The sequence below is a fragment of the Hyphobacterium sp. genome, from assembly GCF_043584775.1.
Taxonomy (GTDB): domain Bacteria; phylum Pseudomonadota; class Alphaproteobacteria; order Caulobacterales; family Maricaulaceae; genus Hyphobacterium.
In genome coordinates this window covers 2780428-2836724 of record NZ_CP121327.1, presented here as the reverse complement: position 1 = coordinate 2836724, position 56297 = coordinate 2780428, and the positions used below count along the sequence as shown (strand labels likewise).

Below are 56297 nucleotides of genomic sequence, written 5' to 3'. Positions count from 1 at the left end.
TCGGCCGGGACGTCGATCAGATTGCCAGAGACCTCGTTGAAATTGCTATTGGTCTCGTGCGGGATGAAAAGCGCGAAGGGGTCCGCGCGCGGGCCCACAAAGCGGCCGAAGACCGTGTCCTGAAGGCATTGGTCGGTGCGACAGCGAGCGACGCCACGAAAGACAGCTTCCGCAAGAAACTGCGCGATGGCGAGCTGGACGACAAGGAAATCGAGATTGATCTCGCTGACAATACGTCGCCTTTTCAGCAACTGGATATTCCGGGAATGCCCGGCGGAGCAGGCGTTCTCAATCTCTCCGACATGTTCGGAAAGGGCATGGGCGGAAAGACCAGGAAAATCCGCACCACGGTCAAGGCGGCTTACGAGCCCTTGATCGCAGAAGAAGCCGACAAGCTGATCGACGAAAGCGCAATTGCCACCGAGGCCATCCGGCTGGTCGAAAATGATGGCATCGTCTTTCTAGACGAGGTCGACAAGATCACGGCGCGTTCCGATGCCCGCGGTGCGGATGTCAGCCGCGAAGGCGTGCAACGCGACCTGTTGCCCCTGATCGAGGGGACAACGGTGACCACCAAGCATGGGCCGGTAAAGACGGACCACATCCTGTTTATCGCATCCGGTGCCTTCCACGTCGCCAAGCCGTCCGACATGCTCCCGGAATTGCAGGGCCGGTTGCCTATCCGGGTGGAGCTCCGCGCTCTGACCAAGGACGATTTCAAGCGCATCCTGACCGAACCGGAAGCCAGCCTGATCAAGCAGTATACGGCGTTGATGGGAACCGAAGGCGTCACGCTCGATTTCACGGAAGAGGCGATCGATGAAATTGCGGGGCTCGCGGCGTCCGTCAATGAAAGCGTTGAAAATATCGGTGCAAGACGGCTTCAGACCGTGATGGAAAAACTGGTGGAAGAAATTTCCTTTACAGCCTCCGACCGCACGGGCGAAACCATCGAAATTGATCGCGAATTTGTCCGCAAAACCGTTGGCGAACTCGCAGCGGACACGGATCTGTCGAAATTCATCCTCTAGCCTGTTCGGATCATCACGTAAAATGCCCCTTCACCGCCATGCCGGCGATGCGCACTGGCATACCCGGAGACCAGGTGACGTAGTTCCGGCTCGGCCAGCCATTCCGGAAAACGGCGGCGGATAACGCCCGGCGCTTCCTCACCCGGCTCACGATTACGGGCCCCGGCCTTTCCCTTTCCGGTGATCACCAGAACAGCACGAAATCCGCGAGATCGCGCCGCATGCAAAAAGTGACCGAGAGACGTGCGGGCCGCGGTCTGCGTCATGCCGTGAAGATCAATCCGGGCATCAATTTCAACCCGGCCACGCCGAAGCCTTCTCTCTGCCGACCGGTCGGCTGGCGGCGGCTTTGCGACGGGAATGACCGGTTTCGGCTTTGTTGCCGGGCGGGTTTGACCAAGGCCGGTTGTTGCTGAAGGTTTTGGTGACGCGCTCAGCTCCGCTTCCATCTCATCGCGGGAAACGTGCAAGGGCGTCACGCTTCTGGTCACCTTCCGCCAGATCTGGCGCTCTTCCGGTTTCAAGCTCCGGCTTGTCATGCCGGCTGAAGCAGGGATTCAGCAACCGCATGGGGCAAGAGCACGATCCATTCGGACTGGGACCGCGTCGAACCCGCCCGCCGTTCGGCCTCCTCACCCCAGCCATAGAAGAAGTCTCCGCGCATCGGGCCGCGTATTGCCCCACCTGTATCCTGCGTCACCATGAGTCCTTGCCAGCCTGGCGCATCAGGCAAATCAGCACTCAGAACCACCGGCACGCCATAGGGCAGAAAGGTCGGATCAACGGCAATCGAGGCCATGGGCGTCAGCGGCAATCCCGCAGCGCCGCGGGGTCCGAGTCCGGGATCGGGCAGGCTTTCCAGACCAAAAAAAACGTAGCGGGGATTCACAGCAAAGAGCTCCGCAGTGGCATCCGGACCATTTTCATTCAACCAGCGCTCAATGCCGGCTTTCGAAGCCTGATGAAGTTCCAGCTCGCCACGCGCCACCAATTCCCGTCCGATTGACGCATAAGGCAAGCCGTTATGCGCGGCAAAGGCCGCGCGAAGGATTTCTCCATCCGGAAAGACCAGCCGTCCGGACCCTTGTATCTGCAGGAAGAAGACATCGATTGGCCGGCCCCAGGCCAAAGGCTCACCCGCGTCTTCAATCTCGATGGCATCGCGGGTCCGATACGGCACAAAACGGTTTCCCTCGACGCGGCCCATCACTCTTTGACCGGCCAGCTCATCGGAAAACGCACCCAGATCTGCTGAAAGAAGATCATCGGGCCGCGCTCGAACCGGCTGGGTAAACACGCCCTGCCGTGTGCGGCGCACCTCGACCTCGGGTTCATAATAGCCGGTCAGAAGGCCGGATTCGGCTTCGGTCGAGGAAATGCGCACCGGTACAAAGTGGGTTTCGAAATAGGCGCGAGGGTCATTGGCGTCGCGCTCACGGCAAACGCTCTGCCAATCCCCCACTCGCCCACCGATTTGAGCGCGCGGGGACATGGGTGTGTCTGCTGGCAAGCGGGCGTTTGAATCACAGGAGCGAATAAAAGCCGAATAGGCGGGCGAAAGATCCAGCGTCGGCCAGGACGCAATGTCAGACCAGTCCAGCCGTTGAAACTGCAGGCTGGACTCTATGACAGGGTCCGGCGGCGAATCCGGAATAGAATCGGGTTCGACACCGTCTTGAGGCGTGCACGACAATAGAATTAGCGAGAGCGCGAGGGTGCTAAGCGGTCTTGACGCCCGCCAGCTTCCAGTTCGGGTCACGGCTGTCAGCATCCTTTTCAAAGGTCCAGATCTCCTCAACCGTATTTAATCGTGTCAGATCACCGGAAACACGTTGCCCGTCCTGATCTTTCGTTTCCGTTGAGATATCCGCCTTGAAACGCACTTTGACGGTGAAAAGCTGACCATTCCGAAAGCTTTCAAGAATTTCGCTTTCAGCAATGCGGTCAATTTCTGTCACGTTGGTCTGCTGACGTTTTTCACGATCTGCAATCGCCTGCTCATACCGGCTGTAGACCCTGGGGGTCAAAAGCGGCTTCAGAGCCGCGCGATCGCCCTTGGCAAAACCTTCGACAACCAGCGCATAGGCTTTCCGGGCACCATCAATGAAGAGGGCCGGGTCCATATCCACCACCCATTTTGAGGCTGCTTCGCCTTCTGTCATGGCGGGAGATAGCTCCTTCGGAGGCTGGTTTTCATCAGATGCGGGCGTGACCGGGCGCAAATCGGGCGTATGGCCCGTTTTCCGGCCCAACACCATGTAAAGGCGATAGCCAAAAAACGCTGCAGCACCGGCGGCAATAAGGAGGGTAATCAGCTCCATGGAAAGATTCAGTCTCCGCTAAATGAACTTTCCTCTTAACATAGGGCGGCATGAAGTGTGAGTCAGCCCGCAGCGACTGTCTTGCTCCGATCTCGCGCACATGTTACCCGCGCGCCTTCCCTTGACCGCCCGGACAGGCCGGGCCTTCGCTTTCGGGTTGGAGAGACAATTATGGCCGATACGCCAGAAACCGGCGCGACACCGCCACAGAATAACGAGCAGAATCTGCCGCAGATGCGGATACTGGCCCAATATATCAAGGACTTGTCCTTTGAGAATCCGGGCGCACCGGCAACGCTTCGCTCCAACCAGACGCAGCCTAGTATTGATCTGAATATTGATGTCCAGGCTAAGGCCCTTGAAGGTAATTCCTACGAGGTCGCCATCATCATGTCCGCCCGCGCACAAAGGGGTGAAGAGACCACTTTCATCTGCGAGCTGACCTATTGTGGTCTGTTTGATCTGGTGAACTTTGACGATGTCTCGCGTCAACCCATGCTTCTGGTGGAATGTCCGCGCCTGATCTTCCCGTATGCGCGCCGCGTTTTTGCCGATGCCACGCGGGATGGAGGCTTCCCGCCACTGATGCTGGAACCTATCGATTTTGCAGGTCTTTATCGCCAGCAACTCGCCAAGCAACAGGCCGCGGCCGGTACCACACCGCCGAATGGCGACGCACCGGTTCAATAGCCGGAAGGATTAGAGCAGCCCGGTCTGTTTCCAGATCGGGCGCTCGCCCAGCGTTTCGACAAATTCCTGATGCGCCGCACGCTCGATTTCCGACAAGCGGGCTGCAAGTGGTTTCGAACGCGCAGGCCGCGGCGGAAAGACTACCAGTCCGCCAGACTCGCCATTATCACCGGACAAATCGAGCGCCCGTTCGCGGCCGCCATTGAGCTCCAGATAGACATCGGCCAGCAAGAGCGCATCAATAATCGCGCCGTGCTTGTCGCGGGTTTCAAGCGAGACGCCAAACCGTTTGCACAAGGCGTCAAGAGATGCATGGGCTCCCGGAAATTTCTTGCGGGCCATGACAACGGTGTCCACCCAGCGTTCATTCGCGATAATGGGCTTACCGATCTTCTCGAGCTCCATATTGATAAAGCCACGGTCGAACGGCGCATTATGCGCCACGACATTGGCATCACCGACAAATTCCAGGAATCCATCGGCGATTTCGGCAAAGAGCGGCTTGTCGGCCAGAAACTCTGCCGTCAGACCGGTGATTTCGGTCACTTTTTCCGGAACACTGCGTTGCGGGTTCACATAGGAATGCCAGGTGCGGCCCGTTGGGATGAAATCCTCAACCTCGACGCAGCCCAGCTCGGTAATCCGGTCTCCGGTGCGTGGATCCAGTCCGGTTGTTTCGGTATCAAAGACTATTTCTCGCATGGATTAGTCACTGGCCTGATTTGTCTCGTGCTTCAATTTCGAGATCAGATCATCCACAGCTTTCCGGGCCGCTTCCAGACCTTCTGACGTATCAATGATGAAGTCGGCGCGCAGTCTTTTTTCGGCATCCGGTGTCTGTCGGGACAGGATTTGATTGTATTTGGCCAACGTCATGCCGTCGCGAGCCAGAACGCGATCGCGCTGAATTTCAGCCGGCGCAGTGACGACAAGAACGCCGTCAACGCCCGCCTCACCGCCTGTTTCAAACAGTAGCGGAATATCGAAAACGACAAGTGCTTCGCCTTCAAGTTCGGCCTGCCTGAGGAATTCATGACGAGTCTGCGCGACAAGCGGGTGAACAATAGCGTTGAGCCGGTCAAATCCTCCGGGATCGGACGCCAGAGCGGCTGACAATTTTGCGCGCGAGACCGCGCCATTCTCGATACATCCCGGAAAGGCGGTCTCGATAAGAGATACCGCCTTGCCGCCCGGTCCATAAAGCTCGTGAACCACGGCATCAGAATCAAAAACGGGTATTCCGGCATCGCGAAACATGGATGCCGTTGTCGATTTTCCCATACCGATGGAACCGGTCAGACCGAGTTTATAGACACTCATGAACCCAAAGCCTTCCTGAGAAGCGTCTCTGCATCTATGGAATCCGGCACGTTTGATCCGAAAAGCGCTTTAAAAGAGGGGCGCGCCTGTCCAATCAACATGGATAGGCCATCGATCACAACAAGACCGGCCGATCTGGCTGAGTCCGTAAACGGCCGCCGGGCCGGAGTATAGACCGTATCAAACACGACCGCTTCGTTCTTACATCTTGAAAAATCGATATCCGGGCTGGACCGACCATCCATGCCCAGACTCGTGGCATTGATAATGATATCCGCCGACTCGGCACCTATCTGGCGTTCAGACCAGTCGACACTCCTGGCGTCAAAATCCCTGGCCAGCCTGTCAGCATTTGCCTGTGTGCGATTTGAAACAACAAGCTCCGATGCATTGTCCTGACGGGCGGCCGCACAGGCCGCGCGCGCGACGCCGCCTGCACCCAATACCAGAACAGAACGACCCTTGAAGCCTTGTCCGCTTTCAGACAGCGCATAATGAATACCCTCAATATCGGTATTCCGGGCCTCGATTGTCCCATCGCTGAAAATCAGAAGATTGGCGGCACCTGTTGCTTCGACACTGGAAGAGCGAGTGTCCGCATTTTCCGCAGCAAGCGTCTTGAATGGCAAGGTGATATTGAGCCCTGCAAGCCCGGACTCGCCTAAAGCCCGGAAACCGCTCACGGAAAAATCATTGACGGCGGGGAATGGCAAATAGGCCGCATCCAGCCCGGCGGCCGCAATCCAGCTATTCATGAGAAGTGGCGAGAGTGAATGTATCACTGGTGCGCCCATCACACCGGCAATACGGGTGCGGCCGGTAATCATGCCATTATGACGCCTTCGCGGCGCAGCAGGCTCAAAACGGGTAAAAGCGGCAATCCGAGAATGGCGTAATAATCGCCTTCAATTTTCTCGAAAATCTGGGCCCCTAGGCCTTCAAAGGCATAGGCTCCCACACTGGCGGTAAGCTCGCCACCGGCTATTTCCATATATTGATCGAGAAAGGCGTCAGAAAAATCGCGGACCGTCAGATAACTATCCTGCGAATGGGTCCAGATGGTTTTTCCATTTCGCACAGCGGCAAGGCCTGAATGAAGAATATGCGTTCTCCCCCGCAGCCGCGAAAGGCGTTCCCGAGCCTCCTCTCGGGACCTGGCCTTGTCATAAAGTGACCCCTCCAGGCTGAGGATTTGATCCGCACCAAGCACGAGCCCATTCTCCGGCACAGTCACAGCCCGGGCCTTGGCTTCGGCCAGTTGAACGGCGAGTGCGGACGGGCCGAGATTCAGCGAAGCCGCCTTGATGGCATCTTCGTCTACGCCGGAGGTTTGTACCTGAAATGGCACGCCAGCGCCTTCGAGTATCTGCCGGCGGATAACGCTGCCGGACGCCAGAACCAGCGGGGTCATTTCAGTTTCGCCTTCCGCTCATTGACCAGATTCAGGATTTTTGCCGCCGTTTCCTCAACCGATCTGCGCGTCACATCAATCGTTGGCCATCCATGGCGGGCATATAATCGTTTCGCCGTAATGATTTCATCCTTCACCGTTGTATCATCGACGTATTCGGTATCCCGGTCCTCGTTGAGCGAGAGAAGCCGGTTGCGGCGGATCTGGACAATGCGTTCGGGCGACGCGGTCAGCCCGACAACCAGCGGCTTATTCAGTTTTTCAATCCCGACCGGTTCCATCGCGCCCCGCACAAGCGGGATATTGGCGGCTTTGACGCCGCGATGAGCAAGATAGATACAGGTCGGCGTTTTTGACGTCCGGCTGACGCCCAGAAGCACAACATCGGCACCTTCCAGATCTCCACCCTGGCCATCATCGTGCATGATCGCGTAATTCAGGGCTTCAATCCGCTCATAATATTGCGCATCAAGATCATGCTGCGCTCCTGCCCGGCTTGAGGGGGGCATGGCCAGATAGCCGGACAGGGTTGCTATGATGGGATCGAGAATGGCAATCGCGGGCACACCGACTTTCTGGCAATGGTCTTCCAGGCGCCGCCGCATATCCGATGACACAATCGTATACATTACCACGCCAGGCGCCCGCTCGATCTCCTGCAGGACCCGGTCAAGCTGACGCGGCGAACGCACGAGCGCATAAAGATGTTCGATCATTTCAACATCTTCGAACTGCGCGACAGAGGCCCGCATCACTTCTCCCAGCGTTTCGCCGGTTGAATCGGAAACGAGGTGAACATGGAAACTGCGTGGGGTTGAATTGGACTTGGGCATGGAAGCTATCGGTCCGGACAGAGGTTAATGATGTGTTAACAAGTCAGGGACTCGTTAACAGGCGCCTGAGTGAATTTGTCTCATCTCCGATCATCGGGGAAATCGGCCGCTTATGTCCATCGCGAATTCACAGGTGGCACAACTGGCGGGAAAACACGCTGCCCAGGACATTTACTCACAATGAAGCCTCGTTTCTACAGATAGAATTCACAGCAATATGATACTTATCTTATTGATAAGAAATAATATTCAGATTTTTCCACTTTTGCGAACAGAATCCGGTTCTGATTTTAACAAATAGGTCAGGATTGCGTGAATATCGTGGAAAACCGACTTGCCCACATAGTTAACGGCCCAACGACTCTCTCAAATCATCAAAAAGGATTCTGAAAGAAGAGGGGAGAAGTGATTAACGCGGATTGCCTTCAGCGATATTGCCCCCTAACCCTCCGATCATGACGAAACAGATTTTGAAAGTTCTCGCTGGTGAAGCACTCGACAGACCACCGGTATGGCTCATGCGTCAGGCCGGGCGCTACTTGCCGGAATACCGCGAGGTTCGTTCGACCGCAAAGAACTTCATTGACTTCTGCCTGACCCCTGAAAAGGCAACAGAAGTCACGCTCCAGCCTATTCGCCGGTTCGGATTTGATGGATCTATTCTGTTTGCGGATATTCTATTGATTCCAATGACTTTGGGACGGAAAGTGTGGTTTGTTGCGGGCGAGGGACCCAAGCTCGATCCGTTGACAGCAGATGACATTGCGTCGCTCGAGATTGGAGATGTCGAAGGCATACTGGGTCCTGTGGGTCAGACCGTTGCCAATCTTTCGGTAGCACTTCCAGAGGAAACCACCCTTATCGGTTTTGCCGGGTCACCCTGGACGGTTGCGACCTATATGATTGAGGGTGGCGGTTCCAAGGATCGCTGGAATGCGCGGCGGATGTATTGGGAAAATCCGGAAGCCATGGAAAAACTCCTGAACCTGATTGCCGATGCCACCATCCGGTATCTGGTCATGCAGGCCAATGCGGGTGCCGAAGTTCTCAAATTGTTTGATAGCTGGGCCGAGGGTTTGCCGCCGCCCATGTTCGAAGACGTTGTTATCCGTCCCACCCGGCGCATCGTTGACGGTTTGCGCGCAGCAGGTATTGCCTGTCCGGTTATGGGTTTCCCCAAAGGCGCCGGGCCGAATTATCTGGCCTATGCAGAACAGACAGGCGTGACAGCCCTCGCGCTGGATCATGGCTTGAATACGCAATGGGCTCTCGAAAATCTGCCCGAAGATCTGCCATTGCAAGGCCATCTTGATCCCGCCGTATTGCGCGCCGGCGGTGATGCGCTTGACGGAGAAGTCGAGCGTATCATTTCAGCCTTTCGGGGCCGGCCGCATATTTTCAATCTGGGCCATGGCATAACACCGGATGTCCCCATTGCACACGTCGAGCAACTCGTCCGGAAAATCAGAGGCGATTAGGCATGGCACGAAAGATTGCGGTGGTTTTGTTCAATCTGGGCGGACCGGACGGTCCGGACGATGTGCAGCCTTTCCTACGGAATCTGTTCCGCGATCCCGCAATCATCGGCGCGCCCAAACCCATCCGCGAAGCGCTGGCCTGGTTCATATCGAAAACACGCGCCCCGTCGGCCCGCAAGAATTATGAGTTGATGGGAGGAGGGTCACCACTCCTGCCGGAATCGCAAAAACAAGCGGATGCACTCATTGCCGAATTGAGAAAATCCCGTCCGGAAGATGAATTCAGAACTTTCATTGCCATGCGTTACTGGCATCCCTTCGTCTCGGAAGCCGTCGAGGCTGTGAAGAACTGGGATGCTGATGAGATCGTTCTTCTGCCGCTTTATCCGCAATTTTCGACCTCGACGACGGGCTCATCGCTCACCGGATGGGAAGAGGCGGAGGGTCCAGCATCCCGCACGATCTGTTGCTATCCGGAAGAATCCTCTTTCATTTCGGCGCATGCCGACCTCGTTCGGCAGACCTGGATTGAAGCTGGTTCGCCGGAATCTGTCCGCTTGCTGTTTTCTGCTCATGGCTTGCCGGAACGCATTGTTGCACAGGGCGATCCATATCAATGGCAGATCGAACAGACATCTGCTGCTGTGGCAAGGCAATTGCCGGAGATAGACGACTGGCAGATTTGTTATCAATCCCGGGTAGGTCCGTTGAAGTGGATTGGTCCATCAACAGAAGAATCGATTGATCAGGCCGCCAGTGACGGAAAAGGCATCCTTCTAACGCCCATCGCCTTTGTGTCGGAGCATATTGAGACGCTCGTCGAGCTCGACGATGAATATGGGCAACTGGCCGCAGAGAAGGGTATTGAAACCTATCTGCGCGTCCCGGCTCTGGGTGTGCATACGGGATATATTGAAACACTTTCGCGCCTCACACTTGACGCTTTGGAGGGACCGGTCGGTTTGAAGCCGCCATGCGGCAAGCGCATTTGTCCGGCCGGTTTCAAAAAATGTCCCAACCGGATGGAATTCGATGTCTGAGATTATACTCGGCGGCTATGACTGGTTTAGAGGCCTGCACATTCTGGCTGTCATCGCCTGGATGGCCGGCCTCCTCTATTTGCCGCGATTGTTTATCTACCATTGTAATGCAATTCCGGGCGGCGAACTGGATGAAACACTCAAATTACAGGAACACCGCCTGCTCAAACTGATCATGAATCCCGCGATGATCGCAGCCTGGATTTTCGGGCTCTTGTTGATCTGGTCAAATGCCGAGCGGTCGGGCGGGTGGTCGATTTTCCACGAATGGGATTGGCTGGTGAAACTTTCAGCGGTGATCCTGATGACGGGTTTGCATCACATATTTGCCATTCGGAAAAAGCGGTTCGAGGCCGGGAGCAATGACTGGCCCCAGCGCAAATACCGGATCTACAATGAAATTCCGGCCGTTCTCGCCATCGTGATTGTGCTGATTGCGACCGTTGCCTTGCGTTAAGGCGATCTTGACGATCTGCGCTGCCTGTGTCACTCGTTTTGAAAGTTTCGCGTTCGCGAAATGTCTTTCCCGGTGTGCGCCCGATCTCTGGCGAACCCGGAAACCCTGACACTCCCGTTTTGACCGTTCCATTTCCAAGTGGAATCCGTCCGACAAACAGGCTTTGAAACTGAACTCCCGACCCCTGACGACACAAGTGAGTCCCGATGTCTGACTATAATGATGACAATGACAATGAAACTGAAGACGACGACCTCGAAAATGAGGGCGAAAACGATTCAGACGAGCTCGACAATGAGCCCAAGCAATTGCCGGAATTGCTCGCGGGCATGACGCGTATGACCCTTCAGGAATTGAAGGAGAAAAAGCCCACCGAATTGCTGCAGATCGCTGAAGCCCTCGATATCGAGAATGCCGCGACCATGCGCAAACAGGGCATCATGTTTGCCGTTCTGAAAGAAGTGGCGGAACGTGGCGTAGAGATTTCCGGCGGCGGCACACTGGAGATTCTCCAGGATGGATTCGGATTTCTCAGGTCTCCGGAAGCGAACTATCTGGCCGGGCCGGACGATATCTATGTGTCACCCAACCAGATCAAGAAATTCGGCCTGCGGACGGGCGATACAGTCGAAGGGGCAATTCGGGCGCCGAGGCGGGGTGAGCGATATTTCGCGCTTCTCAAGATCGGCCTGATCAATTTTGTGGATCCGGAAGCGGCGCGTCACAAAATCCACTTCGATAATCTGACGCCGCTTTATCCTGAAGAGCGCTTCAATCTGGAACTTCCGGACCCGACCAAGAAAGACAAGACCGGCCGCGTGATTGATATTGTCGCGCCGATCGGCAAGGGACAGCGCGCCCTTATCGTTGCACCGCCGCGAACCGGTAAAACGATGATCCTGCAGAATATTGCCCATGCCATCGAAACCAATCACCCCAATTGCTATCTCATAGTTCTTCTGATTGATGAGCGACCCGAAGAAGTGACGGACATGCAGCGGACGGTGAAGGGTGAGGTGATTGCCTCAACCTTCGATGAGCCCGCGACGCGCCACGTTCAGGTCGCTGACATGGTCATCGAAAAAGCAAAGCGTCTGGTTGAGCATGGCCGCGATGTCGTGATCCTGCTGGATTCCATCACCCGCCTGGGCCGAGCCTACAACACGGTTGTGCCTTCATCCGGTAAGGTATTGACCGGCGGTGTGGATGCCAACGCCCTGCAACGCCCGAAACGTTTCTTCGGCGCAGCCCGGAATATCGAGAATGGCGGATCATTGTCGATTATTGCGACGGCGCTGATTGATACCGGCTCACGCATGGATGAGGTCATCTTCGAGGAATTCAAGGGGACAGGTAACTCGGAAATCGTGCTGGACCGGAAAGTTGCGGACAAGCGCGTCTTCCCGGCCATCGACATCCTCAAATCCGGCACCCGGAAAGAGGAATTGCTCGTCGACAAGGTTGATTTGCAGAAAACCTATGTTCTGCGGCGCATTCTCAACCCGATGGGGGCCCAGGATGCGATTGATTTCCTTTTGTCCAAGCTCAAGGAAACAAAGCAGAATTCAGAATTCTTTGACTCTATGAATACCTGATACGGGGAGAAAGGGGCGCTGGCCGCCCCTTTTTTCCGCAAAAGACACTTGCATAGCATGTATGCTTGTTATACATGATACGTGCTATGCAAGATAAAGACCTGCTCACCGCCTGGAAATCCCAGCTTCGCAAAGGCGCGGCCGAACTGGCCGTTCTGGCCTATCTAAGACGCCACGAAGCCTATGGGCTCGAGATTCTCAATGCGCTGTCGCGTGGCTCGAGCTTCGAGGTCAGCGAAGGCAGCATCTATCCCCTACTGAAGCGCCTGGAGAAAGCAGACAAGATCATCAGCCGCTGGGTTGAGGCAGAAGACGGTGGGGCGCGCCGGAAGTATTACAGGCTTTCGCCTGATGGCGAGCGTCTGCTCGAACTGATGCGGGCCGAATGGCAGAGCTTTCGCCGCGATCTCACCGACATGGTTGAAGGAGGCGGGTCATGACCCTCTCGAAAGACAAATTCCTTTCCCGGCTCGATTCCTGTCTGGCCGGAATTTCCGAATCCGAGCGTCGCGATATTCTCGATGAAGCCAGGTCCCATCTCGAGGATTGCGCCCGCGAAGGCGAACAGCGTCTGGCCGAAGCGCTTGCCGGTTTCGGTACGCCCGAGAACTATGCCCGCGCCTTCATCGAGGAAGCGCAACTGCGCAAGGCGCTCGTGAGTGGTTCGCCGGGACAGCTCCTGTTGAGCGTGCTTTCTGTTGCGGGCCGGAGCGTTCTGGCATTCGTGGGATTCATACTGATTTCAATCGGCTATCTGTTTGCCGGTACCTTCTTCCTGCTCGTGGTTGTCGAGCTTGTTCTGCCCGCCCAGACCGGCCTCTTTACAGGTCCGGATGTCCAGCCTTTTGCGCTTGGCGTAATGGCCGGTGACGGTCCTCCTCCGGGTACAACCGAACATCTCGGTGCTTTCATGGCGCCGGTGATGGCTGTGGCAGGCGGTGTGACCACCGTTCTGACACTCCTTTTCTCGCGTTTGGTCGTCGCGAGATTGCTGAAGCGGCGTTAGAAGCCGCCAACTCTCCTCCCCTAAACGAAAGGTCAATAAAATGAACATGTTAAAAGTCGCGCTTGGCGCGGCAACAATATCCCTTTGCCTGAATTCAGGCATTGCAGAAGCTCAGACCCGCGAGAATTTCGAGATTGTGGCTCCGGATGGATACACGATCGCAGCTGATCTGGCCTTGCCGGACGGATGGAGTGAAGCGGTGCCGGTGGTACTTCTGATTTCCGGATCAGGTCCGCAGGATCGCGAGGCCTCGCTTTTCGGCGGCCAGTATGCGGCCCATCCCGCCTGGCGGAATGCTTTCATCGAAGCTGGCATTGCGGTCATGTCTTTCGATGAGGCCGGTCAAGGGGAATCCGGAGGCAATTGGAGCGATATGGGTATCCATGACATGGTGGAGATTGGTCAGCGCCTGATCATGCGGGCCCGCAACCATGCCGCCATTGATTCGGACCGTGTCTTTGTGCTCGGCCATAGCGAGGGCGGCATGATTGCGTCGCTGATCTCGGCTCGGGACGATGAACTGGCCGGTCTCGTTCTGGTGGCGTCGCCTGGCCGCGCCCTGCCGGAAGTCCTGGAATATCAATTGCGGTTGAATGCCTCCGAACAAACAGAAGACCTGGCGGAGCAGGAAGAAATTTTTGCAAACCTGCAGACGCAGTGGATGGGAATGATCGAGCAGAATGCAACGCTGCTGGAAGCCTTCCACATGGATCCGCTTGCGCTTGCAGCAGACATTCAGTCACCTGTGATCATTCTTCAGGGATGGTCGGACTGGCAGGTCGAGCCAGACCAGGCCTGGGCGCTGGCGCGTGCCATTGGCGAGGCGGGTGGCTCTGTGGACTTGCATATGTTTGACGACGTCAATCATTTGTTGATCCGCGATCCCGCAGGTCAGACCGAATACGAGAATCTGACGGACTTCACATTGGACGCCGAATTGCTGTCCATAGGTGTGAACTGGGTCCTGAACGCTTCGCAATAGGCGGTTGATCCTTTACCTGATTCCGGTGAGATAGGCAGACTTGTCTCACCGGATACGGATTTCACCATGCCCACACCCGACATTACGCTTTTTCACGCACCCATGAGCCGCTCGCTTCGGCCCCGCTGGGTGCTCGAGGAAATGGGAATTCCCTACGAAATCGAACAGCCGGCTTTTGATCGGGGTGATGTCGGGGGAGCAGCCTATAAAGCGATAAATCCGCTTCAGAAGATCCCCGCCCTTCAGGATGGCGATATCGTTATCCTGGAATCGCTTGCCCAGAGCCAGTATCTCGCCGAGCGCTATGGACCCAGCCCGCTGATCGTGAAATCGGATGAAGCCGACTATCCACGCTATCTGGAATGGCTGTTCTTTGGCGAGGCGACGATGTGCACGGCCGTCAATCTGACCCTGGCCCATGCCGCCCTTCTGCCCGAAGCGCAGCGAAATCCGGCTCTGGCGCGCTGGGGCAAGGCCGAGTTTCTGAAACACTGCCAATTGCTGGCAGAGCGAGGATTGGCCGATGACCGGGAGTGGCTGGCGGGAGGCCGTTTCACGCTGGCCGATGTCTCGGTGGTTTACATGCTCTTCCTGATGAAGATCGTGAAGCAATTCGACGGCGTGCCGGAAACCGTGAACGCCTACTTCAAACGGGCGACCGCACTGGACAGCTGGAAGCGGGCGAGCGCGGACTAGTCATCAATTCCGCAATACAGAGTCCAGCGACCGAAGGCTTCCACGGCCGCTTCGGGACTATCCGATGCCAGCAATTCGACATGCATCTGGTCGATAAAGGCATAATCGATCGTCCCCTCGGCCTCGCCCGGGAAGTCATGCATGGCCGTCTCGATAGTCTGGCCGGTCAGGAAGGCTTCGGTGCGGGCATCGGGCACGCCGCGCCCGACCCAGCTGATCAAGGGATCAATGTCCAGCTCGCTGTTGAGCACGGTGTAGTGGTCTGTGAAGGGCAGGGATATCCCGATCTCCGTTGAAACGGCCTGCACCGGATCGGCCAGGGCGACATCATAGACAATGATCAGGGATTGTTGGGCCATGCCGGCATCAACAGCGAGCTGAGCGGCCCGGGCGGGATCAATGCCCTTGAGATCGAGTTCGAGATAAATTCCGGCTTCGCGGGCGGTGGTGAAGGCGTCTTCGAGTGTCGGGATCCGTTCGCGTGTCCGGCGGCCCTGCGCATCCAGCAGCCGGATTTCGCTCAGCTCGGCAAGGGTCATCGCGGAAACCTCTCCGCTTCCCGTCGTGGTCCGATCCAGCGTTGAATCGTGCATCAGAACGATATGCCCGTCCGCTGTTTCGCGAAGATCGATTTCCGCAAAAGCGGCACCCAGTTCCGCGGACCGGCGAAGACCGGCCAGTGAATTTTCCGGAATACCGGGCGCAAAGCCGCCGGCTCTGTGAACCGCGACCAGCGTGGCGTCGGCCTCCCGCGCACAATCCAGCAAATCGGAGACGGGAGGCAGGGGCGGCCCGGCCTGAAGGGAGAAAGCGAGAAGGGCGCTGGTCAGCGGCATGATGAGTCCTATCCGATGTGGGCCTGCAGGAAAGCGCGGCTACGGGTATTGGCCAGATCTGCAGCCCGGGCATCAAAATGGGCTCCGCCCTGCCGGGCAAAAGCGTGATCCTGCTCTGGATAGTCGTGAAGTGTGACGCTCGCTTGATCGTCGAGGCCCTTATGCATGGCTTTCTGGGCGGCGGCATCAACGAATTCGTCCTTACCGGCAATATGAAGCATGAGATGGCCGGAAATATTGTCGGCTTCGGTCAGAAACTTGGCGATATTGACGCCGTAATAGCCGACGCTGGCTTCGACACCGGTCCGGCAAGCCGTCAAATAGGCCAGAAGCCCTCCCAGGCAGTAGCCAATGGCCCCGACCTTGTTGTTGGACGAATCCCGGCGTGCATGTTCAAGGGTTGTGGCAATATCCTTGACGCCGAGATCCACGTCGAACTTGCCGAACAGATCAAAAGCCTTGTCCCACTCTTCCTGAGTCTGGTCGGTGATATCAATGCCGGGCTCAATCCGCCAGAAGAGGTCCGGACAGATGGCGATATAGCCCTGCTCTGCCAGGTCATCGCAGATATCCCGCATCACCTGATTGATGCCGAAGATTTCCTGAATAACGATGATGGCCGGACCGCTTCCGCCTTTGGGCGCGGCGCGATAGGCTTGGAAATCGCCATCCGGACTGTGAATCGTGATCATTTCGGTGGTCATGAAAGACTCCCTTGATTTGCTTTTTGCAGCGTCTCACGTCAGAGGATATAAGCTATGACGTCAACAACAAGGGAAGCTGTCCATGAAGGTCAAGATCGATATCGACTGCACCCCGGCGGAAGCGCGTGCATTTTTTGGCCTTCCGGATGTGACGCCTCTGAATGAGGCCATGGTCAAGGAAATGTCCAAACGTATGCAGGAGAACATGTCTTCGCTTGAGCCGGACGTATTGATGAAGAACTGGATGAGCTTTGGTGGCCAGATGCAGGATCAATTCATGACGCTCATGCGTCAGGCCGGAACGCCGCCGAAAGACTAGTTTTCATGAAACCGGATACCATTTTCGCCCTGGCTACTCCGCCGGGCCGCTCCGGCGTGGCGGTGATCCGGATATCCGGTCCTTTGACGCCTGCAATCGTCGGGTCGGCGGTTTCGGGAAATCCGCCCGCGCCCCGCAGGGCCGCGCTTCGCAACATCGTGGATCAGGCCGGTGCGCTGATCGATCAGGCGCTTGTTCTGCTGTTTCCGGCGCCGGCCAGCTTCACCGGTGAGGATTGCGCCGAATTTCAGGTGCATGGTGGACCGGCCGTCATTGAGGCCGTGCTGGACCGCATCATGGAATTGGGCGGCCGGCCGGCTGAAGCAGGAGAGTTCACGCGGCGGGCCTTCGAGCACGGAAAGCTGGATCTGACTGAGGCAGAGGGGCTGGCCGATCTGATCGAGGCGGAAACCAGCGGCCAGAGAGAGCAGGCGCTCTCGCAAATGACCGGTGCCCTGCGCAGCCTTTACGATGGTTGGCGCACTCAACTCATTTCCATCATGGCGGCGATTGAGGGGGAAATCGATTTTCCTGACGAAGAGGGCGTGCCGGATCATCTGGCCCGAACGGCGCTTCTGGAGATCGAAGCGCTGGGCGCGGAAATGAATCGCCATCTGGATGACAATCATCGCGGTGAGAAAATCCGGACCGGCTTTGATGTCGCCATAATCGGTCCACCAAACGCCGGCAAATCCAGCCTTCTGAATGCGCTGGCAAAGCGCGATGCCGCCATTGTTACCGATATTCCGGGGACGACGCGGGACGTGGTCGAGGTGCGTTTGGTGGTCGGTGGATTTGCTGTGACTCTTGCTGACACGGCAGGCCTTAGAGAATCGAATGATCGTGTGGAACAGGAAGGCGTCCGCCGCGCGCTGACTCGTGCTGACTCTGCCGATCTGGTCGTGGCCGTTCTGGACGGTCACGAGGAGTGGAATCAGGAAATGACTCCAGTCTTGGGAAAATCTGACCTTGTGGTGCTCAACAAGGCGGATTTGGGACTCAACGTGACTCTTCCTGACTCGGCTCCCGCCGCCCTGCGCTTGTCCATAGCTGAGGGTGACGGGTTGGCCGAGCTTGAACAATGGCTGGAGGCCGAAGTGCGGGCCCGTTTGGGGCGGCGGGAAATGCCGGCGCTCTCCCGCGCCCGGCACAGGCGGAATGTGGAGCGGGCGCGTGAAGCGTTGTCGCGGGCTGCGGCATCTCTCGGCCAGCCGGAATTGGCGGGCGAGGATTTGAGAATGGCGATCCAGTCGCTTGAAAGCCTGACCGGGCGCGTGGATATAGAGGACGTGCTGGGCGAGGTGTTTTCTCGCTTTTGCGTCGGCAAATAGCGATTTTGTTTCACGTGAAACAGAGGGGAGCCCCTCTCGACTCTCGCGGCGGGAACCCTTACATAGCGCGCCCTTGCTGGAGTTGGTCCAATGGCCTTGAAATGGGATGTCATCGTTATCGGCGGAGGTCACGCAGGCTGTGAGGCTGCGGCGGCGAGCGCGCGCCTGGGATCCCGCACCCTGCTTCTGACGCACAATCCCGATACTATTGGCGAGATGTCCTGCAATCCGGCTATTGGCGGGTTGGGCAAAGGGCATCTCGTACGTGAGATTGACGCCATGGATGGCATTATGGGCCGCATTGCAGATGCATCGGGAATACAGTTCCGTTTGCTCAATCGCTCCAAGGGTCCGGCGGTGCGCGGTCCGCGAACCCAGTCAGACCGTCGGCTATATCGCGAGGCGATGCAGGCTGAACTGGCGGCGACCCCGAACCTGACCATTGAGGCCGCCGCGATCGAGGACCTGATCGCGGATTCAAACGGGCGGATAACCGGCGTTATAGCGTATGATGGCCGCGAATGGTCCTGTAATAGTGTTGTGCTGACAACGGGCACCTTTCTGAAAGGCGTGATTCACCGCGGTCTGGAGCGGACGCCGGCCGGTCGCTTTGGCGAGAAACCTGCCATTGGCCTGTCGAATCGTCTTTATGGACTTGGCTTGCGCATGGGCCGGCTCAAGACCGGCACACCGGCGCGGTTGAAAGGGTCGACCATTAATTGGTCGCAGCTCGATACCCAGCCAGCAGATGAGGCCCCCTTCCCGTTTTCCTTTCTGACCGATCGGATCAATGTGCCGCAGATCGAATGCGGCATCACCTACACCACGCCTGAAACCCATCGGATTATTGCTGAAAATCTCGACCAATCAGCGGTTTATGGCGGTGGAATATCCGGCCGGGGCCCGCGCTATTGCCCCTCCATTGAAGACAAGATCCACCGGTTTGCCGACAAGGATAGCCACCAGATCTTCCTGGAGCCGGAAGGCCTCGATACCGACCTCGTTTATCCCAATGGCATTTCGACATCCTTGCCGGACCACGTTCAGCTCGCCTTCCTGCGCACAATTCCCGGGCTCGAAAATGTCGAGGTCGCACGCTACGGCTATGCCATTGAATATGACTATGTCGATCCGCGCGAATTGATGTCGGATTTACAGGTCCGCGCGGCCCCGGGACTTTATCTCGCCGGTCAGATCAATGGCACGACGGGGTATGAAGAGGCCGCCGCTCAGGGCCTGATGGCGGGTATCAATGCTGCCCGTGCCGCGAGCGATAAAGAGCCCGTCATCCTCAGTCGCTCTGAAGCCTATATCGGCGTGCTGATCGATGACCTCGTGACTCGAGGTGTCAGTGAGCCCTACCGTATGTTTACCAGCCGTGCCGAATACCGCCTTTCCCTGCGCGCCGATAATGCAGATCAGCGTTTGACTCCTCTTGCCATATCCCTGGGGGGTGTGTCCGAAGACCGTCAGAACCGCTTTGCCCAAAAGGCAAAAGACCTCGACGCTGCGCGGCTCACGCTCGAGCGACTCTCCCTGACACCGGCAGAGGCACAGAAGCTCGGCATTGCCATCAATCAGGACGGCCGGCGCAGAACAGCGCGTGAGCTTCTAAGCTATCCGGATGTCGACTGGACGAAACTGTCGGCGGCCTTCCCCGAGCTTCAGGGCATTGAATCGGACATTGGAGAGCAATTGGCAATCGAAGCCGTATATGCCAACTATCTTCAGCGGCAGGAGGCCGATATTCTGGCCTTCCGCCGGGACGAGGCTATCAATCTCCCCCCCGACTTGGACTACGGTGCCATTGGCGGGCTGTCTTCCGAAGCGCGGGAGAAGCTCAGGGCCGCTCAACCTTCCACACTCGGTCAGGCCAGTCGGATCGAAGGCGTCACGCCGGGTGCGATTACCGCGGTCCTCGCGTACATCAAGCAATCGCGCCGGGCAGGTTGAGTTGAGTTACGGCCCCTCAGACTTCCGGGCGGAAACCGGTGTTTCACGTGAAACACTGGAGAAGTTTGTGATCTGGCATGACCTCCTTGCCGAGGCAAACAAGGCGACCAATCTGGTCGGCCGGTCCACAATGGACGATTTCTGGAAGCGCCATGCCCTTGATGGCTTTCAGCTCATCGATCATGCACCCCAGGACGGGTTGCGATGGCTCGACTTTGGCGCTGGCGCCGGTATACCGGGTCTGGCGCTGGCATTGGCCATGAAAGATCGCGGCCTGTCCGGCAGCGAACTCGTCATGGCGGAATCTGTCGGCAAGAAAGCGCGTTTTGTCCAGACCACCATCGTCGCTACCGGCGCGCCAGCCCGGATGGAGAACTGCCGGGTCGAGGCCATGGACCGCTCGCAAAAATTCGATGTCGTGACCGCCAGAGCCGTGGCCGCCCTCGATAAACTCCTCTGGTATTGCTATCCGCTGTTGAAAAACGGCGGTATCTGCCTCTTTCCCAAGGGTCAGCGCTACCGTCAGGAATTGACGGATGCCAACAAATACTGGACCTTCGAGGTAGATGTTCGGCCGAGTCTGACCAGTGATGATGGAGTCATACTTCATCTCTCTTCGGTTCGACCCAGAAAGGGAAACCGTCATGCCTGAGGTCCACCGCGGGAAAGCACCGAAAGTGATCGCCGTCGCCAATCAGAAAGGCGGCGTCGGAAAGACCACAACGACGATCAATCTGGGTACAGCGCTCGCCGCTATCGGCAAACAGGTAATCATTCTGGATCTTGACCCGCAGGGCAATGCCTCAACCGGGCTTGGTGTTCCGCCAGCCGACCGCAAGATAACGACTTACGATGTGCTGGTTGGTGAGCAGCCACTCGAACGCGCCCTCGTTGATACCCTGGTTCCCGGATTGTCGCTGGCACCGTCAGATCCCGATCTGTCGGGCGCAGAGCTCGAACTCGCATCTGCGCCGCGCCGATCCTACCGGATGCGGCACGCCATCGACCGTCTGAGAAAGCGGCTGAGCGATTCGGGCCATCATTGCGATTACGTCCTGATTGATTGTCCGCCCTCATTGAACTTGTTGACTGTCAACGCTTTGACATCTGCTGACTCAGTCCTTGTCCCGCTCCAGTGTGAGTTTTTCGCCCTCGAGGGGCTGAGCCAGTTGATGCGGACTATTGATCTCGTCCGCACCAATCTGAATCCGAAACTCGCGGTTCAGGGTGTTGTGCTCACCATGTTTGACGCGCGAAACAATCTTTCCGGCCAGGTCGAGGCCGATGTCCGCGAACATTTTGGCGATCAGGTCTACAAGACCTTGATCCCCCGGAATGTCCGCGTTTCTGAAGCCCCGTCCTTCGGCAAGCCGGTTCTCCTCTATGATCTCAACTGCACGGGCAGCCAGGCCTATATCGCCTTGGCGAAAGAAATTGTGCAGCAGGAAAAACGCCAACGTATTGAAAATGAAAAGGTTCCCGCATGAGCAAGGAACGCACGCGCGGCCTCGGCCGGGGTCTTTCAGCCCTTTTGAATGATGGTGATGTGGCGGAGGCCCAGAATGCGGGTTCTGGCGGCGCTCAGATGATTCCGATTGAGGAGATCAGCGCCAATCCGGACCAGCCTCGGCGCGTTTTCTCTGAAACCGACTTGAAGTCCCTGTCGGCCTCAATCGAGGAGAAAGGTCTACTGCAACCCGTGCTCGTGCGGCCGGCCCCGGGCGGCGATGGCTATCAGATTGTTGCCGGCGAGCGCCGTTGGCGCGCGGCGCAAATGGCCCGCCTCCATGAAATTCCGGTCCTGATCCGCGATCTCACGGATCGGGAAACACTTGAAATCGCGATCGTCGAGAACGTCCAGCGCGCCGACCTCAATCCGGTCGAGGAAGCACGCGCCTATAAACAGCTCGTTGACCGTTTTGAACACACGCAGGATGAAATCGCCCGTGCGGTTGGAAAAAGCCGCAGCCATGTCGCCAATATGATGCGCCTTCTGGCCTTGCCGGAAAGCGTTCTGGCTCACCTTGCGAATGGCCGGTTGTCGATGGGGCATGCCCGAGCCATCGCCACGGCACCGAATTGCGCGGTTCTGGCCGACAATATTGTCAGCCAGGGCCTGAGCGTCCGGCAGGCCGAAAACCTCATGAAGAGCCCCGGCAGCAAGAAGGCACCAGAGACCAAGTCCGTATCATCCGGCAAGGATGCCGACACAAGAGCGCTCGAACAGGACATCTCTCATCGGCTGGGGCTTACGGTCGAGATAGATCACGGCAAGGGTGAGGCGGGACGATTGACGATCGCTTATACAAAGCTGGAACAGCTGGATGATATCATCCGGCGTCTGAACGCGGGATAATCAGGTCAGATCCGACAGTCCGGCGTCGGTATCGTCTGTATCATCGTCAGAATCGCGCTGCCGGCGTCCCCCGACATCATCGGGATCGCCCTCATCCCGGCGCCGCCGGTTGGCCATGCCAACGCCCGTCAGGCCGAGCCCGATGGACCCGCCATCCTCATCGAGACCGGAATCCAGCTCTATGCGGCGTCCGGGCGTCGCCATCCAGCCATACAGCAGGATGCAACCAATCGCCGAAACACCAACCAGCACGAGCGCCGTCACCCATCCGCTTTGGCCTTGCGGATTGAGGAAGACCGAGAACACATAGGTGAGGAAGACAAACAGTCCGATCGAGACCAGAGCGGCGAATACGCGGCGAATGAACTTCATGGCGACCTCCGTTTGCCCTCACACCCTCTTCGCCAGATTTGACCAAATAAAGGCAGTATCAGGCCGCGTGGCCGTCGCGTTTATACGTCAATGCCATGAAAACGTCTTCCAGATCCGGCTCTTCCGTCCGCAAGTCTGAAATCCGTGCACCAGATGCATTATATTTTTCAATGATTTCCGCGACCGATTGCTCACCGAACTTGTAACTCACAGCAAGAGAACCGCCGCTTCGAAGCTCTGTATCAAAGTTCGCCAGAGTTTCCGGTACTGCGTCCAGCGCCTCAACAGGGTCAATCACCAGCACTTTCGTATCCATGCGCTTGAGCAGGGATTCCTTGGGCTCACAGGCAATCACCTCGCCCTGATCGACAATGGCAATTTCGTCGCAAAGCTCCTGCGCTTCTTCCAGATAGTGCGTGGTCAGAACGATGGTGGTTCCGGCAGCATGAAGTTCGCGTACATAGGCCCAGAGTTGCCGCCGCAACTCGATATCCACACCCGCCGTCGGCTCATCCAGCACGAGGATGGGCGGGTTGTGAACCAGCGCTTTCGCCACCAGCAACCGGCGTTTCATACCACCCGATAATTGCCGCACATAGGCATCACGCTTGTCGGACAGTCCGACGGCGGCCAGAATTTCTTCTGTCCGGCGCTCACTTTTCGGCACGCCGTAGAAGCCGGCCATCAATTCCAGCGTCTCGAACGGCGTGAAAAACACGTCCATATTGATTTCCTGAGGCACAATACCGATCGCGGCGCGCGCATCCCGCGCTTCCTTATCGATATCCCGGCCCCAGATCACCGCCTTGCCGGACGTCTTGTTCACCAGACCAGCGAAGATATTGATAAAGGTCGATTTTCCGGCACCATTCGGGCCCAGCAGGCCAAAGATGGAGCTGCGCTTGATCCGCAGGGTCACGCCCTTCAGCGCTTCCTTGCCGGGTGCCGTTTTGCTCCCGCCATACGTCTTGCGCAGATCGACGGCCTCCAGAGCGTATTCGGGTAATTCAGTCATCGACATGTCCTGATTGACGGCTCGGGTTGAGACCCATAACTATGCCCGCCATCTGCCCATGTCCATCGGAGCTCTGCCATGACCGCGCCCCAACCGCCCGAAGTTGTCGTCACGGACCAGCATCGCGTTTCCTGTGATGGAGGTGGCGGCGCACTGGGGCATCCGAAAGTCTGGTACGAGATGGACCGCGATACCGGCTATGTAGAATGCGGTTATTGTGACCGGCGCTTTGTCGCCAGGGGCGGTCCCGCAGATACCGCGAAATAACGCGGCGGCATGGCTCGTAACTCTGCCCAGAATATTGGCCTGATTACGGGCATCGTCCTTGCGGTCGCGCTCCAGTTTTTGCCGCTTCCCGAGGGCTTGAGTCGCGAAGCCTGGCTTCTTGCTTCACTCGCCTTGCTGATGGCGACATGGTGGGCCACCGAAGCCATTCCGATTGCGGCCACAGCGCTGGTGCCGCTGGCGCTCTTTCCGCTTCTCGGCATCAATTCCGTTGGCGCTACGGCCAGCCCCTATGCCAGCCCCATCGTCATGCTGCTGCTCGGCGGCTTCATCATCGCCATGGCGATCGAACGATGGAATCTGCACACCCGTATCGCCTTGAATGTCGTGAAGATATTCGGGGGCCGTCCGGATCTTCTCATCGCCGGCTTCATGACGGCGGCCGCCTTGCTGTCCATGTGGATTTCCAACACCGCCACCACCATCATGATGATCCCGATTGCGCTGCGCGTCGCACAGGAAGTCGGCAAGGAAGGCCACGCCAGCAAGGACTTCCCCGTCGCACTGGCGTTGGGTGTCGCCTATGCGGCCTCGGTCGGGGGCGTTGGGGTCTTTGTCGGAACGCCGACCAATCTGATTGCCATCGGATTTCTGGAACGCGAATTCGGGCGCACGATCGACCCCGTCACCTGGTCGATGGTCGGCCTTCCGGCGGTCATCCTGTTTATCCCCGTCATGTGGTTCATCCTAACTCGCTGGGCGTTCAAGCTGACCAGCCGGGTCGATTCGGGCGCTGCCCGCCGCATCGTGACCGAAGAACTGATAGCGCTGGGCAAGATTACCGCGCCGGAGGTCCGCGTCGCCATATTGTTCGGCGTTGTCGCCTCGCTCTGGATGGGACAGGCCTATCTCTGGAATCCGTTTCTAGACTGGGTCCAGCAAAGCCTGAACCTCACTATCGAACTTGGCGTATCCAACACGCAGATCGCCATACTCGGCGCCCTGATGGCGTTTCTCATTCCCGCGGGCGGGCAAGGCGATGGAAAAGGCAAGATGCTGCTCATCTGGGAAGACACACATCGCCTGCCCTGGAATGTGATCGTGTTGTTTGGCGGCGGTTTGTCACTGGCCGCCGCCCTGACCGCGACGGGACTGGCCGACTGGCTCGGCGGGCAGATGAGCTTCCTGGCCGCCTTTCCGGCCCCGCTGCTCATCTTCTGCTTGGTCCTGCTCGTGATTTTCCTGACTGAGCTGACCTCGAATGTGGCAACCACATCGGCCTTCCTGCCCGTGCTGGCGGCCATGGCCGCAGGCGCAGGCTTTCCGGCAGAACGACTTATCGTGCCGGTGGCCATTGCGGCCAGCTTTGCCTTCATGCTGCCGGTGGCGACCGCGCCCAATGCCATCGTCTATGCCTCTGGCGCCACCACGCAGGGCCAGATGATGAAAGCCGGCCTCCGCCTCAATCTCGCCGGGGCTGTGGTGATTGCGGCCCTGGGCGCGCTATTAGGCCCGATTGTGTTTCCGGGTTAATCCTCGCAAACGTCGTTTGTATTACTATCGCTACTAGCGATAATTCGCTTGACGGACTCACCCGGCGCAGGGGAGTATAGAAAAACTGCGACGGCGGTGCCCACCAGCGAGATAAACACCGCCCCCGCATTAAGGCTTACGCCTTATTTGCAACGCTTGGGCGTAGAACGTTTGTGCGTACGCACTGTCACGTTCTTCGGCCCAGGTTTGCTGGTCGTACGCACTGTGCGCCGTACCGTCTTGCAGTTCTTAGCCATGTCTTCCTCCTTTCCCGAGCATTGGGCCCGTGGCGGTAACAGTCCTCTGTCCCGAGCGGAGGGTGACTAATTTCTGCGTAACGATTTTGTTCGATTCGCTCTGCGCTGTGGAGTCCAATACCACTGCATCCACAGGAATCTTCGGCTCTGTGGAAAGCTGTCGACCGCACCCGCCAATTGCCTCTCCCGGCAACCCCGCCTAGCTTGCACATCAAGCAAGCTAGGGCGGACAAATGGCGGTTGAACGCAAAGTCGACGAGACCTCTCACGTCTATCTGATTGACGGATCGGGCTATATTTTCCGCGCCTATCACGCTCTGCCGCCTTTAACGCGTTCTGATGGCACGCCGGTCGGCGCGGTGCAGGGCTTTTGCAACATGCTGTTCAAATTGCTGGAAGACCTCAAAGGCGAGGAGCAACCCAGCCATCTGGCCGTGATTTTCGATTATTCCGGCAAGTCTTTCCGCAATAACATTTATCCGGAATACAAGGCCCATCGCCCGCCAGCGCCTGAAGACTTGGTGCCGCAATTTTCCATCATCCGAGATGCCACACGCGCTTTCGGCACGCCCTGTATCGAAATGGAAGGTTTCGAGGCGGATGACCTGATCGCCACCTATGCGCGGCAGGCCGAGGCGAAGGGGGCGAAGGTCACCATCGTGTCCTCGGACAAGGATCTGATGCAGCTCGTCGGCGAGCGTGTCACCATGTTCGACACGATGAAGAACAAACGGATCGACCCGGCGGGCGTCGTCGCGAAATTCGGCGTCGGTCCGGACAAGGTGATCGAGGTCCAGTCGCTGATGGGCGATTCCTCCGACAATGTGCCGGGCATTCCGGGTATTGGCCCGAAAACCGCCAGCCAGCTCATCGAGGAATATGGCGATCTGGAAACGCTCCTGTCGCGCGCGGAAGAGATCAAACAGACCAAGCGGCGCGAGAACCTGATCGAATTTGCCGATATGGCGCGCATCTCCAAGGAATTGGTGACGCTGAAAACCGATGTGCCGGTTGAAAACGCGCTGGACGAATTCGGCACCGCCGAACCCGATGCCGAAACCCTCGTCGGTTTCCTGAAAGAGATGGAATTTCGTACGATCACCCGCCGCGTTGAAGAAGCGCTGGGCGCGCCCGCCGCAGATGCAACGGGTGATGCCACAGCACCGATTGACCGATCGGCCTATGAGTGCGTGACGACGATGGCGGCGCTGGACAAATGGATCGAGGCTAGCTTCAGGGCCGACGTGATCTCCGTGGACACGGAGACAGACCGTCTGTCGGCGGTAGCGTCCAACCTGGTTGGCATTTCGCTCGCGACGGCCCCGGGCAAGGCCTGCTATATTCCGCTGGATCATGGCACGGCAGGCGATTTGCTGGGCGATGGCGACCGGCCTGAGCAGATTGAACTGAAAGAGGCCATCGCGGCCTTGAAACCGCTGCTGGAAAGCCCGGCCGTCCTGAAAATTGGCCAGAACATCAAATACGATCTGGCTGTGCTCTCGCGTTATGGGGTGCGCGTTGCGCCTTATGACGACACCATGCTTCTGTCCTATGTCATTGATAGCGGCCTGCACGGGCATGGCATGGATGAACTCTCCGAGCTTCACCTCGGCCATACGCCGATGGCGTTCAAGGACGTCTGCGGTACGGGCCAGAAACAGATCAGCTTTGCCGAGGTCGATCTGCCCAAGGCCACCGAATATGCCGCCGAAGATGCCGATGTGACCTTGCGCCTGTGGGAGATTCTCAAACCCAGCGTGCCCGGCAAGGGCAAGGCCACACTCTATGAAACGATCGAGCGGCCCATGCCGCAAATCCTGACCGATATGGAGCTCGCCGGCGTCAAGGTAGACAAGGCGCAGCTGTCCCGCCTGTCGTCTGACTTTGCCCAGAAAATGGCCGAACATGAAGATCGCGCCTATGAGCTGGTCGGCACCAAATTCAATCTCGGCAGTCCGAAACAGCTGGGCGAAATCCTGTTCGGTCAGATGGGCCTGCCCGGCGGTAAGAAAACCAAGACCGGCGCCTGGTCGACCGATGTCTCGGTGATGGAGCAATTGGCCGCCGAGGGGCATGAATTGCCGCAAACCATCCTCAGCTGGCGGACGTTTTCAAAGCTGAAATCAACCTATTCCGATGCGCTGGGCGCGGCCATCAATCCCGATACGGGCCGGGTGCACACCTCCTTCTCGCTGGCCTCAACGACGACCGGGCGATTGGCCTCCTCCGAGCCCAATCTGATGAATATTCCGATCCGGACAGAAGAAGGCCGCAAAATCCGCGCCGCATTCATCGCCGAGCCGGGCAATGTTCTGGTCGCGGCGGATTATTCGCAGATCGAACTCCGCCTGCTCGCCCACATTGCCGATGTCGCCGCCCTGAAGGACGCCTTCAAACGCGGTGATGACATTCACGCCATGACAGCGTCCGAAATGTTCGGCGTGCCGATCGAGGGCATGGACCCGATGGTGCGGCGTCAGGCCAAGGCCATCAATTTCGGCATTATCTACGGGATATCGGCCTTTGGCCTGGCCAATAATCTCGGCATTGGCCGCGATGAAGCGAAAAACTTCATCGAAAAATATTTCGAGAAATTCCCGGGCGTCAAAACCTACATGGATGAAAAGCGTGAAGAGGTGAAATCCAGGGGCTATGTCGAGACGATTTTCGGCCGCCGCGCGCACTTGCCATCCATTCGGGACAAGAACCCGAATATGCGCCAGTTCGCTGAGCGTCAGGCCATCAATGCGCCCATCCAGGGATCGGCGGCTGATGTCATCCGCCGGGCGATGATCCGACTGCCGGGCGCCATTGAGGCCGCCGGGCTGGAGGCACGCATGTTATTGCAAGTACACGATGAATTGGTCTTTGAAGTGCCGGAAGATCAGGCCGATGCCATGATTGAACTGGCAAGGGATGTCATGAGCAAGGCGGCGCTGCCGGCGATTGATATCTCCGTACCGCTGGAGGTCGATGCCAAGGCCGGACATCACTGGGGCGAGGCGCACTAGCCGGCCTGCTTGATGATCGCCATCGTGCAACGCGAGAGGCTGACCAGCTTGCCTTTCTCATTGGTGATCCGGATCGTCCAGACTTGTGTGGTCCGGCCCATCGATTCCTGCACGGCTTCGCCATAGACAAATCCTTCGCGGACCGGGCGGAGATGGTTGGCGTTGATCTCCATCCCGACAGCGGCATGGGTGTCCGGGTTGATGGTGCAAAAAGCGCCAATCGACGCGAGCGTTTCCGCCAACGCCACGGACGCGCCGCCATGCAACAGTCCGAAAGGCTGATGTGTGCGATGGTCGACGGGCATTTTGCCGCGCACCCAGTTGTCACCCGCTTCGGTGATCTCGATGCCGATGGCATCGGCCATTGTCTTGCGATCGGAAAAATTTGCCATTTCCAGCGGAAACCGACCGCCGTGCCAGATATTGGACATGTCTGTCTCCTTGATCCGGAGAGAGATTTATGTCGACAAGAGCGGGATTACCAGCGGGCGGCGAGGGAAACAGCCGCAAAACCCTCTTCTTCTTCCCATTTGTCCGTGCCGTATTGATAGGCCCAGTCCCGGCGGACATAGGCTAGCGCAACATCGGCGCGACTGGTCAGCCGATAGGCCAGCCCGACCTGAACATCACCGATCACGCTGTATGGCGTGATATCAATGGCGCGCAGGGGCCGGTCCATATCGGTCGCATCATAGAACAGGGCCTGGCGTTCTGCTGCGGCAAAAAGAAACCAGCGCGATTCATCTCCCCGTCCATCGCCGACGCGAAGCTGCGCGCCGACTCGGGCTTCTGTTCCCTCCGGCGTCAAGGCCAACCCGGCATAGGGCGTCACGACAGCATCACTGTCAGCAGCTTCCATTGGCGCGGCCAGCCGGACGCTTGTCGTCATGCGTGGCGGCTCGCTATTGCTCAACCCGGCACGTTGAAAAGCTTCCTCGGCGCGGGTTTCACCTTCAATGACCAATTCGCCCGGGCCTGGGGGATCTGCCAGCACAAAGCGCGTGCGGGTGCCGGACATGTCCGGGTCATACGATTGGCGAATTTGCATGATGGCTGTCGCCGTGCGGGCGGTTTCGTTCGACACTTGAGGGCTGTAATGATCGCGGAAGGAGTTCAGAACGGCGGCGCGCGGATCCCAGCTTTGTTCGGACGACTCCACAGGTCCCACCATGCCGGTCATCAAACCGGCAATGGCGACGCTTCCAGCGCAAATCAGCTCGATCGTCCGCCGCATGCTCTCTCCCCTGCGAAATCGTTAACAGGATTCCCGTTAAAGGTCACGCCTGAATAGAAATTTTTCCAATTTCCCGTTTTACACGAAGTTGTTAGTCTGATTGCACTTTCTCGAGTTGAAATCCCGACTCATAACCGACGGAGGCTGAGCTGACCCATATCGATCCGACCCGCGAGAGCTTTGACGTTTTCAAGTCGCTCCCTCGTGACCAACCGATTGACATGCTAAACCTGATCCGGCTTCGGGAAGCCGCGCTCTACCCGGCCGGGCGGAAAGTCAGCGGCGCAGAGGCCTATGCCGAGTATGGAAAAGTCAGCGGTCCGGTATTCCAGCGCGTCGGCGGCGAAATTATCTGGCGCGGCGAACCGCAGGCCATGCTGATCGGTCCCGCTGATGGGCTCTGGGACATCGCCTTCATTGCCCGCTACCCGTCTGCAGGCGCGTTTCTGGAAATGGTCACGGACGAGTTTTATCAACGCGAAGCCGTCCCGCACCGGCAGGCCGCGGTCAGCGATTCACGTCTCATTCGTCATGCTGTAAAAACGGGCGGCCAACGTTTCGGTTGACCGCCCTTGAGGCTTATTCGCGGGCAATCAGGGTGAAGGTCACCTCATCGCCATTTGCATTCTGGCCGGTCCAGCTATCACCCACCGAAAGGTCCGCCATGAGCGGCTGGCAATTTGCGGCACCCGATGCGCGTTCAACGCAGAATTCGTCGCCGTCGAGATGCCAGCTTCCGGAAATACCGACATTGGTCGTGTAAGTGCCGTCGGCCTCGAAGAAGACGACATACTCGCCCTCGGGCCCCGAAACCTGAAGCGCATTCTCGATGAGCGGATCACTCGCCATTCCTTGCAGGAGCAGCGTTGCAGCCAGTTGAACAATCATGAAAATCTCTCCAATGGCGCGATGCGCCAATCACACCTCGCCTTATAGGCGAATAACAAACGGATCAGCTCGATAAAGCAAGTCTATTTCGGGCTGGCGGCAAACGGATTCCGGTTGCCCTGACGCAGACAGGTTTCGAGCGCCGGCAGGGCCCGGGACGTGTTCGTCAAGGCAAATTCAAAATCCGCCTGCTGGGCCGTGATATAGAGAATATTGCCATAGATCAGCGCATTCTCGAGCGTGCTATTCGGGACATAATCGTAATCGATCGCGAGCGTTTGCCGCCCGGCCACATGGGCCGTCACATTCTGGCTGATCCGATTATCAATCCGCAGACTCAAGGAATACTGCTGACCATCATTCAGCGACCAGGCATCGTTCTGCAGAGCAATCCGGAAAGTTGAAGCCGAACGGACAAAGGCCAGATCTATTCCGCTATTATACGGGATGGACGCCGAGCAGACATAAGCCCCCTCATTGTTGACCGCACCGCGAACTTCCCAGCCATTGATATCAATGGGCCCGTAATTTTGCATGGCCGCAAGAACAAGAATGCCTGCCAGATTCATAATCGTCTCCCCGATTTCCCCAAGAATATGCTGAAGTCTAGATCAGCTTACGGGTGATTTTAAAGAGGCTTTTTTGGAAACCAGGGAAAAAATCCGCTCGTCCGGGCGACATAGTCTGCATAGCCCGGCCGCGTCTCTGTGAGACCGCGTTCAAGAAGCGGCGCACCGCTCCACTTCAGCAGCGTCCAGCTCAGGAAAAGCGGTCCCGGCAATGCCAGCCAGCCCCAAGGGACCTCGGCGGCAATCAGGAAAAGTCCCCACCAGACGCAGAAATCTCCGAAATAATTGGGGTGCCGCGTATACCGCCAGAGACCCCTGTCCATGACTTTTCCGGTATTCTCGGGGTTCTTGCGGAAGGATTCCAGCTGAAAGTCCCCGATCGTCTCGAACAGAATTCCGATGACGGCCAGGACGATGCCCGCAATCGCCAGATAGCCAATGCCGCTGCCATACTGGCCCAACTGGACCGGCAGGCTCACCAGCCACATCAGGATCGACTGAGGAAGAAAAACAAAGAGCAGGCTGGCCCTGGCGAATCCGTAACCCCTGGGCTCAACGCGTGCAAAAAGATTGGTGTATCGTTTGTCCTTCCCCTCCCGGCGCCAGCGGCCGAAGAGGTGCAGGCCCAGACGCAAGCCCCAGACGCCGCACAATCCCACCAGAACCAACTGACGTTCGGTATCGGCGTGAACCAGCCAATAGGTGGAGATGGCCAGTATCACCATGCCAAACGCCCAGAAAGCATCAACAAAACTGGCATCTTTCAGCCGAAGCGCTACCAGCCAGAGGCACAGGAACAATCCAACGGCGATGGCCAGATTGATGCCCGCCAGATGAAGCATGGATAAGTCTGCCATTTCGTGTCTCCCCGCATTTGACCTCAATCTAGCGCAAAAATTCCCGGGGTCATGCTCTTTGACAATCGCTGCCAAGCCGGGATTGATCGCCACGCTCAATTTGCCATAGTGAACAGTGTTCACTTCGGGGAGCGGAAGAATGAGCGAAACACACGTGGATGTCCTGATCATCGGAGCCGGCGTGTCCGGTATCGGCATGGCGCATCACCTTCAGGAGCGCTGTCCGGGCAAGACATACCGTGTGATCGAGGCGCGCGACCGGATTGGTGGAACCTGGGATTTGTTCCGCTATCCCGGCATACGTTCCGACAGTGACATGTATACATTCGGCTATGCGTTCAAACCGTGGGTCGATGGAAAGGTCTTCGCCGACGGTCCGGCCATCCGGAATTATGTCAGTGAAACCGCAGAATCTGCGGGAATCTCCCCGCACATAAGGTTCGGGCGAAAGGCAAGATCTGCCAGCTGGAATTCCAAGACCGCCCGCTGGACGCTTGAAGCCGACGGGCCGGAGGGTCCGGAAACCTATACCGCGCAATTTCTATTCTTTGCCTCGGGATACTATCAATACGAAAAAGGCTATCTGCCGCATTTTGAAGGCGTCGAAGATTTCTCCGGCGACTTCATCCACCCTCAAAAATGGCAGGAAAACTACGACTACACCGGTAAGAAAGTCGTGATTATCGGATCTGGCGCGACGGCCGTTACCCTGTTGCCCTCCATGGCGGAGAAGGCCGAACACGTCACCATGCTGCAGCGTTCGCCGACCTATATAGCTGGCCGGCCATCCGTCGACCGGACCGCAAATTTCCTGCGAAAAGTCTTGCCCGGTAAAGTCGCCTACACGCTCACCCGAACGAAAAACATTCTGCAGACCATCCTGATCTATAATCTGTCGCAGACTTTTCCGGATTTTGTGAAGAAAGGCATTCTGAAACAGACCCGGGCCATGCTGGGCGATGACTATGATGTCGAGAAACATTTCGCGCCCAGCTACAAGCCCTGGGATCAGCGCTTCTGCGCTGCGCCGGATGGCGATTTCTTCAAGGCGCTGCGTTCCGGCAAGGCCTCCGTTGAAACCGATCAGATCGAGCGCATCACCAATGCCGGAATTCAGCTCAAATCCGGGAAACATCTGGACGCCGACCTCATCATTCCCGCCACCGGACTGAATCTCCAATTTGTCGGCGGCATGAATGTCGAAGTGGATGGAAAGCCCGTGAATATTCCGGACCATGTCGTCTATCGCGGCATGATGGTCAGCGACATTCCGAACATGGCCATGGCGTTTGGATACACCAATGCATCGTGGACGCTGAAGATTGACCTCACCTGCGAGCGCTTCTGCCGGAATATCAATTACGTCAACAAGATCGGGGCCGATTATCTTGTGCCCGTCCCGGATGCCAGCATGCCGGTGGAGCCGCTGAAGCTGCTGGATTCCGGGTATTTCCGCCGGGCCGCCGATATCCTGCCCAAGCAGGGGCCCAAAACCCCCTGGCGCGTCCATCAGAATTATTTCGCCGATATGATGGCCATCCGTTTCGGCGCGATCGACGATGGTGCACTTCAGTTCGGCAAGGTGATGCCAATGGAGCAGGAACAAACTGAACTGGAAGCCGCAGAATGAACCGTCTCGATCTTGCGGGAAAAACAGCCATCGTTACCGGCGCTGCCAGTGGAATCGGCGCGGCGCTGGCAAAGGCTCTGGCGGATCGCGGCTGCAATCTGGCCCTGGCAGATATCAATGGTCAGGGTCTCGAAGAGGTGGCGTCAGGCCTACGCTCGAATGACCGGCGGGTCACGACCACTGTTCTGGACGTTGGCGACGAAGCCGCAATCAACGCTTTTGCCGAAGAGGTCCGTCAAACCCATGGCGAAGCACATCTTCTCTTCAATAATGCGGGAGTGGCGCTGGGCGGTCATTTCGATCAGGTCACGCCGGAGCAGTTCGACTGGCTGATGAACATCAATCTGCACGGTGTCATTCGCATGACCCGGGCCTTTCTCCCTCTGATTCAGGAGCAGGACGAAGGTCACATCACGAATATTTCCAGTATTTTCGGTGTCATCGCGCCAGCCGGGCAGACGGCCTATTCTGCGGCCAAATTCGGCGTCCGCGGCTTTACGATGGCATTGCGCCATGAACTCGACGGCACGCCCGTTGGCCTGACCACAATTCATCCCGGCGGTGTGGCGACCAATATCGCAAAAAAAGCGCCCAAAGGGAAAGGCGTGACGGATGAGGAATATGAAGCGGCAATGAAAATCGCCGACCAATCGCTCGTCATGCCGCCGGCTCAGGCTGCCGAAATCATTCTGCGCGGCGTAGAGCGACGCAAGCCCCGCGTATTTGTCGGGCGGGATGCCCACACAATCATGTGGATGGAGCGGCTCTTCCCGACCCGCTACTGGAGCCTCATAAAACGTCGACTCAAGGCCTGAGTGCCTGATAGACGCAGTCAATGTCTTACGAACTCGGATTTGACTGGGACCGCTCTGCCACGACAGGGCAGCATTGCCCGATTTGCAGGGCGAACGGCCCGCATCCCCACAAGGTGACATCCTCGACACCCGCAAGCCCGGTCGGACAAGCTAAGTATTTTGAATGCTGCAATTGCGGCGGCGTTTTTGCCGTTCCGTTCTCCTATCCGGACTATTCGGAAGACTATGATTTTGCCGATTATCTGAGATTTTATCAGGAAGTCGGCGCGGGCCTCGAGGCCATGACCCAGCCGCTGGATCTGGCCGTGCCTATCCGGCCGGCGAAATCCCTCATTGATGTCGGCTGCGGGGTTCCCTTCGTCGTGGATTATGCCCGCCGTGAATACGGTCTTCAGGCGGAAGGTCTGGACCCGTCCAATTATGGCCGCCGCGGGGGTGAGAGCCTGGGTGTCGAGGTCATTGGAGAGCTTCTCGGCGCAGGATCCCGGTTTGACGGGCAGAGCTTTGACATTCTCTATTCCAGCGAAGTTATCGAGCACGTCGAGGATCCGGCGGCCTTCCTGGAAATACTGGTCAAACACCTCAATCCGGACGGCATTCTCGTACTGACGACGCCGAATGCCGAAAACCTCGGCCCAAAAACAGATAGCCTGACCAATGTGTCGATCGTCTGGCCCGGCATTCACCATGCATTGTACACGCCCGCTGCAATGGAAGAGGCGCTCAAGGCCGCCGGCCTGGTGCACAACCATATCTCATCGGCAACCGGCCATATCGTGGCGCTCGCCAGCCGATCGCCGATATCTATCCCGGCCTCACCCCCACCCTCCCGCCTGACATCCTATCTCCAGCGCGATTTTCCCGGACTGCCGCTTCTGGAAGGCGGCAATCTGTTTCGTCTGTTGCGTCAGGCCGTGGGTTTGGGAAACTGGACGGAAGCAGCCGAATTACGCGACAGGTTGAGCACGCGCGTCCGCGCCGATTATGGCTGGGATGTGCATGAAATGGACCGCTTTGCCGAGGCGGTTGCAACGCTGCCGGCGCCTGACCTTTTTGCCTCTTTCCCCTATTTCTCCGGCTGTCTGCCCTTCTATTTCGGGATGGTGGATTTTCAGGCCTCACCGCGAAATCTCGATTCGGCGGCGCGATTCCTGAGTTGCCAGATAAAGACTGGCGAAACCCTCACCGGCGGCGACCCGCTCTGGTGGGGCGAGATCGCACACATCCATCAACCGGCCGCCTTCAACCTCGGCATGGTCCATCTGGTCGGAGGGCAGGTCGAGCCGGCCATCGCCGCATTGGAGCAGAGCCTGGCCAGCCCCGCGGCTGGCAGCCTCGCATCATTGGGGCGCCGGAGCCTTGCGCTCGAGACGACGGCGCGCCTGCAACTGGCGCTGGCATATGCCAAAGCCGGACGGTTTGAGGACTCGGACCAGACCTTTGCGCAAGCCATGGCCTGTGTGGAGACAGAGCCGGCCTGTGCCTATCTCGAAACCATGGCCAATACGCTGCAAGCGGCGATCAAGGCGTTGCGCTAGACGGCGTTCGCGGCTGCCAGAGCCTGTTCCAGATCTGCGATCAGATCGCCGGCATCCTCGATCCCGCAGGACAGACGCACCAGACCATCATCAATGCCAAGCGCCGCGCGCTTGTCCGCGTCAACAGAGGCATGGGTCATGATGGCCGGGTGTTCGACCAGCGATTCCACACCGCCCAGGCTTTCCGCGAGCGAGAAGATTTTCAGCGTTTCGAGGAAACGGCGCGACGCCGGAAGGCCACCATTCAGCGTCAGGGTGATCATGCCGCCAAAGCCGCGCATCTGCCTGGCCGCAATCTTGTGCTGGGGATGGCTGGGCAATCCCGGATAAATCACCCGGCCAATACCATTCTGGCCCGACAGCCAGTCAGCAATCTTTCCGGCGTTTTCGCAATGGCGCTCCATGCGCACATGCAGGGTTTTTGTCGAGCGCAGCAACAGGAAACAGTCCATCGGCGCCGGTACAGCGCCCACGGCATTCTGGATATAGGTCAGCCTTTCAGCCAGCTCCGCACTGGATGTGATCAGCGCACCCCCGACCAGATCGGAATGCCCGCCCAGATACTTGGTGCAGGAGTGCGAGACGATATCCGCGCCCAGCGCCAGAGGATTCTGGAAATAGGGCGACGCAAACGTATTGTCGGCAACGCACAAGGCACCGCCATCATGCGCAATTTGCGCCACGGCCTCGATATCGATGACTTTCAGCGTCGGATTTGTCGGTGTTTCCAGCCAGACCAACTTGGTTTTGGGGGTCATGGCCGCGCGCGTGGCGTCGAGATCCGTCATATCGACGCGAGAGAATTCGATGCCCAATTGTGCAAAGACATTGTTGAACATGCGGAATGTGCCGCCATAGACGTCATCGCACAGCAAGACATGGTCGCCGGATTTCAGAAGGTGAATACAGGCGGCCAATGAGGCAACGCCCGATGAAAAGGCAATCCCGTGCTTGCCGCCTTCCAGACTCGCCAGATTGGCTTCGAGTGCTGTCCGCGTCGGATTGGCGGATCGTGAATAGTCATAATTGCCGATGAACTCGCCCGGGCTGGTCTGCACATAGGTCGACGTCTGATAGATCGGCGTCATGATCGCGCCGGTCGACGGATCCGGGGCCTGGCCAGCGTGAATGCACCGCGTGGCAAATTGCTGATTGTCTCCGCTCATCATCATATCCTTTGTTCAGCCGCCAATGCGGGCATTGTATTCTTTTTCCGTGACGACACCGACGACGCCATCGCGGGTCATCACCAGCGCCGCCTCACCTCGCGTCAGGATGTGGGGCATTTCCTCGATCCGGGCCTCGGTATAGAGAATGCCGCCAATTGACAGGCGCTTGCCGTCGCGTGTGGCAATGGCGGTGAAGCTGTCGCCCTCCTGAAGCGGCAGATAGTCCAGATCGCCTTCAGCCATCATGCGCTGGATGTCGTCGCTGGACGCTGATGCATCGGCCGTCAACGAGGAGCGCCGGGCCACCAGGTCCTGCACAGGGCCCAACAAGGTGTGCTCGGTAAAGAAGCCCTTGTCTTCCATCCACTTGTCAGACAGGTATTTCGATATGTATCGCGTCCCGCTATCGCAGAGCGTGACCACAATCGTCTTGTCCGGGCCGATTTCCTTAGCGACCTTGATGGCAGCCGCCACGATGGAGCCTGACGAACCACCGCAGAACAGACCCTCTTCGCGCACGAGCGCGCGGCCGACATGGAAGCTCTCCCAGTCATCGATCTGGACCATGTCGTCGACAACCGAAAAGTCCATCGCCCGGCATTCAATATCTTCGCCAATGCCCTCGACCGAATAGACATAGGCCGCCGGCAGGCGACCGGTTTTGAACAGATTGTAGTGGACCGAACCAAGCGGATCGACGCCAATAATCTTCACGTCCGGCGCGTGTTCCTTCATATAGCGGCCGACGCCCGAGACGGTACCACCGGTTCCGGTACCGCCCATGAAGACGTCAAACTTGCCGCCATCCGTCTGCTCGAAAATTTCGCGGCCGGTATTGTGGTAATGCCCGTCAATATTCCAGGGCGCGTGATACTGGTCGACGTAAAAGGCACCTTCGGTTTCTTCCGCGATGCGCTTGGCGGTATTCACATAATGCTCCGGGCTGTCGCCGGGAACATCGGTCGGTGTGATGACGACTTCGGCACCATAGGCGCGCATCATGTCGATCTTCTCCTGGCTCATCTTGTCCGGCAGGGTGAAGACGCATTTATAGCCCTTGACCGCGGCGGCCATCGCCAGGGATTGGCCGGTATTTCCGGACGTATTCTCGACGATTGTCCCGCCGGGTTTCAACAGGCCGGCTTTCTCCGCCTGCTCGATAATATAGGGACCCATACGATCCTTGATCGAGCCTGTGGGATTGAGGAATTCGCACTTGGCCAGAATCGTCGCCGAACCTTCGGGCACAACCTTGTTCAGCTTGACCAGCGGCGTATTGCCGATTGCGGAAATAATGTTTGGAAAGTGGGTCATCGGGCAACTCGCTTCTGACGGTCTGGAATTGTGTCCCCTCCTATTGTTCCCGGCGCTGAAAGTCCATCGTCTGGCCGACAATCATGCGCGCAACAAAGCGTGAGCAACGGCGAACTGGAAAACACGCCTTGATGCATGAAGAGACTTGGCCTTGACTGCATTCAGGCCCGTGAGAGGCGTTGAGGGAGATACCCATGTCGGAAGAACGTTCAGGCTCCGCACCCGAAATCGTCCCGGTTCCGGATCATTACGAACCCCACAGCCAGACCAGCGCGAAGCAATACATCGAACGCTATCGCCGTTCGATCGAAGAGCCTGACGCGTTCTGGATGGAGGAATTGCGGCGCCTCGACTGGGTGAAAACACCCACCGAGATATCGGACGTCAATTGGGACCCCGACAAGCTGTCGATCAAATGGTTCGCCGATGGCGTTCTGAACGTCTCCTACAATTGCATTGACCGGCATCTGGAAAAGCGCGGCAATGATGTCGCGATCATCTGGGAGGGCGACAATCCAGCCTTCCACAATTCGGTAACCTACCGCCAGCTGCACAACCATGTCTGCCGGATGGCGAATGAACTCAAGGCGATAGGCGTAGAGCGCGGCGACCGCGTGACGCTTTACATGCCCATGATCCCCGAAGCGCTCTATGCCATGCTTGCCTGCACGCGCATTGGCGCGGTCCACTCGGTTGTCTTTGGCGGCTTTTCGCCGGACGCTCTCGCGGGCCGCATTACCGATTGCCAGTCCGAATTCGTGATCACGGCTGATGAAGGCGTGCGCGGCTCCAAGCCTATTCCATTAAAGAAAAATGTTGACCGGGCGATCGAGATTGCCGGCGGCGTCAAAGCCGTCCTCTGTGTCCGGCATACCGGCGCGAATGTTGGCTGGGTCGAGGGCCGCGATCATTGGCACCATGAATTGGCGCTGACGGTGGATGCTGATTGCCCGCCCGAGCCGATGGAAGCCGAAGATCCGCTCTTTATCCTTTATACGTCCGGCTCCACCGGAAAGCCGAAAGGGGTCATGCACACGACGGGCGGCTATTTGCTCTGGGCGGCTTTGACCTTCGACACCGTCTTCGAAGTGAAGCGCAAAGAGGTTTTCTGGTGTACCGCTGATATCGGCTGGGTCACCGGCCATACCTATCTGACCTATGGACCATTGGTGAATGGCGTCACCACATTGATGTTCGAGGGGATTCCCACCTGGCCGGCGGCGGATCGTTTCTGGGAAGTTTGCGACAAGCATCAGGTCAATGTGCTCTATACCGCACCCACCGCGTTGCGGGCATTGATGCGCGAAGGCGATGCACTGGTCGAGAAACACGACCTGTCCAGCTTGCGCCTTCTGGGCTCGGTCGGAGAGCCGATCAATCCTGAAGCCTGGGCCTGGTATCACCGCGTTGTGGGAAAGGGAAAATGCCCGATTGTTGATACCTGGTGGCAGACCGAAACCGGTGGCGTGATGATTTCCGCCTTGCCCGGCGCGCATGATCTCAAACCCGGCGCGGCCTCCATGCCCATCTTTGGCATTGAACCGGCCCTCGTGGATGCCGAAGGAAAATTCGTCGAAGGAGAGGGAGAAATTTCCGGAAACCTCGTGATCAAGCGGAGCTGGCCGGGTCAGATGCGCACCGTATATGGCGACCACGATCGTTTTGCCGAAACCTATTTCACGACCTATCGCGGGCTTTACTTTACAGGCGATGGCGCCCGGCGCGACGCGGATGGCTATTGGTGGATCACAGGCCGGGTTGACGATGTCCTCAACGTGTCCGGTCATCGGCTGGGCACCGCCGAAATTGAAAGCGCGCTCGTCTCACACCCGAATGTCGCGGAGGCTGCCGTGGTCGGCTATCCGCACGACATCAAGGGGCAAGGTGTCTATTGCTATGTGACGATGAACGCAGGCCTGGAGCCGACCAGCGACACGGCGATTGAGCTGAAAGCCCATGTACGCGAACAGATCGGGCCAGTGGCGACACCGGACATTATCCAGTTTTCACCTTCCCTTCCCAAGACGCGATCCGGGAAGATCATGCGGCGGATACTGCGCAAGATTGCCGAAAATGATTTCGGCGCGCTGGGGGACACGTCGACCCTGGCCGAACCGGGTGTCGTTGACGAGCTGATTGCGAACCGGCCCGGAAGCTGAGCGGAACAACCCCAGCTTTTGTGTGTGCGCCCGGGCCGCGGGCGTCGCCTCTGGTTATTTCGGGCAGAGTTGCGAAATAGACGGGAAATTCGAACGAGGATTTCCCATGCGCCATCTTCCCTATGCCATTGGTCTGTTCATGCTGTCGCCGCTCTTTATCTGGGCGGCGCTCTGGCTGGCCTTTCCCGGGCCCAAACCGGGTATTACCGACGCCCCTTTCATCGCCTCCCTCATCGGGATTTCCATCCCGCTGGCCTTTTACCACTACATTGCCGGACTGGCCTTCATCGCCAACTCCATCGAAGGCGGCGCGGGCGAGGTTCGGCCGCGCTGGACCCCCGCACGTTGGCTCCAGAAAGCAATGATCCCGCTCACGGCCATTTCCAGCCTTGCGGCCATTATCTGGTTGGTTCAGCTGGACATTCGCCCGGTCTACGTCGCCGTGCTGGCCCTTTCCGGTGCCTTGCTGACATTCGGCCTGATCAAGGCTGAGGGCGGACAAGGGCCGTTCAACATCCATCTGACGCTCGCTTCCGCGGTCAGGGGTTCGGTGCGCCTCTTTCAGAGCATTCTGATGAATCTGCCACTGATCGGCGCACTGATGCGCGAAATCGCCCGCAACCCCCATCGCGCCGCCCCCTACCTGGTCGCAAATATCGTGCTCGGCGCGATTTTATATATCTGGCTGTTCGGGTTTGTGGCGCTGGTCATTCCGGCCATGCTGCTGGTGCCGGTGGCCTTCTATCTGATGATGACACTCGCTGCAGACTGATCGCTGCGGCGCTTCAAAGAGGGGTTTCAAGTCAAAGCGGGCTGTATAGGTTGGCGATCATGTCCCGACCCCTGCCCGACCTTGACACCCTGCTGGACGATATCGCTTCCAAGGCAAGAAAGTCGATCGGCCGCGGCAAGGTGGCCGATTATATTCCGGCTCTGGCGTGTATTTCGCCGGACAAGTTCGGTATGGCGATTTGCGGTGTCGACGGGTCGGAATACGTCACGGGCGATGCCGATGAGCGCTTTTCTATCCAGAGCATTTCCAAGGTTTTCACGCTCATTCTGGCGCTGCAAACCATTGGATCGAACGCACTCTGGAGACGTGTCGGCCGCGAGCCGTCCGGCACCGCCTTCAATTCGCTGGTTCAGCTCGAATCCGAGCAGGGACTGCCCCGCAACCCCTTCATCAATGCTGGTGCAATCGTCGTTACGGATGCCATCACGGCGCATTCGGTCAGCCCCGTATTGCAATTACTATCGCTGGTACGGCGCTTCTCCGGCAAGGAGCAGATCTATATCGACGATGTCGTGGCACGGTCCGAAGCCGAACACGGTCACCGTAATGCCGCGATCGCTCATCTTCTGAAAAGCCAGGGCAATCTGAAAGCGCGGGTCGAAGACGTCCTGGCGACCTATTACCGGCAATGCGCCATTGCCATGACCTGCCGCGATCTGGCGCGGGCCTTTGTGCCGCTCGCCAATGGTGGAAAGCAGTGGGAGAGCGGAGAAAAGCTGATGACCCCGCTCAGGGTCAAGCGCATAAACTCACTGCTCCTGACGTGCGGACTTTATGATGGCGTCGGCAATTTTGCCTTTCGCGTGGGCATTCCGGCCAAGAGCGGTGTCGGCGGCGGAATTGTTGCCATCATACCCGGAAAATTCTCGATCTGCGTCTGGTCGCCGGAGCTTGACGAGCTGGGCAATTCGCTCGCTGGAACGCGTGCGCTGGAGCTTTTTGCCCGCAAGACAAAACTGTCAATTTTCTGACTCGCGGGCCCGGAATCTGCCGGAATCCATCCAGACAATCAAAGCCGTGACGAGATAGGCGACGGTCACTGCCAACGGGATCAGGGTCAGGCGCTCTTCCGGGAAAAGTGTCCAGATCGCAAAAACAATCGCGGCACGGATCACGGCATGGGCCGTTAACAGGAATGTCCGGCCATAGCTCCAGCCAATGACCGGGAAATGCAATGAAAGGCCTATGGCCAGTATTAGCGGAAACACGCCCGGTGCTTCCCACAATGCGGCAATCGCCATCGGCCAGAACAGCAACATAGCGATCATGGCGGGCGCCAGAACGCTTGTAACCGCCGTTCGATCCGCCATGAAATTATTCTTCAACAGCCGCGCATAGAGAATGGCGAGCGGAAAAATCAGCCCGCTTCCAAACAGGGCCGCATAATACCAGACATGACCGGTCGTCAGATAGCCGATGGCTGTCAGCGCCGCCCAGTATGTTGCGCCAGCCAGCAGGATGGGCGCGCCGCCGCGAAGGCGTCCATAGGCGGCCTGACGGTCTGCGAGCAATGCAGCTTTCAGTTCTGACGGATTCATCGCGGTCTCCTTTCAGACTGAACAACCATCAGCCTGAAAGGAAATCCACGGGGATCGTCAGGATATCCGTCCCGTCCCGCCGCTACGCCTTCATGGCGTCTTCCACGTCCTCGTGAGTCGCCTCGACCGACTTCTTCGGGGCGGGCGTGACAAGGCTCACAACGATGATCGCCAGGAAGCAGAAGATGAAGCCCGGAACGATGGAATAGAGCCAGCTTCCAAGGGGTACCAGACCGCCATCAACCGGCAGCAATGGCACATAGGTCCAGACCAGAACGGTCATGGCCCCGGTGATCATACCGGCCAGGGCGCCCCAGCGATTCATCCGTTTCCAGAACAGCGACAGGATGACAATCGGTCCGAAAGCGGACCCGAACCCGGCCCAGGCGTTGGAAACCAGCGTCAGAACATTGCTGTCGGGGTTCCAGGCGAGCGCAATGGCCACCAGAGCCACAACAACCACGGCCGCCCGGCCGACCATGACCAATTCTTTCTGGCTCGCCTGTTTGCGCAGGAAGATTTTGTAGAAATCCTCGGTCAGCGAACTGGAGGAGACCAGCAATTGGGAGGAAATCGTGCTCATGATGGCAGCCAGAATGGCCGCCAGGAGGAAACCGGCGATATAGGGGTTGAACAGGATCTGGGAGAGAACGATGAAGATCGTCTCACCATCAAATGCGCCATCAACCAGATAGGCCTCGGGCGTTCCGTTCTGCAGAATGTAAGCAAGGCCGATCAGCCCGGTCGACAAGGCGCCGACAATCGTGACCAGCATCCAGCTTATGCCGATATTCCGGGCCGCCGGAACATCCTTCACAGAGCGGATCGCCATGAAGCGGACAATGATATGAGGCTGGCCAAAATAGCCCAGCCCCCAGCTCATGGCAGAAATAATGCCGATGAGCCCGACACCGCCAAGCAGATTCATGGACCAGTTTTCGGCCAGTCCGAGCTCGGCGATATTCGCGTCGGTCAGCCCGTTCAGCGTATCGGTCAGCCCTGACACGCCGCCAATTCCCGTCAGGGCAACAAGCGGGACCATGACGAGCGCGATAAACATGATGCAGCCCTGAACAAAATCGGTCATGGACACCGCCATGAAGCCGCCGAGCAGCGTATAAAGCACCACCACGCCTGCTGTAATGAACAGGCCCAGCTCATAGGGCAGGCCGAAAGCGGAATCGAACAGCTTTCCGCCTGCAACAACGCCGGACGATGTATAGAGCGTGAAAAACAGAACAATAACGATGGAGGAAATCACCCGCAGCAGGCGGGTATTGTCTTCAAATCGCTTTTCAAAATAATCCGGAATGGTAATCGCATCGCTGGCGGTCTCTGTGTAGACGCGCAGGCGGGGCGCGACGATCAAGTAATTGGCCAACGCCCCGATCAGAAGCCCGATGGCGATCCAGGACGCCGAGAGCCCCGAAACAAACATGGCACCCGGCAGTCCCAATAGCATCCAGCCGGACATGTCGGACGCCCCGGCGGAAAGCGATGTGACAGCGGGCCCCAGCTTGCGGCCGCCCAGAAGATAACCGGATGAATCGCTGGTCGATTCCTTGAAGCCGTAAAGGCCTATCCCGACCATGATGACAAAATAGGCCGCGAGCGATACGCCGGTACCGAATTCCATGTCGTCCATCCAGTTTTGCTCGTCTGCCGCCATTCGCGTATCGCTTGGCTTTGGGTCCAGCCGGTTTGAGACCGCTTCGGGTCAGGCCAAGACTGCAGACATCAGAAAATTCAGGTCTGTGTGGAACATCTGGGACGTGAAACGTCAAGCCAAGCACTGAAGCCGGGCGGCATAATCACCGCTCGGGTGATCAAGCGCAATTTTTCATATCGTCCAATTGGACCAAAAAACCGACAGGATTCTGTTCGCAATCGCTATTGTAGCGGCGCGCTCAAAACATTCGTCAGACACTCTATGTCAAACGGGATGCCGCGATTGAATATTGCCCGGAATTGCGCCGGGATTTGTGGTCGCTAGTTTTCAGCTGCGGCCTTCAACATGGCGTTGATATCATCCTTCAAAACCATCCGGCGCTTGCGCATCTCGGTCAGATGCGCGTCGGAGGTGGGTTCCACATTGGTTTCGGCCCGATGGATATCGCGATTCAGTTCATGATACGCGTCCGCCAGCTTCTGGAAGTGAGCGTCACTCTCTTTCAGCTGATGCAGTTGATCGGCATATTCAGGGAAGTCTGCAGCGAGTTCATGCGGTGTATGGCTCATGACGGGCCTCCTCTTGTCGTGGAAACGGGTCCGGGGTGCGATATGCTTTGAGCCAACAGTATAGACGGTCGGTGCCGATCATCTCCAGCAAAATATCCACATAAAAAGTATGGAAAATATGCGCGTGACTCGAGCTTGAATAAAACGTCGCCTCCATTGGCAAAAGCAGCGCGAATGCATCGGAATGACGATAGTCCGGGAAGATGGTGCCGCATGGGTGACTCGAACACCCGACCTACGCATTACGAATTATGGATGCGTCGGTTTGAACGCATTGGAAGAAACACTTGTTTCCCGGAAAGCCCCAATGACATCAGCGAGTTGAGCTATGAAAGGCTTTGAAGCCAATTGAAGCCTTTTGAGTCCCGCGCCCTACTAATGCGCTACTAATGGTTCGGTGGCCCCATAGCTGGGTAATGGGGCGCCCCGCCAAAAGCCGGTGCCGGAAATTTGCCCAAAATACAAATCAAGGGCTGCCGCTGGGGGAGATTTTCTGGCATATAGGATCTGCCCGGCCCTTGAACAAAGCAATGACCGGCCCTTGAACAAAGCAATGACCGGGAGGCGTTAATGGCTCGCTGAGTTAGGGATATTCGATGGATGTCGGTTGGCAAGGAGCTGGACATGAAATTATTGAGCACAATTTTATTCACAGCGTTCGTGTTCCTTCCTACGGGATTTGCTGCCGACGCTGTCCAGAATTCGCAAGAACGTGTCGAAAACCCGCAGGGACGCATCATTTCGCGAACTCCGGTTCGTAGACCGCCATCAGCGGAAGAATCGCCTGAGCCCCAAGCGCAAGCCAGTTCTTTTGATTGGATGATACCGGATATATGGGGGCGGTTGCAGCTGGCTTGCTATGCTTCCAGCACCGTCCGCCGAACTATCGTCCTGCGATGTCCGGATGGGAGCTCAATCGAAGTCGAGATGGAATGCAGTGTGAGCGGGTCCGGCCAATGGCCGGATTGTTCATATGATGAGCGCTGCGAGCAATCCAATACGGCTTCTTGTCCATCTGTTCAAACCGAGCCAGAAGACTAAGCTCCGGTGACTTCGTCTAACGTGTTGTCAGACCAAAGCGAACGGGTCTCAGTTCAGCAGGTTTTCGCCGGTTTAGGCCGCAAGCTGCCGCCATTCGGCCAGCGCGATTTCGCGGTTCTCCTTGAACCAGTTTCGGTCGTTGATATGGCGTTCGAGATTGAAGTGATTGTGGACAGAGGAATGGACGGCGGCGAACTTCTGAAGACTTCGCATTCGCCTGAATCTGAGCATCGCCCGCTCGCGTCTTCGTAGGGGTTGATGTGAGTTTTCGGCCCGGTTGTTGAGCCACCTCCCCACATCCTGTTTGTCCTCGTTTCCGATGACTTTCATGGCGGCTTTATAGGACCGTAACCGGTCGGTGACGACGACCTCGGGGTTGCCGTATCGCTTCATCGCATTGCGCAGAAACTTCAATGCAGCATGGCGATCCCGGCGTTTCGTCACATAGGCTTCCAGCACCTCTCCCTCGTGATCGACCGCGCGCCAGAGATAGTGAGTGACGCCGTTTATCTTGACGAACACCTCGTCCAAATGCCATTGCCATTGGGGCCAAGCACGAAGACGGTCAGCGCGCCGCTTTCTGATCTCAGAGGCGAACATCGGGCCGAAACGGTTCCACCAGAACCGCACCGTCTCGTGACTCAAATCGATGCCACGCTCGTGGAGCAGATCCTCTACATTCCGAAGCGACAGTGGAAACCGGACGTACATCATCACCGCAAAGCGGATCACTTCCGGTGATGTCTTGAAATAACGAAATGGGTTTTTCATCCGACGAAATTATCGGCCAACCCACTAACGCCGAGTTTCCTCTGACAAAGCCGGCTGGCGTGTATCCCCACGATTCTGCGGAGTGGGCGGATCGTGATAAGCTTCCTCAATTGATGGACTAAGGTGGGTTCAAGTAGGGGGTGCAACAGCATGAAGCATTGGATCGCCGCATTGGCCCCAGCCGCGATTATAGCGGGGGGCGCCTCAGCTCAGGACTTGCAAGCCCATATTCTGACGTCGCCTGGTTCGATGCCAACCCCGGTTGATCTGCTCGGACCGATTGGCGCGCAGTATCAAACACAAAATGGAACAGAAACCGCTGCGCCCACGGTCCATCCGACCCTGCTGGAATTTACAGAATGGCCGAGCGCGCCTGTCCTTCAATCGACAACCAGCGAAGGCGCAATCACTATCGAATTTGCGGCTCAAACCTTCAGCGTTCGCCCGGCCATGGGGCAGCAGACAGTCTGCGCCTACGGGCGCGCCTGCACTTTAATGAGCGTCGACAGCCTTCCACCTCCTGACTATGAGCTCGATAATTTCACTGTGATCCTGAACGAGCCCGTTCCAAATCCCGAAGGCGGGTGTGTTGCGGTCACAGGCGTTTCGCCAGCCCCGATCGTTGCGACCAATATTTCTCAGCCGCTCATTTTGAATTTCATTCCAAGCGTGCCGCCGCCCTTGCCCTCTGGTGCGGCAGCGCTGCCGGGCATGGCAGCAATTGAGCAATATCAGGGCATGCCACCTAACACGGCCAATATTCTATTTCCCGGCAATATCACGATCGAGGTTTGTGGCGGTTCCGACGATGCGGCATCCGGGCGGCTTGAGTATGAAATGGTGCAACAAGGCACAGACTGGAGCTGGACCGTTCATGGCGCGTGGATTCTGGAAGCAGCCGGATCAAGCGGCACTTTCCGCCATGAACTGATTAGCAGTGAAGTCGACGGGCTCCTGTTGGAGGCACGATTTGGCTCAATCAATGAGCTCGGAGTGACAACGTCTTCAGACCCTGATGGCGTTCGGATCAGCTTTACGCCCGACAGCGATCTGGCTGACCCCGTTCGCCTCGTTTTCCAGGAACGTAGCGTCATGGGCGTCGGCGGCGGTCAGGTCAGTCAAGGCAGCAACCACCCTGGCGCTCTCGCGCTTTCCTACCTGTTTCGAGAATACCATGTGGGAGGAACAGCTGCTGTTCTGCCGGAAACCTCCCCTGCCGGCCTGTCATGGGACGCACTCAATGAGTTCGGCGGCTCTGGTGCCGGCGTGTCGCTCAGCTTCAATTGGGTGATGGAGGATTAGGGGCAACGCGGGTTGGGATCGCTGACACTTTCGATCGGTGACTGCATGACCATCGTCGGCGAGCAAAAGTGCAGTTTACGAAATTTACTGTGGTCACACGACGATTGCGCTGAATGTCTCATAGGACAGGTTATGCGCGAATGGGACTCATGTGATTAAGCCAATCTCACCATGAACGGAGCTTGCGCGCGTAATGTCAATATGCGGCCGTTTGGTTCCAACCAATGAAAGATTTCGGATCCTTCCCGCTCCCAGCTCAGCTTCACTTCGAATCCTAGACTAAAAATGCTACAGTCGAGACAAGTGGGAGACTGAATATGCGAATTGGCTTTGCTGTAATTGCAGTTGGCTTGGTTTCGGCTGCGTTGTTTTCAGCTCAGTCACTGGCTGAGCCGCGTCTGGGCGCATCTGTTCTTCCGACCAGCCGCTATGTCCAGACCGGGACGACCGCGACCGCCTTTGCTACCATCATCAATAGTGGCGATTCCTTTGCCTATGACTGTACGATTTTACCGGTCACGGCCGTTGATGCCGCGTTCGAGGTCTATCAGACCGATCCCGCGACCAATGCGATCATCACGCCCCGCCGCAGCGTCACCGATATTGGCATCGGGGCGTCGGCGAGCTTCGTGTTTGCCTTCACCCCGAACAGCGAATTCGCCCCGGTTGATATCGAGCTGGAATTTGATTGCAGCAATACCGACCCGGCACGGGTCCTGATTGGGGTCAACACGTTCACGCTGGGGGTTTCCGACGACCCCGGCGCAGATATTGTCGCGCTATCGGCCACGATCGCCAATGACGGCATCACCCGAACGCCCGGCCCCGTAGGGACGGGCGTGTTTTCCGTCGCGACTAGCAATATCGGGGCGCAGTCCACGATCACGGCCATGCCTCAGTCAACGGATCCCGGCATTTCGGTCGCGCTTAGGATTTGCGAAACTGATCCCGCGACGGGTCTTTGCCTATCGCCACCGTCATCAAGCGTCACGACTACGGCAACATCCGGTGGGATCAACGCGTTCGGGATTTTCGCGCGGGCCGACGGCGTGGCGGCCCTCGCGCCAGCGACGCGGCGGATCGAACTGGTCTTCACCGATGGCGACGGCGTTCAGCGCGGGGCGACGTCGGTCGCCTATACCACCCAGACCGAGATGGGGCCCGGTGGCGGCACGCTGCGGTTTGATGGTGCGCAAGCCGAGCTGGATCTGGGGACCGCAATCGGACCGGTCGATATAGAGATCACCGACGAAGGTGGCGTGCCGGCGGCCCTTCCCGGCAATGTGTCCCCCGCAGAACGGGTCCGGGACATCTCGGTTTCAGACGTGACGCGGCTAAATGCGCCGGTACTCTTTTCGCTTGAATATGACGAGGCCAGTGTCGACGAGGACAATCTCCTGGTCCTGCACTATGACGAGGCGGCGGGGACCTATGACATTGCCACTGTCCGTGCGATCGACACCGACGCCAACACGATCGATATCGACGCCCGCAGCTTTTCAAGCTTTGCCACGACCGCGACGAATGCGGCGGCTCTGTTTGCAACAGAATTCTCCGTCGAGAATTTCGAGGTTGATCGGGATGGCTGGCCGATCGCCAATTTCGGAAGTTACTACAATTCCGGAGGCAATTGCCTGGGCATGGCCGCCTATGCTGTTTGGTGGTATCGTGACATGGCTAATGGGGGGCAAAACCCACTCTCAACACAATATTCGACCGCTGGCGGACGTCCAATCAGCATCGCCCATTTGACGGCGGCCCGCTCCATGCTGTCGCAGAACCAGTACTGGACGCTTGCGCACAGCCAGGGGCTTGGCTTGCTGAGCGAAGCACAGGTTGGCCGCCTCCTTCAGGCCGCCCTGGTACTGACCGGCGATCCGCAAATTCTCGTGCTGCGTGGACCCGGCGGTGCCCATGCGATTGTCGTCTATGGCTGGAACGAGGACGGATTTCTCGCCTACGAGGTCAACTATGTCCCCGGAGATGCCCGGCGGTCCCCCGTCATACCTTTCGATTTCGATAATCCCGATAACGGGTTTGGCCTCTACAACGGATATAACGAGTTCTCATTTGTCAGTCTAACCAGTTTGGGCAGGGGCCAAGATTTCGAAGAGCTGGACCTACAGGCCCAGGCTGGTTACCCGTCGTCCGATTTTATTGACTGGCGCTCGCCGGTTGGAAATTCCATTGTTGACGACGTATTCACCGAACTCGATGTCCGACTTAGCGGACAAGTTGCCGAAGCAGGAGAGCTTATTCTGTTTTCGAATGGGCGCGAGGCTATTCCGCTTGGAACTAATGACACCATTTTCTACCGCCTGCCTGTCCGGGCAGGAGAAAACACCGCCATCCTCTTTGCTGCAGTCGAAGGCGACATCCGACGAGGCACGGGATTCTGGAACTGGCAATCGGCGGATTCCGCAGTTGTGATCCGGGAGTTCCGGGGCGATTTCAGGGATGAGTCCCCCTTCATCGCGACGTTGAATTATCAGGGCGAAGCGGTGCTTCAGCTTTTTGTCGATGAGCCGAGCAGCCCGACCTATTTGCACAATGACAGCCGAGCCTCGACAGCGGGTCTCCGGTTCGAGGGCTACAGCAATTTGGAGGACACGGTGTCGCCTAATCTCCAAACGGTCTACTGGAGTCAATGGCATGAAGGTGCGGAATTTATCGTTTCTGAGTTGCCATACAGAATCGCCGTACAGCACCTGGAGGGGCCCACGGGCTTTCCAGCTAACATTTATGTCCGTTACCAAAAACCGGATGGGGCTTATGTCTCCTTCACACGCCGGATCTATATTTCCCGCGCGCCAGACAACCGGCTACGACAAGCGGGCGGCGAGTATGGTGGGATTGGTGAGGGTTTCGCCGGCTGGTATGATTCCTGGTACAATGTCGTGCACATCGATACGCTGAATGGTACTCATCAATTGTGCCGGACGCGGGGCCCATGTTGATCATCTCCGCTTTAGCCGTTGCCATACAGATCGTCGCGCCTCATGGCATGACAATCCGTGTTGAAGATTTTCCTGGCGGAGAGATCGGGCTTACAGCGACAGCCGCAACCTGCCGTGAAACTCTGGAACAAATGGCAGTCCATCTCGGTTTTGACGCTGACTGGCGTAGCACAGACGCGCCTGTCTGCCCGGGGGCCGAGCTGAGCGGTCCACCACTTGATGTCGTGCGTTGGCTACTGAGAGACTACGACTTCGTGGTTGTCTCCGACCCGATGAATCCAGTCAGCATCGAACAGGTCATTGTCTTGGCAGGACCGGACCCGGCTACTGCTGCGCTCCTTGTCTCTTCAGACGATCTGTCGGCCATTGCCGAAATCCTTCAAGAAACGCCGCGGAGTTCACGCGGTCTGAGAGCCTGGCTCGAGCAGGAGGAGTTGCGGTTTTCTGGTGAGGACATCCCGCCGCCAGCAGTATTGATCGGTGGAGAACCGGCAAATCTCAACGAGCGCATGACCAACCGAGTAGACGTGCTCGAAGGCGATTATGAAACCTACCGACTTTCCCCAGGACCGGACGGGTATGGCCCGCGCCACCTCCATGGCGCGAACGACGCCGCCCAGCTGAGTTTGGAGGAGGCCCTTGCGCGCACGACGCGCAGCGCGGTCAATGGTGTGCGCGACCTTTCATCGTCGCTTGAAGCAGCCTGCCTCGATGAAAACTGCGACACTGCAGATGAACCCGATGAGTAGGGTCGGTATTGCCAGCGGAAGCTCGGTCTTAGCGGGTTAGCGGTCCGAACGCTATCTTCTCCTGACGCTTGTCTGACGAACATCTGACAACGCCCGACAAGCGCTCCTAATTGATGCTGCCTCATATTGGATATTATGCGCGTTTTGGGCTTAAGCCTGTACAAGGAACTGTGCGAATTCATGCATCGATTGCGCTCGTAAAACTAAAAACTCCTCGATTCTTCCATCGGCCAAGGCTTCAAATGCCTCATACGAAATGAACTGGCTTTCAAACTTCAGCTCCTCGTATTTGTCCGTTCGCGCGTCAATACCGAAGCTGTCCCCGCGCGACATGGAAAATTTTCGATTTTGCTCTACCAAAATCAGGTTTGCCATCAATTTTCCTGACAGCGGTTTTACAAAGCTAATTTCCTCCAATTTTGACAACGGAACTACATTATCGAACCAACCCACATCACGACTGTCCAAGTAGATCGATGGGGGTATGGTTTCACCAGATTCCAAATCTCTGGCGCCCCTCGCCGCAAACATTGTCATCATGGCCAATGAAAGGGCTTTACCGCGAAGCAGCCTTCGTTCTCGAAGATCGTCAGGTGTTAGACGTAATTTTGGTTCAAGCCCGCGGACCTCACCTTTCACGGTACTTTGCCAATCGTTCAAAGCTCTGACTACGTAATGGTCAGGTCGGCCGCGAAACGCCTCGTTAAAGCTCGTGGCCCAGTACCACCTTTTTAGTTGATCGAGAGCTGTGTTAGAAGACGAATCAACACCGGCCGCCTTAAATGCAACAAGTATTTGGCCTTCATAAGGTACGCACTCGGTCGAATAAATGTTTAGGTGTTCGCGGAAAAAACTCATCATTCGCCTCAACGCCTCTTCGCAAGCGTCGAACGCGGTATGAAGATTTCTTGCATTGAAGTTCCGAAGCGCAAGCAGGCCAGCGCTCGTGGGTTCTAGCCCAAGGATTAAGCCAACACATTTTGTAATGGTTTCATCCGAAAGGCTGACACCGTTTCGCTCGACTTTTTCTCTAAGAGCCTCAAGCTTCTCGTTTAAATCGAAGTCTGCTGACCAGGTGATAGCCCTCATGAAGTCGACGGGATCAAGCCTCGTACCAGTCGAGTTGATGCGTTCAAATATTTGAACAATTTCAGGCACCTCTCGGTGTTCGATGGTGACCAACGGAATCTGGTAATCCTGAAATGTTGCCTGGAGCTCAATTGTTGCTTGAATCGCGCTTCCCGACGGGTCTTCTTTAGTCAGTCTAGCTTGTTCTTCGAGCAATTTTCTCGGGTTAAAGATGGCAGAAAGAGGAACCGATAACGTGGTGAATATGTCGACATCCCTGCTGTGAACGAACTTCCGGTTTTCCAAATCGTAGGAAATGTCAAAAATCTGATCGAACTCACCCTCTTCATAGTGGAACACCCCATACAGCGAAGAAAGCCTCTGCATCCCATCAAGAACATAGTTGGTCGGATATCGCTCCTCTGCATCGGGAAACGAAATGCCACTGGGCGAAGCCAACTCCAAACGCTTTTCGTGCACGTGCCAAAATAATAGGCTGCCAATCGGGTATCCTTTGGCCACGCTTTCTAACAATTGCAAAACCTGCTTTTCTTTCCAAACAAACCCCCGCTGAAAAGCCGGAATTCGAATTCCTCCTTGAGAAATTCTTCTGAAAAGCGATGTCAAATGAACTACTTCTGGTCTTAGTGCGCTGTCCCACATTTTAAATCTCTTTCATCGTCCGCGACCGGAGTTTTGATCGCCTTCTACTGCACCGCCATTTTCAAAACTCTCATCGCGAAACTGCAGTATTAGGCCCTCCAGCAGGTGTAAACCGTGACCGACAAACGCCGACCGAAACTCCTGAGACTCCGGATTCCACTTCCAAGATTTTGGTTTTCCCGGGCCAGCTTCTCTTCGCTGTTCGTAAAGACCGTGGGTCAAATGAGTGATTGCTTCAGAAAGTTGAGTCTGAAATTGAAGCTCGACCGATATCGGGCGCTCCTCAATATTGCCCCCGAAATCGGTTAGGATCGGCACGTCAAAGTAGAAATGCCAGCCATAGTAGCCTTCGTCGCTGGCCAAGTCCCTGATAGTGTTTTTAACGCCCTCGCTATCGAAATACTGCTTTAGTTCATCGCATACAAACTTCGGACCATCCATATATTTGCAAATTATACGAGTACGTAAAAGGTCGTCTATCGAAGAAAAAAAGCCCTCAAATGTTTTCCAGCCACCTTCTGGTTCATCTGGATATTTCCGATTAAACAAAACATCTGAGCGATAGGCCTTATGTAGAGCGCTTTCGAAGGGTTTTCTCTTTACTTGTAGGTCCTGTATTGGCTCCGCATAAAGTAAGCTGTTCTTACCCGGCAGATAATTTGGCTCTATTTCGGCAAGCTTCGCTAGCAAGTTGCTGAAAACTGTAGAATCTTGCACCGTGGTAACGGCGGCGCTCAAAATATAATTGAATTTTTGTTCGGCTTTTTCAAAGGGTGGTGATCCATCCATCTCATTAAGTAGCTTGGCGACATAGTCTTCAAAAGTTTGCTTCTTCGCCATAACACTTGTCCAACACTTGGGAGCGGAAGGAACTACCTGTAGATGAGCTAGTTTTGCACGAATAACTTTGTGAGCCAACACTCGGGAAAGCACAGGAAGCTACGGGGCTTCCGCCCGCCACCATAAGATTGTCTTCGAAATCCTTTGAAACTCCCTCACCGCTCATTGTGAATTGATCGACCTCCGCTAACCTGGAGGGGCATGGAGGATGAACCATGCCACAGATCAAACTTACCCGCCGAAACATTGACCGGATCGAGCTGCCCCTAGACGGTCAGCTCATCTATCGCGATACCGAATTGCCCGGCTTTGGGTTGCGCGTTGGCAAGAAATCGAGAAGCTTCTTTGTCGAGCGCCAGATCGGCCGCAAGACGATGCGCCGCACGATTGGCAACTTCCCTATCGTGACGCCGGAGCTGGCCCGTGAGGAAGCGCTGGTGGTGCTTCGCCGGCTCAATGCCGGTGACGACCCGCTGGAGGAAAAGCGCAAGGAACGCACCGAGACGATCACCCTAGACGAGGCCGCAGAGGCCTTCTTCGAGGGCCGCACCCAGTTGAAGCCGTTCACGGTGGACACCTATCGCCGGTCCATCGACCTGCATCTGTCCGATTGGCGCAACCTACCCATGCGAGAGATCACCCGCCAGATGGTCATGGAGCGCCATCAGCGTATCACCCGGCAGGTCAGCGGCGTCAGTGCCAACAATGTCATGCGGCACCTTCGGTCCATTTATAATTACACAGCGGCCGCACACGACGGGCTGGGGGCCAACCCGTGCCAAGTGTTAACCCAAGCCCGCGCCTGGGCGCGCGAGCAACGTAGGCAAAGCGTAATACCGGCAAAGCACCTGCCCGCATGGTGGCGTGCCGTATGGATGGAGGATGACCAGCCGCGCGACTTTATGCTGGTGGCAATATTCACAGGCATGCGGTCCAGCGAGATCAAGCGTCTCCGCTGGGAGGACGTGGACCCCGTGGCAGAAACACTCACAGTTCCTCAAACCAAGAATGGCGACCCGCTGGTCCTGCCGCTATCGACGCAACTCGCAAGGCTGTTCAAGGACCGCCGAGCGCGGGTTCAGCGCAGTCCGTGGGTATTTCCCGGCAAGGGCCCCAACAAGACTGGCCATATCAAGGAGGTGAAGTCCATTGTTCGCCGGGTCCGCAACGCGTCAGGCGTTCACTACTCGATGCACGACCTTCGGCGGACCTTCATCACCATTGCGGAAGGCTTGGATATTCCCGCGTTTGCGCTGAAACGCCTCTTGAACCATCGTATCGATACCGACGTGACCGGCGGTTACATCGTCATGGATGCTGAGCGTTTGCGGGAACCCGCCCAGCGCGTCGCAGATCGAATTATGGAGTTGGTGAACAATGCCTAAGAACCGT

General features: G+C 57.2%; 55 protein-coding genes (1 of these 55 running past the window's edge). 30 read left to right on the top strand and 25 right to left on the bottom strand.

From position 1 onward, the window contains the following. Window positions 1–1031, top strand: the 3' portion of a protein-coding gene (gene hslU / locus P0D52_RS14145) for an ATP-dependent protease ATPase subunit HslU (RefSeq protein WP_394693291.1). It extends 274 nt beyond the left edge of the window; 1031 of the gene's 1305 nt are visible here — the last part of the coding sequence; its start codon lies off the left edge, out of view; the stop codon is at window positions 1029–1031. Here hslU and P0D52_RS14140 read toward each other — a convergent pair. From P0D52_RS14140 to P0D52_RS14130, 3 genes are all read right to left on the bottom strand, one after another. Beyond that, window positions 1028–1570 (bottom strand): Smr/MutS family protein, encoded by a 543-nt coding sequence (locus tag P0D52_RS14140; RefSeq protein ID WP_394693290.1) that lies wholly within the window; start codon window positions 1568–1570, stop codon window positions 1028–1030. The two genes, hslU and P0D52_RS14140, sit on opposite strands and share 4 nt — an antisense overlap. Further along, complete coding sequence (locus P0D52_RS14135; RefSeq protein ID WP_394693289.1) at window positions 1567–2523, bottom strand: murein transglycosylase A; 957 nt, start codon at window positions 2521–2523, stop codon at window positions 1567–1569. The genes P0D52_RS14140 and P0D52_RS14135 overlap by 4 nt, the downstream gene beginning before the upstream one ends. 226 nt (window positions 2524–2749) lie before the next feature. Further along, window positions 2750–3352 carry a Tim44/TimA family putative adaptor protein gene (locus P0D52_RS14130; RefSeq protein ID WP_394693288.1) on the bottom strand — a complete coding sequence of 201 codons (603 nt, stop codon included), beginning with the start codon at window positions 3350–3352 and terminating at the stop codon, window positions 2750–2752. A gap of 171 nt (window positions 3353–3523) precedes the next feature. On the opposite strand from P0D52_RS14130, the gene secB reads away from it, so the two are divergent. Continuing rightward, on the top strand, window positions 3524–4042 hold the full coding sequence (secB, locus tag P0D52_RS14125; RefSeq protein WP_394693287.1) for a protein-export chaperone SecB: 519 nt from the start codon (window positions 3524–3526) through the stop codon (window positions 4040–4042). A gap of 9 nt (window positions 4043–4051) precedes the next feature. Here secB and dnaQ read toward each other — a convergent pair whose 3' ends face one another. The 5 genes from dnaQ to P0D52_RS14100 are packed head-to-tail and all read right to left on the bottom strand — an operon-like array spanning window position 4052 to window position 7606. Further along, entirely contained in the window at window positions 4052–4744 is a 693-nt protein-coding gene (gene dnaQ, locus P0D52_RS14120; protein WP_394693286.1) for a DNA polymerase III subunit epsilon, read from the bottom strand. A 3-nt stretch (window positions 4745–4747) separates the two neighbouring features. Further along, window positions 4748–5362 carry a dephospho-CoA kinase gene (gene coaE, locus P0D52_RS14115; RefSeq protein WP_394693285.1) on the bottom strand — a complete coding sequence of 205 codons (615 nt, stop codon included), beginning with the start codon at window positions 5360–5362 and terminating at the stop codon, window positions 4748–4750. Beyond that, window positions 5359–6189 carry a shikimate dehydrogenase family protein gene (locus P0D52_RS14110; RefSeq protein ID WP_394693284.1) on the bottom strand — a complete coding sequence of 277 codons (831 nt, stop codon included), beginning with the start codon at window positions 6187–6189 and terminating at the stop codon, window positions 5359–5361. The genes coaE and P0D52_RS14110 overlap by 4 nt, the downstream gene beginning before the upstream one ends. Next, window positions 6186–6773 (bottom strand): Maf family protein, encoded by a 588-nt coding sequence (locus P0D52_RS14105; RefSeq protein ID WP_394693283.1) that lies wholly within the window; start codon window positions 6771–6773, stop codon window positions 6186–6188. Before P0D52_RS14105 ends, P0D52_RS14110 begins: the two co-directional genes overlap by 4 nt. Beyond that, on the bottom strand, window positions 6770–7606 hold the full coding sequence (locus tag P0D52_RS14100) for a pyruvate, water dikinase regulatory protein (RefSeq protein ID WP_394693282.1): 837 nt from the start codon (window positions 7604–7606) through the stop codon (window positions 6770–6772). The genes P0D52_RS14105 and P0D52_RS14100 overlap by 4 nt, the downstream gene beginning before the upstream one ends. 434 nt (window positions 7607–8040) lie before the next feature. Here P0D52_RS14100 and hemE point away from each other — a divergent pair, with 434 nt between their 5' ends. The 8 genes from hemE (at window position 8041) to P0D52_RS14060 (ending at window position 14860) form a co-directional block, all read left to right on the top strand. After that, window positions 8041–9084 carry a uroporphyrinogen decarboxylase gene (gene hemE, locus P0D52_RS14095; protein WP_394693281.1) on the top strand — a complete coding sequence of 348 codons (1044 nt, stop codon included), beginning with the start codon at window positions 8041–8043 and terminating at the stop codon, window positions 9082–9084. A gap of 2 nt (window positions 9085–9086) precedes the next feature. Next, window positions 9087–10124: a ferrochelatase gene (hemH, locus tag P0D52_RS14090; protein WP_394693280.1), complete on the top strand. Its 1038-nt coding sequence runs from the start codon at window positions 9087–9089 to the stop codon at window positions 10122–10124. Further along, a complete protein-coding gene (locus tag P0D52_RS14085) occupies window positions 10117–10581 on the top strand; it encodes a CopD family protein (protein ID WP_394693279.1) in 465 nt (154 codons plus the stop codon). Before hemH ends, P0D52_RS14085 begins: the two co-directional genes overlap by 8 nt. Window positions 10582–10910: 329 nt before the next feature. Next, window positions 10911–12176 (top strand): transcription termination factor Rho, encoded by a 1266-nt coding sequence (gene rho, locus P0D52_RS14080; protein ID WP_394694801.1) that lies wholly within the window; start codon window positions 10911–10913, stop codon window positions 12174–12176. 86 nt (window positions 12177–12262) lie between these two features. Continuing rightward, window positions 12263–12616 (top strand): PadR family transcriptional regulator, encoded by a 354-nt coding sequence (locus P0D52_RS14075; protein WP_394693278.1) that lies wholly within the window; start codon window positions 12263–12265, stop codon window positions 12614–12616. Next, on the top strand, window positions 12613–13182 hold the full coding sequence (locus P0D52_RS14070) for an HAAS signaling domain-containing protein (RefSeq protein ID WP_394693277.1): 570 nt from the start codon (window positions 12613–12615) through the stop codon (window positions 13180–13182). Before P0D52_RS14075 ends, P0D52_RS14070 begins: the two co-directional genes overlap by 4 nt. Before the next feature lie 40 nt (window positions 13183–13222). Continuing rightward, window positions 13223–14164 carry an alpha/beta hydrolase family protein gene (locus tag P0D52_RS14065; protein WP_394693276.1) on the top strand — a complete coding sequence of 314 codons (942 nt, stop codon included), beginning with the start codon at window positions 13223–13225 and terminating at the stop codon, window positions 14162–14164. Window positions 14165–14230: 66 nt separating this feature from the next. Beyond that, window positions 14231–14860 carry a glutathione S-transferase family protein gene (locus P0D52_RS14060; RefSeq protein ID WP_394693275.1) on the top strand — a complete coding sequence of 210 codons (630 nt, stop codon included), beginning with the start codon at window positions 14231–14233 and terminating at the stop codon, window positions 14858–14860. Here P0D52_RS14060 and P0D52_RS14055 read toward each other — a convergent pair. Further along, window positions 14857–15696 (bottom strand): glycerophosphodiester phosphodiesterase family protein, encoded by an 840-nt coding sequence (locus tag P0D52_RS14055; RefSeq protein WP_394693274.1) that lies wholly within the window; start codon window positions 15694–15696, stop codon window positions 14857–14859. The genes P0D52_RS14060 and P0D52_RS14055 overlap by 4 nt on opposite strands. A gap of 8 nt (window positions 15697–15704) precedes the next feature. Continuing rightward, complete coding sequence (locus tag P0D52_RS14050) at window positions 15705–16400, bottom strand: dienelactone hydrolase family protein (RefSeq protein WP_394693273.1); 696 nt, start codon at window positions 16398–16400, stop codon at window positions 15705–15707. Between the two features lie 82 nt (window positions 16401–16482). Here P0D52_RS14050 and P0D52_RS14045 point away from each other — a divergent pair, with 82 nt between their 5' ends. The 6 genes from P0D52_RS14045 (at window position 16483) to P0D52_RS14020 (ending at window position 22359) form a co-directional block, all read left to right on the top strand. After that, window positions 16483–16719, top strand: a complete 237-nt coding sequence (locus P0D52_RS14045) for a DUF6489 family protein (RefSeq protein WP_394693272.1) — start codon at window positions 16483–16485, stop codon at window positions 16717–16719. Between the two features lie 5 nt (window positions 16720–16724). Continuing rightward, window positions 16725–18050, top strand: a complete 1326-nt coding sequence (mnmE, locus tag P0D52_RS14040; protein WP_394693271.1) for a tRNA uridine-5-carboxymethylaminomethyl(34) synthesis GTPase MnmE — start codon at window positions 16725–16727, stop codon at window positions 18048–18050. Between the two features lie 90 nt (window positions 18051–18140). Beyond that, window positions 18141–20003, top strand: a complete 1863-nt coding sequence (gene mnmG / locus P0D52_RS14035) for a tRNA uridine-5-carboxymethylaminomethyl(34) synthesis enzyme MnmG (RefSeq protein ID WP_394693270.1) — start codon at window positions 18141–18143, stop codon at window positions 20001–20003. Between the two features lies 1 nt (window position 20004). Continuing rightward, window positions 20005–20655 (top strand): 16S rRNA (guanine(527)-N(7))-methyltransferase RsmG, encoded by a 651-nt coding sequence (gene rsmG / locus P0D52_RS14030; protein WP_394693269.1) that lies wholly within the window; start codon window positions 20005–20007, stop codon window positions 20653–20655. Further along, complete coding sequence (locus tag P0D52_RS14025) at window positions 20648–21490, top strand: ParA family protein (protein ID WP_394693268.1); 843 nt, start codon at window positions 20648–20650, stop codon at window positions 21488–21490. Before rsmG ends, P0D52_RS14025 begins: the two co-directional genes overlap by 8 nt. Then, complete coding sequence (locus P0D52_RS14020; protein ID WP_394693267.1) at window positions 21487–22359, top strand: ParB/RepB/Spo0J family partition protein; 873 nt, start codon at window positions 21487–21489, stop codon at window positions 22357–22359. The genes P0D52_RS14025 and P0D52_RS14020 overlap by 4 nt, the downstream gene beginning before the upstream one ends. On the opposite strand, the gene P0D52_RS14015 is transcribed toward P0D52_RS14020, so the two are convergent. Together P0D52_RS14015 and P0D52_RS14010 are read right to left on the bottom strand one after the other, a co-directional pair. Then, a complete protein-coding gene (locus P0D52_RS14015) occupies window positions 22360–22731 on the bottom strand; it encodes a hypothetical protein (protein ID WP_394693266.1) in 372 nt (123 codons plus the stop codon). It abuts the gene before it with no gap. A gap of 58 nt (window positions 22732–22789) precedes the next feature. Then, a complete protein-coding gene (locus tag P0D52_RS14010) occupies window positions 22790–23752 on the bottom strand; it encodes an ABC transporter ATP-binding protein (RefSeq protein ID WP_394693265.1) in 963 nt (320 codons plus the stop codon). A 72-nt stretch (window positions 23753–23824) separates the two neighbouring features. Between P0D52_RS14010 and P0D52_RS14005 the strand changes: the two genes are divergently transcribed. From P0D52_RS14005 to polA, 3 genes are all read left to right on the top strand, one after another. Further along, window positions 23825–24013 carry a zinc-finger domain-containing protein gene (locus tag P0D52_RS14005; protein ID WP_394693264.1) on the top strand — a complete coding sequence of 63 codons (189 nt, stop codon included), beginning with the start codon at window positions 23825–23827 and terminating at the stop codon, window positions 24011–24013. Window positions 24014–24022: 9 nt separating this feature from the next. Continuing rightward, window positions 24023–25504: an SLC13 family permease gene (locus P0D52_RS14000; protein WP_394693263.1), complete on the top strand. Its 1482-nt coding sequence runs from the start codon at window positions 24023–24025 to the stop codon at window positions 25502–25504. A gap of 490 nt (window positions 25505–25994) precedes the next feature. After that, the gene (polA, locus tag P0D52_RS13995) at window positions 25995–28772 is read left to right on the top strand and encodes a DNA polymerase I (protein WP_394693262.1); all 2778 of its coding nucleotides are present in this window, start codon (window positions 25995–25997) and stop codon (window positions 28770–28772) included. Here polA and P0D52_RS13990 read toward each other — a convergent pair. Continuing rightward, window positions 28769–29203 (bottom strand): hotdog fold thioesterase, encoded by a 435-nt coding sequence (locus tag P0D52_RS13990; RefSeq protein ID WP_394693261.1) that lies wholly within the window; start codon window positions 29201–29203, stop codon window positions 28769–28771. The two genes, polA and P0D52_RS13990, sit on opposite strands and share 4 nt — an antisense overlap. 47 nt (window positions 29204–29250) lie before the next feature. Continuing rightward, entirely contained in the window at window positions 29251–30006 is a 756-nt protein-coding gene (locus P0D52_RS13985) for a hypothetical protein (protein WP_394693260.1), read from the bottom strand. Between the two features lie 149 nt (window positions 30007–30155). On the opposite strand from P0D52_RS13985, the gene P0D52_RS13980 reads away from it, so the two are divergent. Further along, window positions 30156–30572 (top strand): DUF1330 domain-containing protein, encoded by a 417-nt coding sequence (locus P0D52_RS13980; protein WP_394694800.1) that lies wholly within the window; start codon window positions 30156–30158, stop codon window positions 30570–30572. A 13-nt stretch (window positions 30573–30585) separates the two neighbouring features. On the opposite strand, the gene P0D52_RS13975 is transcribed toward P0D52_RS13980, so the two are convergent. From P0D52_RS13975 to P0D52_RS13965, 3 genes are all read right to left on the bottom strand, one after another. Further along, a complete protein-coding gene (locus P0D52_RS13975; protein ID WP_394693259.1) occupies window positions 30586–30894 on the bottom strand; it encodes a hypothetical protein in 309 nt (102 codons plus the stop codon). Between the two features lie 83 nt (window positions 30895–30977). Then, window positions 30978–31463 carry a hypothetical protein gene (locus P0D52_RS13970; protein WP_394693258.1) on the bottom strand — a complete coding sequence of 162 codons (486 nt, stop codon included), beginning with the start codon at window positions 31461–31463 and terminating at the stop codon, window positions 30978–30980. A gap of 59 nt (window positions 31464–31522) precedes the next feature. Next, window positions 31523–32320 (bottom strand): DUF1295 domain-containing protein, encoded by a 798-nt coding sequence (locus P0D52_RS13965; protein WP_394693257.1) that lies wholly within the window; start codon window positions 32318–32320, stop codon window positions 31523–31525. 139 nt (window positions 32321–32459) lie between these two features. On the opposite strand from P0D52_RS13965, the gene P0D52_RS13960 reads away from it, so the two are divergent. From P0D52_RS13960 to P0D52_RS13950, 3 genes are read left to right on the top strand one after another with little or no spacing between them, the layout of a single operon-like run. Then, window positions 32460–33950: a flavin-containing monooxygenase gene (locus tag P0D52_RS13960; RefSeq protein WP_394693256.1), complete on the top strand. Its 1491-nt coding sequence runs from the start codon at window positions 32460–32462 to the stop codon at window positions 33948–33950. Next, window positions 33947–34765: an SDR family NAD(P)-dependent oxidoreductase gene (locus P0D52_RS13955; RefSeq protein ID WP_394693255.1), complete on the top strand. Its 819-nt coding sequence runs from the start codon at window positions 33947–33949 to the stop codon at window positions 34763–34765. Before P0D52_RS13960 ends, P0D52_RS13955 begins: the two co-directional genes overlap by 4 nt. Before the next feature lie 20 nt (window positions 34766–34785). Continuing rightward, window positions 34786–36303, top strand: a complete 1518-nt coding sequence (locus tag P0D52_RS13950) for a methyltransferase domain-containing protein (protein ID WP_394693254.1) — start codon at window positions 34786–34788, stop codon at window positions 36301–36303. Here the strand turns inward: P0D52_RS13950 and P0D52_RS13945 are convergent. Beyond that, the gene (locus P0D52_RS13945) at window positions 36300–37475 is read right to left on the bottom strand and encodes a cystathionine gamma-synthase (protein ID WP_394693253.1); all 1176 of its coding nucleotides are present in this window, start codon (window positions 37473–37475) and stop codon (window positions 36300–36302) included. The two genes, P0D52_RS13950 and P0D52_RS13945, sit on opposite strands and share 4 nt — an antisense overlap. Before the next feature lie 9 nt (window positions 37476–37484). Beyond that, window positions 37485–38786 (bottom strand): PLP-dependent cysteine synthase family protein, encoded by a 1302-nt coding sequence (locus tag P0D52_RS13940; RefSeq protein ID WP_394693252.1) that lies wholly within the window; start codon window positions 38784–38786, stop codon window positions 37485–37487. A gap of 194 nt (window positions 38787–38980) precedes the next feature. On the opposite strand from P0D52_RS13940, the gene acs reads away from it, so the two are divergent. The 3 genes from acs to P0D52_RS13925 all read left to right on the top strand — a co-directional run bounded on the left by acs (window position 38981) and on the right by P0D52_RS13925 (window position 42709). Further along, window positions 38981–40945, top strand: coding sequence for an acetate--CoA ligase (gene acs, locus P0D52_RS13935; RefSeq protein ID WP_394693251.1), 1965 nt, complete (start codon window positions 38981–38983; stop codon window positions 40943–40945). A gap of 106 nt (window positions 40946–41051) precedes the next feature. Further along, window positions 41052–41717, top strand: coding sequence for a hypothetical protein (locus P0D52_RS13930; RefSeq protein ID WP_394693250.1), 666 nt, complete (start codon window positions 41052–41054; stop codon window positions 41715–41717). 59 nt (window positions 41718–41776) lie between these two features. Beyond that, window positions 41777–42709 carry a glutaminase gene (locus tag P0D52_RS13925; protein WP_394693249.1) on the top strand — a complete coding sequence of 311 codons (933 nt, stop codon included), beginning with the start codon at window positions 41777–41779 and terminating at the stop codon, window positions 42707–42709. Here the strand turns inward: P0D52_RS13925 and P0D52_RS13920 are convergent. The 4 genes from P0D52_RS13920 to P0D52_RS13905 form a co-directional block, all read right to left on the bottom strand. Then, window positions 42698–43276, bottom strand: coding sequence for a DUF7010 family protein (locus P0D52_RS13920; protein ID WP_394693248.1), 579 nt, complete (start codon window positions 43274–43276; stop codon window positions 42698–42700). The two genes, P0D52_RS13925 and P0D52_RS13920, sit on opposite strands and share 12 nt — an antisense overlap. A gap of 82 nt (window positions 43277–43358) precedes the next feature. Further along, on the bottom strand, window positions 43359–44912 hold the full coding sequence (gene putP / locus P0D52_RS13915) for a sodium/proline symporter PutP (protein ID WP_394694799.1): 1554 nt from the start codon (window positions 44910–44912) through the stop codon (window positions 43359–43361). A 353-nt stretch (window positions 44913–45265) separates the two neighbouring features. Then, window positions 45266–45514 carry a YdcH family protein gene (locus P0D52_RS13910; protein ID WP_394693247.1) on the bottom strand — a complete coding sequence of 83 codons (249 nt, stop codon included), beginning with the start codon at window positions 45512–45514 and terminating at the stop codon, window positions 45266–45268. Between the two features lie 1113 nt (window positions 45515–46627). Then, on the bottom strand, window positions 46628–47326 hold the full coding sequence (locus P0D52_RS13905) for an IS6 family transposase (RefSeq protein WP_394693246.1): 699 nt from the start codon (window positions 47324–47326) through the stop codon (window positions 46628–46630). A 150-nt stretch (window positions 47327–47476) separates the two neighbouring features. Here P0D52_RS13905 and P0D52_RS13900 point away from each other — a divergent pair, with 150 nt between their 5' ends. From P0D52_RS13900 to P0D52_RS13890, 3 genes are all read left to right on the top strand, one after another. Then, window positions 47477–48628: a hypothetical protein gene (locus tag P0D52_RS13900; RefSeq protein ID WP_394693245.1), complete on the top strand. Its 1152-nt coding sequence runs from the start codon at window positions 47477–47479 to the stop codon at window positions 48626–48628. A gap of 317 nt (window positions 48629–48945) precedes the next feature. Beyond that, window positions 48946–51585 (top strand): hypothetical protein, encoded by a 2640-nt coding sequence (locus P0D52_RS13895; RefSeq protein ID WP_394693244.1) that lies wholly within the window; start codon window positions 48946–48948, stop codon window positions 51583–51585. Beyond that, window positions 51579–52334, top strand: coding sequence for a hypothetical protein (locus P0D52_RS13890; protein WP_394693243.1), 756 nt, complete (start codon window positions 51579–51581; stop codon window positions 52332–52334). Before P0D52_RS13895 ends, P0D52_RS13890 begins: the two co-directional genes overlap by 7 nt. Window positions 52335–52484: 150 nt before the next feature. Here the strand turns inward: P0D52_RS13890 and P0D52_RS13885 are convergent, their stop codons facing one another. Further along, window positions 52485–54065 carry a DUF262 domain-containing protein gene (locus tag P0D52_RS13885; RefSeq protein WP_394693242.1) on the bottom strand — a complete coding sequence of 527 codons (1581 nt, stop codon included), beginning with the start codon at window positions 54063–54065 and terminating at the stop codon, window positions 52485–52487. Window positions 54066–54077: 12 nt separating this feature from the next. Next, entirely contained in the window at window positions 54078–54905 is an 828-nt protein-coding gene (locus P0D52_RS13880; protein ID WP_394693241.1) for a hypothetical protein, read from the bottom strand. A 215-nt stretch (window positions 54906–55120) separates the two neighbouring features. Here P0D52_RS13880 and P0D52_RS13875 point away from each other — a divergent pair, with 215 nt between their 5' ends. Then, window positions 55121–56290, top strand: a complete 1170-nt coding sequence (locus P0D52_RS13875) for a tyrosine-type recombinase/integrase (RefSeq protein WP_394693240.1) — start codon at window positions 55121–55123, stop codon at window positions 56288–56290. Window positions 56291–56297 lie beyond the last annotated feature (7 nt).

Bases quoted from the DNA above. Each gene is read 5' to 3' on its own strand.
- P0D52_RS14135 (WP_394693289.1), bottom strand. From the start codon at position 2,523: ATGTCCCCGCGCGCTCAAATCGGTGGGCGAGTGGGGGATTGGCAGAGC.
- P0D52_RS13955 (WP_394693255.1), top strand. From the start codon at position 33,947: ATGAACCGTCTCGATCTTGCGGGAAAAACAGCCATCGTTACCGGCGCT.
- P0D52_RS14065 (WP_394693276.1), top strand. From the start codon at position 13,223: ATGAACATGTTAAAAGTCGCGCTTGGCGCGGCAACAATATCCCTTTGC.
- P0D52_RS14130 (WP_394693288.1), bottom strand. From the start codon at position 3,352: ATGGAGCTGATTACCCTCCTTATTGCCGCCGGTGCTGCAGCGTTTTTT.
- P0D52_RS14105 (WP_394693283.1), bottom strand. From the start codon at position 6,773: ATGACCCCGCTGGTTCTGGCGTCCGGCAGCGTTATCCGCCGGCAGATA.
- P0D52_RS13885 (WP_394693242.1), bottom strand. From the start codon at position 54,065: ATGTGGGACAGCGCACTAAGACCAGAAGTAGTTCATTTGACATCGCTT.
- hemH (WP_394693280.1), top strand. From the start codon at position 9,087: ATGGCACGAAAGATTGCGGTGGTTTTGTTCAATCTGGGCGGACCGGAC.
- P0D52_RS14015 (WP_394693266.1), bottom strand. From the start codon at position 22,731: ATGAAGTTCATTCGCCGCGTATTCGCCGCTCTGGTCTCGATCGGACTG.
- P0D52_RS13890 (WP_394693243.1), top strand. From the start codon at position 51,579: ATGTTGATCATCTCCGCTTTAGCCGTTGCCATACAGATCGTCGCGCCT.
- P0D52_RS14060 (WP_394693275.1), top strand. From the start codon at position 14,231: ATGCCCACACCCGACATTACGCTTTTTCACGCACCCATGAGCCGCTCG.
- P0D52_RS14020 (WP_394693267.1), top strand. From the start codon at position 21,487: ATGAGCAAGGAACGCACGCGCGGCCTCGGCCGGGGTCTTTCAGCCCTT.
- P0D52_RS13950 (WP_394693254.1), top strand. From the start codon at position 34,786: ATGTCTTACGAACTCGGATTTGACTGGGACCGCTCTGCCACGACAGGG.
- P0D52_RS13900 (WP_394693245.1), top strand. From the start codon at position 47,477: ATGAAGCATTGGATCGCCGCATTGGCCCCAGCCGCGATTATAGCGGGG.
- dnaQ (WP_394693286.1), bottom strand. From the start codon at position 4,744: ATGCGAGAAATAGTCTTTGATACCGAAACAACCGGACTGGATCCACGC.
- P0D52_RS13940 (WP_394693252.1), bottom strand. From the start codon at position 38,786: ATGACCCACTTTCCAAACATTATTTCCGCAATCGGCAATACGCCGCTG.
- P0D52_RS13905 (WP_394693246.1), bottom strand. From the start codon at position 47,326: ATGAAAAACCCATTTCGTTATTTCAAGACATCACCGGAAGTGATCCGC.
- P0D52_RS13990 (WP_394693261.1), bottom strand. From the start codon at position 29,203: ATGTCCAATATCTGGCACGGCGGTCGGTTTCCGCTGGAAATGGCAAAT.
- P0D52_RS14100 (WP_394693282.1), bottom strand. From the start codon at position 7,606: ATGCCCAAGTCCAATTCAACCCCACGCAGTTTCCATGTTCACCTCGTT.
- P0D52_RS13930 (WP_394693250.1), top strand. From the start codon at position 41,052: ATGCGCCATCTTCCCTATGCCATTGGTCTGTTCATGCTGTCGCCGCTC.
- P0D52_RS13975 (WP_394693259.1), bottom strand. From the start codon at position 30,894: ATGATTGTTCAACTGGCTGCAACGCTGCTCCTGCAAGGAATGGCGAGT.
- putP (WP_394694799.1), bottom strand. From the start codon at position 44,912: ATGGAATTCGGTACCGGCGTATCGCTCGCGGCCTATTTTGTCATCATG.
- P0D52_RS14085 (WP_394693279.1), top strand. From the start codon at position 10,117: ATGTCTGAGATTATACTCGGCGGCTATGACTGGTTTAGAGGCCTGCAC.
- P0D52_RS14010 (WP_394693265.1), bottom strand. From the start codon at position 23,752: ATGTCGATGACTGAATTACCCGAATACGCTCTGGAGGCCGTCGATCTG.
- acs (WP_394693251.1), top strand. From the start codon at position 38,981: ATGTCGGAAGAACGTTCAGGCTCCGCACCCGAAATCGTCCCGGTTCCG.
- P0D52_RS14050 (WP_394693273.1), bottom strand. From the start codon at position 16,400: ATGACCACCGAAATGATCACGATTCACAGTCCGGATGGCGATTTCCAA.
- P0D52_RS13910 (WP_394693247.1), bottom strand. From the start codon at position 45,514: ATGAGCCATACACCGCATGAACTCGCTGCAGACTTCCCTGAATATGCC.
- coaE (WP_394693285.1), bottom strand. From the start codon at position 5,362: ATGAGTGTCTATAAACTCGGTCTGACCGGTTCCATCGGTATGGGAAAA.
- P0D52_RS13965 (WP_394693257.1), bottom strand. From the start codon at position 32,320: ATGGCAGACTTATCCATGCTTCATCTGGCGGGCATCAATCTGGCCATC.
- P0D52_RS14045 (WP_394693272.1), top strand. From the start codon at position 16,483: ATGAAGGTCAAGATCGATATCGACTGCACCCCGGCGGAAGCGCGTGCA.
- polA (WP_394693262.1), top strand. From the start codon at position 25,995: ATGGCGGTTGAACGCAAAGTCGACGAGACCTCTCACGTCTATCTGATT.
- mnmG (WP_394693270.1), top strand. From the start codon at position 18,141: ATGGCCTTGAAATGGGATGTCATCGTTATCGGCGGAGGTCACGCAGGC.
- mnmE (WP_394693271.1), top strand. From the start codon at position 16,725: ATGAAACCGGATACCATTTTCGCCCTGGCTACTCCGCCGGGCCGCTCC.
- P0D52_RS13925 (WP_394693249.1), top strand. From the start codon at position 41,777: ATGTCCCGACCCCTGCCCGACCTTGACACCCTGCTGGACGATATCGCT.
- P0D52_RS13880 (WP_394693241.1), bottom strand. From the start codon at position 54,905: ATGGCGAAGAAGCAAACTTTTGAAGACTATGTCGCCAAGCTACTTAAT.
- P0D52_RS14070 (WP_394693277.1), top strand. From the start codon at position 12,613: ATGACCCTCTCGAAAGACAAATTCCTTTCCCGGCTCGATTCCTGTCTG.
- P0D52_RS14000 (WP_394693263.1), top strand. From the start codon at position 24,023: ATGGCTCGTAACTCTGCCCAGAATATTGGCCTGATTACGGGCATCGTC.
- secB (WP_394693287.1), top strand. From the start codon at position 3,524: ATGGCCGATACGCCAGAAACCGGCGCGACACCGCCACAGAATAACGAG.
- P0D52_RS13970 (WP_394693258.1), bottom strand. From the start codon at position 31,463: ATGAATCTGGCAGGCATTCTTGTTCTTGCGGCCATGCAAAATTACGGG.
- P0D52_RS14055 (WP_394693274.1), bottom strand. From the start codon at position 15,696: ATGCCGCTGACCAGCGCCCTTCTCGCTTTCTCCCTTCAGGCCGGGCCG.
- rho (WP_394694801.1), top strand. From the start codon at position 10,911: ATGACGCGTATGACCCTTCAGGAATTGAAGGAGAAAAAGCCCACCGAA.
- P0D52_RS14140 (WP_394693290.1), bottom strand. From the start codon at position 1,570: ATGACAAGCCGGAGCTTGAAACCGGAAGAGCGCCAGATCTGGCGGAAG.
- P0D52_RS14075 (WP_394693278.1), top strand. From the start codon at position 12,263: ATGCAAGATAAAGACCTGCTCACCGCCTGGAAATCCCAGCTTCGCAAA.
- P0D52_RS14110 (WP_394693284.1), bottom strand. From the start codon at position 6,189: ATGATTACCGGCCGCACCCGTATTGCCGGTGTGATGGGCGCACCAGTG.
- P0D52_RS13875 (WP_394693240.1), top strand. From the start codon at position 55,121: ATGCCACAGATCAAACTTACCCGCCGAAACATTGACCGGATCGAGCTG.
- P0D52_RS13945 (WP_394693253.1), bottom strand. From the start codon at position 37,475: ATGATGATGAGCGGAGACAATCAGCAATTTGCCACGCGGTGCATTCAC.
- P0D52_RS13920 (WP_394693248.1), bottom strand. From the start codon at position 43,276: ATGAATCCGTCAGAACTGAAAGCTGCATTGCTCGCAGACCGTCAGGCC.
- P0D52_RS13985 (WP_394693260.1), bottom strand. From the start codon at position 30,006: ATGCGGCGGACGATCGAGCTGATTTGCGCTGGAAGCGTCGCCATTGCC.
- P0D52_RS14025 (WP_394693268.1), top strand. From the start codon at position 20,648: ATGCCTGAGGTCCACCGCGGGAAAGCACCGAAAGTGATCGCCGTCGCC.
- P0D52_RS13960 (WP_394693256.1), top strand. From the start codon at position 32,460: ATGAGCGAAACACACGTGGATGTCCTGATCATCGGAGCCGGCGTGTCC.
- P0D52_RS13895 (WP_394693244.1), top strand. From the start codon at position 48,946: ATGCGAATTGGCTTTGCTGTAATTGCAGTTGGCTTGGTTTCGGCTGCG.
- P0D52_RS14005 (WP_394693264.1), top strand. From the start codon at position 23,825: ATGACCGCGCCCCAACCGCCCGAAGTTGTCGTCACGGACCAGCATCGC.